A 57,671-nucleotide genomic window follows, 5' to 3' on the forward strand; every position below is an offset into this window, starting at 1 on the left:
GTAATTGGGACATAGCCTTTATAATGCCCCCCTTTAAAACCGCCGGACGCAGGTTCGGCGCGCGCTGATGGCCGTGTTGTGCCGTCAGAGCGGTCATCTGGATTGAGAAACGGTTATGCATACTCTGGAACAGCTGCGCGCGGGTGAACTGTGCGGTGCCCGCCATCTGAAGCTTTGTGAAAATCTGACGGAGTTCCCACCCGAGATCCTGAGTCTTAAAGAGACGCTGGAGGTGCTGGATCTCACCGGCAACCAGCTCAGCGCGCTCCCTGACGAGCTGGCCGGGTTCAGCAAATTGCGCATCATCTTCTGCTCCGAGAACCGTTTTACCGAGCTGCCCGAGGTGCTGGGGCGCTGTTCGGCGCTCACCATGGTGGGCTTTAAGGCCAACCAGATTGCCACCGTCTCGGCCAGGGCGCTGCCTGCGGGGTTGCGCTGGTTGATCCTGACTGACAACGCGGTGGAACAACTGCCCGATGAGCTGGGCCAGTGTGACGCCCTGCAAAAGCTGATGCTGGCGGGCAACCGTCTGCGCGAGTTGCCAGCCAGTCTTGCCAACTGCCGCAATCTGGAGCTGCTGCGCATCGCCGCCAACCGGATCGAGCGCTTCCCCGAGTGGCTGCTGTCGCTGCCGCGCCTCGCCTGGCTCGCCTACTCCGGCAACCCCTTTAGCGAAGGGGAGGAGGCGCGGGCCATCGATGATGCCCATGTCGCGACCCTTGCCTGGGACACTCTGGCGCTGGGCGAGCTGCTGGGGCAGGGGGCATCCGGCGTTATCCATCGCGCCACTATTTTTGATGACATGGTTGGTGACGTGGTTGATGCCAATACCAGTGCCGATAACGCGAGTCAGGCGAGCGACAGAGGCGATGCCAGTCAGGTGGCGGTCAAGCTGTTCAAGGGGGCGGTGACCAGCGATGGGCTGCCCCGCTGCGAGATGGCGGCGTCGCTGGCGGCGGGCACCCATCCCAACCTTATCAAGGTGATGGGGAAGGTAGCGGATCACCCCTCCGGCATTGCGGCGCTGGTGATGGAGCTGATCGACCCGGCCTTTGCCAATCTGGCCGGGCCGCCGAGCCTGGACTCCTGCACCCGGGATGTCTATCCCGAGGGGCTGCGCCTCTGTGTGCCGGATGCGCTGGCGATGGCCCACGGCATCGCCTCGGTGGCGGGCCATCTGCACCGCGCGGGCATCATGCACGGGGATCTCTACGGCCACAATATCCTGTTTGCCCGTGGCCCTGACGCCCCGGCTCGCGCCCTGCTCGGGGATTTTGGCGCTGCCTCTTTGTATGAACGCAACAGCTATGACCGCAGCAACCGCGAGCGGGCGCAAGGCCTTGAGCGACTGGAGGTGCGCGCCTTTGGCTGCCTGCTGGAGGAGCTGCTGGCGCATTGCGACGCGCAAGGCTCACCGCTCGATGGGCTGCATCAGCTCAAAGCGGCCTGTCTCTGTGACATTCCCGCCGATCGCCCCGATTTTGCTTATATCGACCGTCAGCTGGCTGCCGCTCGCGCCACCCTGTCGTGACCTTTTTGGCGTTGGCAGGCACGGTTTGACCTGCCAGCGCCATGCCTCTCATTCATTCATCGCCACCAACCCATGACATTTTTGTATGGGGCGGTGGCGCCGTGCCCGTGACTAAAGCGTGATAAACCAGCCAATACGGGCCAGTTGCTGCAGTGAGGTCGGCGGCAAGGGGAACTCCTGACATTCGCCTGATAACACGCTGGGGCTGCGCGGCAAAAAGGGCAGGGCAGAGGGTTGCGCGGTGCCGGTTAAGTTGTGATATTGAGGCATCTTTAGTACAGAAGGGTAATAACGATGGAAGCTGCGTTTTGGCATCAGCGTTGGGAAGAGAACCGGATTGGCTTTCATCAGGCGGACTTCAACCATTGGCTGCAATCCTGGTGGTCGGCCCAGCAAGCGGACGAGCCAGTGCTGGTTCCCCTGTGCGGCAAGTCCCGCGACATGCTCTGGCTCAGTGGTCAGGGCCATCCGATCGACGGTTTCGAGCTATCGACCCTTGCCGTCAGCCAGTTCTTCAGTGAAAACCAGCTCGCCGCTACCGTGAGCGAAGTGGGGCCTTATCAGTGCCATCAAGTGGACAGCCTGCGCATTTTTCAGGGGGATTTTTTCGCCGCCCCCGAGTTGGGTCGCCGTTACCGGCTGATCTATGACCGCGCCGCGCTGATCGCCTTGCCGACGGCGATGCGTCGTCAATATGCCGCGCTGATGAGCAAGCTGGTGGAAGCAGGCGGCCAGATCCTGCTGGTGACCCTCGAGTATCAGCCGGAGCAGCAGACTCAGCCCCCCTTCTCGGTGGGGGAGATGGAGGTGCGGGCACTGTTCGAGCGCGATTTTCGCATCGAGGTGCTGGGGCGCGCCGCCGAGGTGGATCATCCCAAGGTGCTGGCGGGTCAGCTCTCCTACTTCGATGAGGTGGCCTACCGGCTGGTTCGCCGGGGTTAACGGGCAGCTAACGGGCGGGCAAAGGGTGATCTGCGCCGACAAATCGTCGGCTGCGTGCTCTTCGCTACCTCCTTTGACATAGATCAACGTGATTCGCGGCGGGAGTGCCTACTATGAGGCTGTTTCTCAATCACTGTTGGCATTGCAACGCAAGTTCAGGGTTTAGCCCACTTGCTGATCAGCAACTCAGTGTCTGATTTTCACGCTCATGTTCACTTTTGGCGGCTTTGGTCGCAATTGTTATGGTTTTTCCAGCCGACCCTGATGGGTCGGCTTTTTATTGCCTGCGATTTACCGTGGGAGGGGGAAAACGGGGGAGAGCGAGGCCTGATCAGGCCTCGAAAGTGGCGGCATTGAGCCGAAATGCGCGTGGATCATCGATAAACTGGCCGGTGATCCGCTCGTCATGTTCGTGCCCCTGACCATAGCTGCAGAGGATCAGCCGATCGGAGGTGCGCGAGCGCAGCTGGGTGATAAAGCGCACCAGATCGGCGCGGCTTAAGTTACCCACCTCGTCGCAGACCCGTTCCCGCTGATCGAACCCCAGATCCTTGTTGCCGATGCTGACCCACAGCCGCTGGCCGCGACTGCGCAGGTTGGCATCCCGCTCGCTCAGTTGGGCTTGCAGCCCCGCCTTGCTCTCCTGCCACTGCTGCTCGGTGAATTCGAGCATGGCCAGCGGGAAGAGGTCGATAAACTCCTCCACTGCATCCAGCAGGATCTGCGGCCCCGCCACCGGCGACTGGATATAGAAGATCAGGCCCGGGTGGCGATTGAGGGGCAGGTTGCCGGCGCCCACCACATAACCCAGCTGCTGGCGGGTGCGCAGCTCGTGGAAGAAGGTGGAGGACATGATGTGGTTCGCCAAGGTAAAGCAGGCGAGATCCCGCGGTCGGGTGGTGCGGGACTGGTAGTAGACCAAGAGCGCCGAATCTTCGTGATCGCAACCCTGCTCGCGAATAAGGGTGCCCCTGTCCTGAATGGAGATGAGCGGGCGGCGGGTCTCGCCGCTCGGCTTGCTGCTGGTGCCATTGATATCGCTCAGGTGGCGCTCCATCAGGGCTGCCAGCTCCAGCGCCTCGGCGGCACTCCAGTCGCCGTGCACCAGCGCCTCGACATGCACCTCGCCAAACAGCTGGGCCACGAAGGCGGGCATCTCTTCCAGCTCGACGGTGCGCAGGTGGCGCAGCAACTGCTCGAACGGCGGGTTGTTCGGCTGCAACAGGCTGGTGAGCTGGTTGAACAGCTGGGAGATGGGGCGCGCCTTGGATTGGTTTTCCCAGTTGCGAATGAGCTGCTCCTTGATTTCGGCGAAGCGGCCCGGATCCGGATAACCCAGGGTGCGGTTGCCGAGGATCATGTCGAGCAACAGTGGCTGCTTGTCGGCAAAACCGCTCAGGTTGATGGTAAAGCCCCCCTGATGGGCATAGATCTGGTAGCCCAACCCCGCCAGCTCCGCCGGATAGGTGAGGGCGTTGAGGTGATCGGCCAGCAGCTCCACCGCGAGGCGTGCCATGGCGATATTGCGCGGATTTTTTACCGCATGTTCGCTGTCGATGGAGATGTAGAGATTGCCCTTGGGCACGCTGAACAGGTGCTCATGGAGGTGCCAGAGGCGAAAACCGGGACGATCGATAAGGCAGGCGGGCATGTCGGCGGCAAGTGCCGGCGAGCGTGGATCGAGCCGACTGCTGATAAAGGGGTTGGGCAGCGGCAGGGCCAGCGCTGGATCCGGCTCGCTCTGCTGCCAGCGGATCTTCTCGGCCTCGGTGATGGTCGCCACGCTGTAGGGGGTCTGATACCAGCGGGCCAGCCGATCGGTCGCCACTTCCGGCGCGGTGATGGTGATGCGCAGGTTGTGCGGGGTGAGCTTGGCGAGAAAGCGGCGGATCAGCACCTCGTCATATTCCCGCATCATGTAGTCGCCGTAGAGCAGATCCTCAGGTTTGTAGCTAAAGAGGTTGAGCACCAGCCCCGACACCGTATCGAGCGGGCGGCCACGCTCCTGAAAGCGGAACGCCGATTCGAGCACGGTCCGTTTTTCGTCGTAGCGCCAGCTCTGCAACCCCTCGCGGCCAATCAGTTTCAGATAGCCAAACAGGGCGGCGAGGATGTCGTCCACATGTTCAAGGCCCAAGGGGGTCAGGCCGAAGTTGACGCCAAAATCCTTGAAGTTGGCGCCGCTGATGCCGCCGCCCGCCGAGAGCTGGTTGACCCAGCCTTTCGCCTTGAGCAGGGAGAGCAGGCTGCCATCCCCCTCGTAGCCAAGCAGATGGCTCAGGAAGGTGAGGGGCTTTTTGTCGTAAAACTCGTCCACATTGGGCAAGGGGAAGCTAAGCGACAGCTTGCGGGTCTCCTTGACCGGATTGATGTGGATGCGCACACCGAGATCATCGAGCCGGTAGAGCGGCATGGTGAGGGTCGGCGTTCCCAAATTGCGATTCAAAATGGGAGCAAAATAGCGACAGCACCACTGCAACTGGGTATCGATCGATGCTGGCGAAATCATTACCAGCGCCATGCGATCCGCGCTGTAGTGGCTTTCGTAAAAACGGATAAGGTCGGAGCGCAGATCCCGCCCCGGCAGGTCGGCCAGGGTATCGAGGTTGCCCACCGAGAATTTGGCGAAGGGGTGCGCGGGATTGACCGTCTCTTTATGCACCTGATAGCTGCGGCGCACGTCGTCCTGCAGCTTGAGGCGATACTCGGAGTCAACTGCGTTGCGCTCCTTGTCTACCCACTCAGGGGTGAAGGTGGGGCAGATAAAAAACTGGGAGAAGCGATCCAGCCCCGCTTCAAAGAAGCCGTTGTCGATCTCGAAGAAGAAGTTGGTGAACTCGGTGCCGGTCCAGGCGTTGTTGCTGCCGCCATGACGGCTCATAAATTGCTGGTATTCACCGGGCTTGGGGTAAGTGCCGGTGCCGAGAAACAGCATGTGTTCCAGAAAATGGGCCATGCCCTGGCGGTCGGCAGGATCGTCAAAATGGCCGGTATTGACTGCCAGAGAGGCGGCGGATTTGTCGGTATCGGGATCACAAATCAACAAGACCCTGAGCTGGTTAGCCAGCGCCAGAAAATGGTATTGCCGATGGTCGTTAGGACTGGCATATGGGCTCATTGGCGTGTGACTCACGTTGGATTTATTTGAATTTAAACATGATTATCGACCGCGCTATCCCGTCAGGCAAACCCTTTTCTGAGAGGTAGCGCAATTGTTTACATACCCGTGGCGGGGTAAGATCCGCCAGCTATCAAAACAGGCCCGTTGGGCGAGGTTGTAATGAAGATCTATATCATGCGTCATGGCCAGGCTGGCATGAATGCGAAAACAGATGAACAGCGTCCTTTGACCGAGCAGGGTATTGAAGAGTCTATCGACATGGCTCGCTGGTTGGCGCCTCAGCTGAGCGGCCCGCTGGATCGGGTGATCCACAGCAACTATCTGCGGGCCCGCCAAACCTGGCAAGCCATATGCAGTGAGTTACCTGACGCAGCAGCCGTCGAAGAGAGTGGCGACATTACCCCTTATGGTGATACCGCTTTCGTGGCCAGCTACCTCACCGCCCTGGCTGAACAACACGACCAGATCCTGATGGTCAGCCATCTGCCGCTGGTGGGGTATCTGGTGCAAAGCCTCTGTCCGGCCGCAGGAGCACCGATGTTTGCCACCTCAGGGATCGCTTGCATCGAGTGGCACAATGGCAAAGGTGCCTTGCTCTGGTTGGAAGGGCCGCATACAATAGGCTAAAAGTTAATAAAAAGTTATAGATTGAATTTTTTGGGAAGAGATAGGCGATTTTTCCGGTTTTTTATAGTTAGTTAACGGAATTATTTCGCAGAAGCTGCTGTCATACGGATACAACTGCAAGAGGTTGCAAACGATGAGAGTGTTCAAGAAGTACCTGCCACTGATGGTGGCAAAGCACGTCAAAACCTTCTTCAAAGGTCGGATTTACATCCATGGTCGAGGTCGGTTTGATTTTCAATTTGGTGTGTTGTTGATGCCGAGCGCTGCCGACATCCCTCACCGTCAAACGGTTACGGAGGTCAACCAGATGATCTCCAGACTTCATATGGATGCGGCGTGACGTTCTTCTGAACGCGTTTCTGCACGGATATACCAGCCTGTTGATGACCGTTAAAATATGCCCGCGATTGTGCGGGCATATTTGTATCTGGCCGCTCGCCCCTTATACTCGCTCGCTGTTATCTGCTCCGTGACCCTGGATGTGTGCATGCCCCTTGCCTTCTTGTTCCCCTTCTCCTGCATTGCCATCTGGGCGGGCAATGGCATCGTCAGCAAACTGGCGGTCGGTGTGTTGTCGCCCGCCGCGATGGCGTGGTCGCGCTGGGTGGTGGCTGCTTTGGTATTAAGCCCGTTTCTGGCCCGTCGGGTATGGCGTGTGCGCGCCCGCCTGCGGGCAGGTCTTTGGCAGATCGCCATGCTGGCGCTGCTGGGCATGGTGCTCAACCAGACCTTTGGTTACTACGCGGCGCAAACCCTGGGGGCCACCGAGATGGGGTTGATGATGGGACTGACGCCGCTGTTGACCGTGTTGTTCAGCATCTGGCTGCTGCGTGAGCGGCCCACCTGGGGCGCCGTGTTGGGGGCGCTGCTCTCCATCCTTGGCTTGTCTATCTTGCTGGGGCAGGGGGACCCGACCCGGCTGTTTACCCAAGGCATTCATATCGGCTCGGTCTACATGCTGCTCTCGGCGGGCACTTATGCCCTCTATAGCGTGCTGCTCAAGAAGTGGGATCTGGGGCTGGATAACTGGTCGCTGCTCTACGGTCAGGTGCTCTGTAGCGTGGTGATCTTGACCCCCTTCTATCTGCTGGTGGATGGTCAGTTGCCCGAGGGGCGTGCGCTCTTGCTGATCTTCTATGCGGGGATCCCTGCGTCGGCACTCTGTCCCTGGCTCTGGATGCAGGGGATCTCCCTGCTCGGTGCCAACCGTACCGCCATCTTTATGAATCTGTTGCCGGTACTGACGGCTGGCCTTGCCATCACCCTGCTGGGGGAGCGGCTGACCAGCTATCACCTGATCGGGGGCGGTCTGACTCTGCTCGGTGTCTTGCTGGCGCAGCTGCTGGTGCGACCTGTGGTGCTGAGGCGCAGCCGGGTGGCGATGGCGCCCTGTCCCGAGGAGTAATCGTGCCCGGACGGGTAATTTGGCAGCGTGATGTGCTGGCCAAGAACGAAAAAGCGCCTGCAGCAATGCAGGCGCTTTTTTATGGTGAGGTGTCGAGTGGCCGATTACTGGGCGACCAGATAGAGGTCCCGGCTATAGACGATGTCTTGCGGGTTCTCATAGGGATAACCCTTGACGAACGGCTTGAGCAGCCGCGATTTGACGTAGAAGTAGACCGGCGCGATCGGGGCTTCTGCCTCGATCAGGGCTTCTGCCTGCTGGTAGAGCTGATTGCGCTCGGCAGCATCCTGCGCGTCATGGGCCTTGGCCAGCAGGGCGTCGTACTGCTTGTTGAACCACTTGCCACTGTTGGCACTGCTGCTGGAGGTCAGGATATCGAGGAAGGTGGAGGCATCGTTATAGTCCCCGTTCCAGGAGTAACGGCTGACACCGAAATCCCCCTCGTTGAGGGTGGAGACCATGGTCTTCCACTCCATGTTGTTGAGGGTGGCGGTGACCCCCAGGTTGTGTTTCCACATGGAGGAGATGGCCAGTGCGATCTTCTTGTGCCCCTCGTTGGTGTTGTAGAGGATATCCACAGTCAGCGGTTTGTCCGGGCCATAGCCCGCTTCGGCCAGCAATGCTTTCGCCTGCGAGATCCGCGCCTCTTTGCTCTGCTGCTGACTGGCCGGTTTTTTCAGATCAAAGCCATCGACACTCGGCGGGGTCAGGCTGAAGGCGGGCAGCTGCCCTTGTCCCAGGATCTTGTCGGTGATGGTCTCTCGATCAAGGGCCAGCGAGAGCGCCTTGCGCACTTTCGGATCATCGAACGGTTTGCGGTTCACATTGAACACATAGTAATAGGTGGCCAGCATGGGGGCGCTCACCAGCTCTGCCGGGCTCTGGCTCTTGAGATGCTTGTACTGTTCCAGCGGATAGGTGGTGTAGTGCAGCTCACCGGTGCGATAGCGGTTGTAGGCGGCAGTCTCGGAGACGATCTCCAGATAGACCACTTTGTTGATCACAGTGTTGCCATTATCCCAATAATGAGCATTGCGCTCGGCGCTCAGCCGCTCGTTGGGGGTCCACTCCTTGAGCACAAAGGCGCCGTTGGAGACGATGTTGCCCGGTTTGACCCACTCCTTGCCAAATTTTTCGATGGTCGCTTTGGGGGCGGGGAAGGTGGTGTAGTGAGCCAGGGTCTTCAGGAAGAAGGGAACCGGATTGGTCAGGGTCACCTGCAGGGTGTGCTCATCGAGCGCCTTGATGCCGAGCTCTGACGGGCTCTTCTTGCCCTGGATCACCTCGCCAGCATTGACCACACCGGTCAACTCGATAAACCAGGCGTAGTTGGAGGCGGTTTTGGGGTCGGCCGCCCGTTGCCAGCCGTAGACATAATCGGCGGCGGTGACCGGTTCACCGTTTGACCATTTGGCCTCGGGCCTTAGTTTGAAGGTGTAGACGGTGCCGGTTTTATCGACCTCGTAGCTGAGTGCGCCAGCGGGCTGGGTCTTGCCCTGGCCATCCAGTACGTAGAGCCCTTCAAACAGATCGTTGACGATGGCGCTACCGGCACTCTCTTCCACCAGCTGGGGGTCGATGGTGGTGGGCTCGCTGCCGATATTGGTCACGTAGATTTGTTGGGCATCCGGCAGCAGCTTGGTACCGGCAGGCACCTGGGCAGCCCAGGCGGGAAGGGCAAACAGTCCGGCTACCATGCCGGCAATGAGAGTCTTGTTCATTGATAATCCTTGAGTTTTATTTGCTTCCAAAGCGAAATCAGTGTGCTGGATTGGCGATCGGATCTCAAGGGGCGGCAGAGTGGGAAGCAAGTGTCAGCCGGTGCTTTAGCCAGCGGCTGAATGCCAGTCATCACGCGGGATACAGCCGCTTATTTGCACGAATTAAGCGGGCTTAAGTTATCGTATGAAACCTTTTAAAGGGAATAATTGAGCGAGAAAGGGGCGAAATCGTCGATTTATTAGACCGCTTAATTCGCTGCAAAAAGCAAAGGCAGGCGTTACATTAGGTTACAAATCAAGGCCGTCGGTGATCGGTGTTTTTTTTACCGGCCCCTGCAAACGTTTTCAAAGCCAACTGATGCGACCTAAAGGAATAACAATGCGAAACATGATCACCATGGGTGAGTTCATCGTCAAAAAGCAGGCGGACTACCCTACCGCGACTGGCGAGCTGACCTCGCTGCTGAGTTCGATCCGCCTCGCCGCCAAGGTGGTGAACCGGGAGATCAACAAGGCTGGGCTGGCAGATATCATCGGCTCGATGGGTGCTGAAAACGTGCAGGGGGAGGTGCAGCAGAAGCTGGATGTCTATGCCAACGAACGCTTCAAGGCAGCACTTGAGGCCCGTGGCGAGGTGTGTGGCATGGCCTCGGAGGAGGAAGAGGACTTCGTGGCCTTTGACTCGCCACTCTCCAAAAATTCCAAATACGTGGTGCTGATCGACCCCCTCGACGGCTCCTCCAACATCGATGTCAATGTCTCGGTCGGTACCATCTTCTCCATCTACCGCCGTTTGAGCCCGCAAGGTGGCGCAGTGACACTGGAAGACTTCTTGCAGCCGGGCAACCGTCAGGTCGCTGCCGGTTACGTGGTCTACGGCTCTTCCACCATGTTGGTCTACACCACCGGCTTTGGCGTTAACGGCTTTACATATGATCCTTCCATCGGCTGCTTCTGCCTCTCTCACGAGAACATCCGCATTCCGGAAGAGGGCAAGATTTACTCGCTCAACGAGGGCAACTACATCAAGTTCCCGGACGGGGTGAAGAAGTACCTGAAATATTGTCAGGAGCGCGACGAGGCGACCAATCGCCCCTACACCTCACGCTATATCGGATCCCTGGTCTCTGATTTTCATCGCAACCTGCTCAAGGGCGGCATCTACATCTATCCGTCCGGTACCAACTCGCCGAACGGCAAACTGCGGCTGCTTTATGAGTGCAACCCGATGGCGTTTCTGGTGGAGCAGGCGGGCGGCAAGGCCTCCGACGGCTTTGGCCGGATCATGGATATCCAGCCCACCGCGCTGCACCAGCGCACCCCTTACTTCGTCGGTTCCACCAAGATGGTGGAGCGGGCCGAGGCCTTTATGCGGGAGTTCTCTGCTCACGAGGATCCGGCCAACCAGGGCTGATAGTACCCTGCTGACACATAGCAAATAAAAAACGGGAGCCGATCTGGCTCCCGTTTTAGTTGGCGTTATCGTTATGGCTAGCCGCCAGCGTTGCAGAGCCTCATTGGCTGTTGTTGGCCAGATCTGCCAGCAAGCCATCCACCAGTTTGAGACGCATGGCGCGCTCCTGGGTGGGCATCTGAAACCGCAGCCGGGTCGGCCCGTCCATCTTGTAGACCCGTGGCTGGCTGGAGAGCAACTTGACCAGATAGGCCGGATTGACGCGGGTCTCCTGGGTGAAGTCGAGATAGCCGCCGCGCTCGCTCATCTCTACCCGGCGAATGCCCAGCGCAGTAGCACGCTGGCGGAAGGCCGCCAGCTCCAGCAGGGTTTTGGACGCCTCCGGCAGCAGGCCAAAACGGTCAATCAGCTCCACTTTCAGCTCGCGCAGCTCCTGCTCGTCCGCCGCACTGGCGATCCGCTTGTACATGGATAGCCGCATGTTGACGTCCGGAATATAGTCATCCGGCAACAGCGCAGGCAGGCGCAGCTCCACCTCGGTGTGCTGGCTCATCAGCTGTTCCAGTGACGGCTCCTTGCCATTTTTCAGCGCCTCGACCGCCTGCTCCAGCATCTCCATATAGAGGGTGAAGCCGACCGATTCGATCTGGCCGCTCTGATCGTCACCGAGCAGTTCGCCCGCGCCACGGATCTCCAGATCGTGGGTCGCCAGCGCAAAACCGGCGCCGAGATCCTCAAGGGCGGCGATCGCCTCCAGCCGCTTGACCGCATCCTTGCTCATCAGCTTGGGGTGTGGTGTGAGCAGATAGGCATAGGCCTGATGGTGAGAGCGGCCAACCCGACCCCGCAGCTGGTGCAACTGGGCCAATCCCAGGTGATCCGCCCGATCCATGATGATGGTGTTGGCGCTCGGCACATCGATACCGGTTTCGATAATGGTGGTGCAGACCACCAGATTGAAACGCTGGTGGTAGAAGTCGGACATGATCCGCTCAAGGTCGCGCTCGCGCATCTGACCGTGGGCGATACCGATGCGGGCCTCGGGTACCAGCTCCGCCAGATCGGCGGCGCATTTTTCGATGCTCTCCACGTCGTTGTGCAGGTAGTAAACCTGGCCGCCGCGCTTGAGTTCCCGCAGCACCGCCTCGCGCACCACCGCCGGTTCGTGCTGGCGTACGAAGGTCTTGATGGCGAGCCGTTTGGCGGGCGGGGTGGCGATGATGGAGAGATCCCGCATCCCCGCCATTGCCATATTGAGGGTGCGCGGGATCGGGGTGGCGGTGAGGGTGAGGATATCCACATCGGCCCGCAGCGCCTTGATCTTCTCTTTCTGGCGCACCCCGAATCTGTGCTCCTCATCGACCACCAGCAAGCCCAGATCCTTGAAGGTGAGCTCGGCGCCGAGCAGCTTGTGGGTGCCGATGATGATATCCACCTTGCCCTCCGCCAGCTCTTTCATCACGGCGGTCTGCTCCTTGGCGGAGCGGAAGCGGCTCAGTACCTCGACCCGCACCGGCCAGTTGGCGAAGCGATCGCGGAAGTTGTCGTAGTGCTGTTGCGCCAGCAGGGTGGTGGGCACCAGCACGGCGACCTGCTTGCCGCCATGGACGGCCACGAAGGCGGCACGCATCGCCACTTCGGTCTTGCCAAAACCCACGTCGCCGCACACCAGTCGATCCATGCTCTTGGCCTGACACATGTCCCCCAGCACCGAATTGATGGCGTTGAGCTGATCGTCGGTCTCCTCGAACGGGAAGCTGGCGGCAAACTGGCGATAGGCCTCTTTGTCGTGCTTGAAGGCGAAACCGGCGCGGGCGGCGCGGTGGGCATAGACATCCAGCAACTCAGCCGCCACGTCGCGCACCTTCTCGGCCGCCTTGCGCCGCGCCTTGACCCAGGCTTCACCGCCGAGCTTGTGGCTGGGCGGGTTATCAGAGCCGGTATAGCGGCTGATGAGGTGCAAACTGGTGACCGGCACGAACAGCTTGTCGCCACCGGCATATTCGAGGGTGAGGAACTCGGTGGGCAGGCCACCGGCATCGAGGGTTTCCAGCCCCAGATAGCGGCCAACCCCGTGATCCAGATGCACCACCGGCTGGCCTTGAGTCAGCTCGCCGAGGTTGCGGATCACCGCATCGGAGCTCAGGTTCTTGCTCTTCTCCCGCGCGCGCTTGCTGCGCACCTTGCCGCCCAGCAGTTCGGTCTCGGTGATCAGCGCCAGTGGCTGATTACTGGCATCAGTTCCGGCCTCCTGCAGCAGGAAGCCACGCTCCAGCGGCGCCACCAGCAGACCGTGGCGGGCCGTGCTCGCCATGAAATCCCTTAACGAGGCGAACTCTTTGGGCTGCAGCGAGATACGCGCCAGCAGATCGCCGAGCACTTCCCGCCGGCCTTCGGACTCCACCGCAAACAGGGTGCGACCGGCAAAGCCTTGCAGGAACTGGTTCAGCGCCAGTAGCGGCTGCTCCTTGCTGTGATCAAGTTGCAGCTCGGGCAGCGCCGAGATGGGCAGATCGTGCTGGCCTGCATCGCCAGCGGTAGGGGCCTCTTGCAGCCGCACCGCACCATATTGACCGAGGGCGGCAAACAGTTGCTCCACCGGCAGATAGAGCTGCGTGGGTGGCAGCAGCGGTCGGGTGTTATCCCAGCGGCGGTCTTCATAGCGCTGGTCGATGTCATTCCAGAAGCGCTGGGCGGCGGGGTAGATATCCCCCACGGTGAGCAGCAGGGTGTTTTGTGGCAGATAGTCAAACAGGCTGGCGGTCTGGTTGAAAAAGAGCGGCAGATAATATTCGATGCCAGCGGGCCAGCGCCCTTTGCTTACCTCCTGATAGACGGAACCCTCGGCCCGCGACAGCTCGAACTGCTCGCGAAACTGTCCGCGAAACAGCTCGATGGCCGTCTCGTCGGTGGGAAACTCCCGGGCAGGCAGCAGGCTGACGGTCTTGACCGGCTCGCTGGAGCGCTGGGTCTCGGGATCGAACGGGCGGATGGAGTCCACTTCGTCATCAAAGAAGTCGATGCGATAGGGGCTGTTGCTGCCCATGGGGAAGAGATCGAGCAGGGAGCCACGGGCGGCAAATTCGCCGTGCTCCAGCACCTGATCCACCGCCACATAGCCCGCTTCGGCCAGCCGCCCCCGCAGTTGCTGCAGGTTGAGGCGCTGCCCGGACTTGACCACCAGGCTGTATTTGTCGAGATATACCCGGGGGGCGCAGCGCAACATCAGGGTCGAGATGGGGACGATCAGTACCCCTTTACTCATCTGCGGCAGCTTGTAGAGGGTCTCGAGCCGCTGGGAGATGATGTCCTGATGGGGGGAAAAGGTGTCGTAGGGCAGGGTTTCCCAGTCGGGAAACAGCAGCACCGGACAGTCCTGCTCAGCCAGCAGATACTGCAGCTCCTGCTCAAGGCGCAGGGCGCTCGGGGTATCGGCGGTGATGAGCAGTACCGGCCCTTTGGCGTCGCTGGTGAGGCGGGCCGCAATCAGGGCGAGACTGCTGCCGACCAGCTGGCCGAGGGTTAACTTCTGGCCCGCTTTGGCGGGTAAGGCGGGGAGTGTTATGGGCATTGTTCGATTCTTTTAACGTTGACGTGATCTATCGTTGGCGTGCGCTGTGGTCAGCGTTGACGCTCTTGGGCGCGCAGCTTGAGTTGCCTGGACTGCACATGCAGGCTGGCACGCACCAACAGTTCACGGTCATCTTCGCGGATCCGCACATAATCGAGCAGCACATGGGTGCCATTCTCGCTGCGGTCGAGCTGTTTTACCTGGCCATAGCAGTAGATGGCGGCCGCTTCATCGTGCAAGAAAATTTTGAGCCGCACGATCTGCTGCAAGCGGGGAACGTCGCCATGGCCATGAGCGGGATGCAGGTAAGTGAGCTGGCCCGCGCTAAAGCGCAGGGTGTAGAAACGTTGTTCCGGGTGGTCCTGTACTGACAACACATATCCCATGATCAGGTCGATCTTGCGGGACTGCTGGTTGACGATTTCGATCAGATCGTGCATCGACTCGTTTTGATTGCGCAGCAGGCGAGTGGTCACCAGATCGATGGATGTAATGGATGACGAAATCCGAAAGGGCTCCGGCAACTCAGCATCCAGCTCCGCCAGCGAGGGGAGATGGAAGTCGGCCGGCATGGGGATCACATTGACCGGCGTGGCATGAGTGACGCTGAAGAACTGTTCCTGCATGGAGGCTATCCCTTGTTGTCATGGACGGTTTCCCTTTATTATCCGGTATCTTATTTTGTTGGCAACGTACATATCCTTGAAGACCGGACTTTTTCAGCCCCTTTCGCTGGCCATCGGCCTGCGTTATGCCGGCTCGAAGCGCAGCAATCGCTTCGTCTCATTTATCTCCCTGTTCTCTACCTTTGGCATTGCCATCGGGGTCGCCGCCCTGATGGTGGTCATTTCGGTGATGAACGGTTTCGAAGGGCAGCTCAAGGGGCGCATCCTCGGGGTGATCCCCCATGTGGTGGTGACCAATCAGGCTGGCCGCATTGATGCCGATCCGCAAGGTCTGCCGGATCTGGCCACCTTGCCCCATGTGGTGGCGACGGCCCCCATGCTCGACAGCGAAGGGATGCTGCAAAGCCCCGGCCAGCTGACCGGGGTGAGCGTGCAGGGGATCGACCCCGCCCACTGGCCCAAGGATGACATTCTTCATAGCCAGATGCTGGGAGGTCGCCTTGATACCTTGCAGGCTGGTCACTATCAGATCGTGCTGGGGCAGGGGGTCGCACGCCGTCTCAATGTCTCCATCGGTGATCAGGTGCGGCTGCTCCTCACTGAAGGAACCCGTTTTACGCCGTTTGGCCGGGTGCCAGCCCAGCGTCTCTTTACCGTCTCCGGCATCTTCGGGGTGGGCGCTGATGTGGATAACCAGATTGCACTCATTGCGTTGGGGGATGCCCAGCGGTTGTTGCGTCTGCCGACCGACACGGTCGGGGGCATTCGCCTCTGGCTCGATGATCCCTTTGCGGTCGACGAGGTGATCAAGAGTGCGCTGCCCGATGGGCTGCAGTGGCAGGATTGGCGCCGCGAGCGGGGCGAGCTGTTCCAGGCGGTGGCCATGGAAAAACGGATGATGGGGCTGATGCTGGTGCTGATCATCGCCGTCGCCACCTTCAATATCCTCTCCGCGCTGGTGATGGTGGTCAGTGACAAGGAGGGGGAAGTGGCCATTTTGCGCACAATGGGCATGAGCGAGTCCGGTATCGTCAAGATCTTCATGGTACTCGGTGCCTCCAGCGGGGTGATTGGCGCCCTGTTTGGCGGATTGGCGGGCCTTGCGCTCTCCCTTGGTCTCAACCCCCTGCTCAACGGGGTGGGGCTCAACCTCTATATGGCGGCAGGTGGCAGTGGCTTGCCGGTCATCGTCGAGCCCAGTCAGGTCATGACCATCTTGCTGGGCGCCGTGCTGCTGAGCTTCAGCGCCACCCTCTATCCGGCTATTCGTGCGGCGCGGGTCAAACCGGCCGAGGCACTGCGTTATGAGTAACTCTGTGGATCAGTCATCTTCTGTTGTTACCGCCGGTGTGAATGCCGGTGTTGTTAATGGTGCCGTGACCGGTGCCAGTGTAGTTACTGAGGCAAGTGGAGCCCCTTGTATGAATGAAGCCGTATCCCGTGAACCTCTGCTGCGCTGTCAGGCGCTCAATCATGTCTATCAAGAGGGTGAGCTGGAGACCCAGGTGCTCAAGGGGATCGATCTTTGCGTCGCACCGGGCGAAATGTTGGCGGTAGTGGGCAGCTCGGGCTCCGGCAAGACCACCTTGCTGCACTTGATGGGGGCATTAGATAACCCTTCCAGCGGCGCCGTGCTGTTCAAGGGGGAGGATATCCACCACTGGGATAGCCGTACTCAGGCGCGCTTTCGCAACCGCGAGCTGGGGTTTGTCTACCAGTTCCACCACCTGCTCGCCGAGTTCAGTGCGCTCGAAAATACCGCCATGCCGCTGCTGATCGCCGGTGAGTCGGTGGCGGTTGCCACCGAAAAGGCGACCAAAATGCTGGGGCGAGTGGGGTTATCTCATCGTTTGAATCACCGCCCCTCCGAGCTCTCCGGTGGCGAACGTCAACGGGTAGCGATTGCCCGTGCATTGGTCAATGAGCCGAGTCTGGTGCTGGCGGATGAACCGACCGGCAATCTGGATCACGCCAGTGCTACCGCTGTCTATGAACTGCTGTGCGAATTGAATCGTGAACTGGGCACTGCGTTTGTGGTGGTGACTCACGACCTGAGCCTGGCGGCCAAGCTCCATCGCCGGGTGACTCTGGTGAGCGGCGTGATGGCGGAGGTTGCCTGATGTTCAAACCGCTGCCCCTGTTTCTGGGCCTGCGTTACAGCCGCTCCCGCCGTCGCAACGGGTTTATCGCCTTTATCTCGGCCTCCTCCCTGATCGGTATTGCCCTTGGGGTGGTGGCGCTGATCCTGGGTCTCTCCGCCATGAACGGTTTCGAGCGCGAGCTCAAAGATCGGGTGTTATCTGTGGTGCCGCAGGGCGAGCTGGATGCGGTCGAGCAGCCGTTGCCCGAATGGCCCCGGCTGCGGGACTATCTGCTGGCTCAGCCAGGTGTCGAGGCTGCCGCACCGGTGATCCGTTTGAACGGCCTGCTGGAGCACGGCTCCGCCCTCAAGGGGGTGCAGCTGCGCGCCGTGCTGCCCGAGCTGGAAGCCAACTTGTCGGATGCAGGCAAATACATGACGGGCCGCGGCCTGCGTGAGCTGCAGCCGGGTGAGCATGGGGTGATCCTCGGCAAGACCATCGCCGACAAGCTGGGGGTCAAGGTAGGGGACGCTGTCGCCCTGCTGCTGCCACAAGGGGGCGATCAGGCGGGGATCAAAAATCCCAAACGGGAAGCGCTGACCGTAGTGGGGCTGCTGGAGATCGGCGGTCAACTTGACGGGCTGCTCGGCTTTATGCATCTGGCGGATGCCCAGACCATCACTGGCATGGGCAGCGGTGTGGAGGGCTTCAGTCTGCGGGTGAGCGACGTGCTCAAGGCGCAGTCGATCACGGTTGCCGCCGCGCAGCAGTTCCCCCATCACGTCTATATCCGCAGCTGGATGAACAGCCAGGGCTACCTCTATCAGGACATCCAGATGGTGCGTACCGTGATGTATGTGGTGATGCTGATGGTGGTGGCGGTAGCCTGTTTCAACATCGTCTCCACTCTGGTGATGGCGGTGAACGAGAAGCGCAGCGAGATTGCTATCCTCAAGACCATGGGGGCGAGCCCCGGCCAGATCCGGCTCACCTTCGTGATTCAGGGGATGGTGAACGGGGTGGCGGGGGCGCTGCTCGGTGCCTTGCTCGGTGGGCTGCTCTCCAGCAAGTTGACCCAGATCTTAAGTTTTATCGAGGGGTTGATCGGTCATCGCTTCCTCAATCCGGATATCTACTTCATCGACTTTCTGCCGACCGAGTTGCATATGCAGGATCTGCTCATCGTGACTGGCGCCGCCATCCTGATGAGTCTGGTGGCGACCCTCTATCCCGCCTGGCGGGCGAGCGGTTTGGTGCCGTCCCGCGAGCTGGGCCACTGATGCACCGCATCTAATCTGCAATAGATAACGAAGGGCCCGCCGGTGCAAACCGGCGGGCCCTTCTGTTTTCAGGTGGTGTGGCGTGGCTTAGTGGGCGTTCAGCTCATCGAGCGGCAGCGAGAAGCTGGCCACAAAGGTGTCGATAAAGTAGCGCATCTCCTCACTCATCCGTGCTTCCAGCATGGCTTCGAGGCGCTTGCGAGCCGGTTCGAACTCCCGATTGCCGGCGTTGATCTCCTCCAGACACTTGGTATAGGCACAGAGGGTGTCGGCATCCTTGACCAGCCTGGTCAGCTCCTCATCTTGCGTGCCCGTTTGTACGCGAGAGTCGAGCAGCGGGCGAAAATCCTCGATCAGTTCCGGTGGCAGCATGCCGAGCAGCCGCTGCTCGGCGGCCAGCTCTATCTTCTTGTACTCGCGGGCGATTTCGGGGTTGAAGTATTTGACCGGGGTGGGCAGATCGCCGGTCAGCACCTCGCTGCTGTCGTGGTAGAGCGCCATCACGGCGGCGCGGTCGGCATTCACGCTGCCGCCAAACAGCCGGTTTTTGATGATGCCGAGGGCATGGGCCACCATGGCCACCTGCAGGCTGTGCTCGGCGATGTTCTCGGGCTGGATGTTGCGCATCAGGGGCCAGCGGTAGATCAGCTTCATGCGGGCGAGGTTGGCGAAAAAGTGGCTGGGTAACATGACGGCCTCAACAAAAGACAAAAGAAAAGGGCAGACCCTAGTCTGCCCTTTTTTTCATTACAGGGCAGTGCCCGCCCGCGCATTTTCCCGCGTTTAGCGGATATAGCGGCCTGATTCAGCCTCGTGGTTGGTCACTATCATCTGGCCAATGGGGGCCAGGCTGATGAGTGCCAGTTTGAGGTGCTGGATACCAAACGGAATGCCGATGATGGTCACAAAGCAGGCCAGCGCCGAGGCGATGTGACCGATGGCCAGCCAGACACCGATCAGCACAAACCAGATAATGTTGCCTATCAGCCCCAGGGTACCGGTGCCGATATCGCTAAAGCCGGTCATGCTCTTGCGATTGACCGCCTGCTTGCCAAACGGGAAGAAGGTAAAGGTACCGATCACAAAGCAGGCGCGGCCCCAGGGGATGCCGATCAGCGAGATAAAACAGAGCAGACCGGCTAGCCACCAGGCCAGGCCCATAACGATGCCTCCCAGGACAAACCAGAGCAGATTGAACAAAAAGCGGAAAAAGCCCATGTGAGTGACTCCAGATTCATCAATTTGGCTGTCACCATAACGAGGGAGGGCAGGGGACGCAATGTCTGATTAGGTCAATCGTCGTTTGGCGGGACAAATTGAGTCGTCGCCACGGCGGGCGTGTTGTTTATGACCGGTTCTGACCCGAAAAACGGGCAATAAACCGCCATCCGGATAAAAAGAACGGCGTAAACGCAAAATTATCGCCAACCAATGGTTGAAGTCGTGCATCTCTCTCCCCATATAAAGGAAAGTTTTGCAAGAATTGTGCTGGCACGCCACTCAATGTGGGGGATGTGTGGCTCGACTCGACCAAAGTGCGCCGCTATAATGCCGCGTCATATTTTCTCATCACAAAGACATATCGTTGTCTTTATAAACAGGAAGACTCCGGGCTTTGCCCAGGGGCAATAAAGGGTCAGCACTCAGTGCTGAGTTGAACGAGGTAGAAGAATGCAAGTTTCTGTAGAGACAACCCAGGGTCTGGAACGCCGCCTTACCATTACCGTACCGGCCGCTACCGTTGACGCCGCTGTGCGTAAAGAATTGAATGGCCTGGCCAAAACTCGTCGCATCGACGGTTTCCGTCCAGGCAAGGCGCCGGTAGCCATCATCAAGAAGATGTTTGGTGCCATGGCTCATGCCCGTGTTGCTGATGAAATGATGCAGAACAACTTCATCAAAGCCATCATCGAAAACAAGCTGAGCCCGGCTGGTGCCCCGACCATGGATCCGAAAGAGATCCAGGAAGGTCAGGATTTCGAATTCACTGCAACCTTCGAAGTATACCCGGAGTTTGAAGTGGCAGGTCTCGAGACCATCAAGGTCGAGAAGCCGGTTGCGACGGTGAAGGATGAAGATCTGGCCAACATGATCGACACCCTGCGCAAGCAGCACGCTACTTGGGCTGACGTTGATGCAGCAGCAGCCAACGACATGCGCGTGACCCTGGACTTCGTCGGTTCCATCGACGGTGAAGAGTTCGACGGCGGCAAAGCGGAAGGCTTCAACCTGGTGCTGGGCGCTGGCCGCATGATCCCTGGCTTCGAAGACGCCATCATGGGCAAGAAAGCAGGCGAAGAGTTCACCATCGAAGTGACCTTCCCGGCTGACTACCACGCTGAAAACCTGAAAGGCAAAGCAGCCAAGTTTGCTTCCAAGCTGAACAAGGTTGAAGAGCAGATCCTGCCTGAGCTGACCGAAGAGTTCGTCAAGCGTTTTGGTATCGAGAACGGTTCTGTTGAAGAGCTGAAAGCCGAAGTGCGCAAGAACATGGAACGCGAACTGGCTCAAGCCCTGAAAAACAGCGTGAAAGAGCAGGTTCTGAACGGCCTGGTTGAAGCCAACCAGATCGATCTGCCGAAAGCCGCTGTGGCTCAAGAGATCGACACCCTGCGTCAGCAAGCGCTGCAGCGCTTCGGTGGTTTCCAGGGCGGCAACGCACCTGAGCTGCCGGCTGAACTGTTCCAGGCTCAAGCCGAGCGTCGTGTACGCGTCGGTCTGCTGCTGGGTGACGTGATCCGCACCAACGAGATCAAGGCTGACGATGCCCGCGTGACCAGCATCATCGAGTCCATGGCCACTGCCTACGAAGATCCGCAGGAAGTGATCGAGCACTACCAGAAGAACGAACAGATGCTGAACGGCGTTCGTAACCTGGCAGTAGAAGATCAAGCCATCGACCTGATCCTGTCCAAAGCGCAAGTCACTGAAAAAGAACTTGCCTTTGACGAAGTGATCAACAAGTCCGGTGTCGCTGCCTAAGAACATTTGACTTAAGGTCAAGACTGTTAAGTATAATGGCTCGTGTGATCTCCACTCGGGCCATTTTATTTTAGGGACAATGCCTTATGTATAAAAACTATAACGATGTAACTGAATCCCCGCGCAATGCACTCATCCCGATGGTGGTAGAGCAAACTGCAAAAGGGGAGCGTTCCTACGACATCTATTCCCGTCTGCTGAAAGAGCGAGTGATCTTCCTGACTGGTCAGGTGGAAGATCACATGGCCAACCTGGTGGTTGCCCAGCTGCTGTTTCTTGAGTCCGAGAATCCGGACAAAGACATCTACATCTATATCAACTCTCCGGGTGGGTCGGTGACTGCAGGCATGTCTATTTATGACACCATGCAGTTCATCAAGCCGGATGTCAGCACTATCTGTATGGGGCAGGCTTGCTCCATGGGGGCCTTCTTGCTGGCCGCCGGTGCCAAGGGCAAGCGTTTCTGCCTGCCGAGTGCCCGCGTGATGATCCACCAGCCGTTGGGCGGTTTCCAGGGCCAGGCATCTGATATCCAGATCCATGCTCAGGAGATCCTGAAAATCAAGAATACCTTGAACGATCGTCTGGCTTTCCATACTGGTCAGGACATGGCTAACATTGAGCGTGACACCGATCGTGACAACTTCATGTCCGCCGAGCAGGCCGTGGCCTATGGCCTGGTTGATGGCGTGCTGAGCCAGCGTAGCTGAGCAGGGTGTTCCGGCCTGTTGTAAACTCAACAGGCTAATCCATCCTCTATTGATAAAACGAGGTTGCTGAATGACAGATAAACGCAAGGGTGAGGGTGACAAGCTGCTCTACTGTTCTTTTTGCGGCAAAAGCCAGCATGAAGTGCGTAAGCTGATCGCTGGCCCTTCCGTCTACGTGTGTGATGAGTGTGTCGAGCTGTGCAATGACATCATCCGCGAAGAGATCCGCGAGATCTCGCCGAAGCGGGATGGTAGCGAGCTGCCGACTCCTCATCAGATCCGTGCTCATCTTGATGACTATGTGATCGGGCAGGACCATGCCAAGAAGGTGCTGGCTGTTGCCGTCTACAACCACTACAAGCGTTTGCGTAACAGCGGCGAAAACAGTGGTGTGGAGCTCGGCAAATCCAACATCCTGCTGATCGGCCCCACCGGTAGCGGCAAGACCCTGCTGGCCGAGACGCTTGCTCGTCTGCTGGATGTGCCGTTCACCATGGCCGATGCGACCACTCTGACCGAAGCCGGTTATGTGGGCGAGGACGTGGAGAACATCATCCAGAAGTTGCTGCAAAAGTGCGACTACGACGTAGAGAAGGCCCAGCGTGGCATTGTCTACATCGACGAGATCGACAAGATCTCCCGCAAGTCGGACAACCCTTCCATTACCCGCGATGTTTCCGGGGAAGGGGTGCAGCAGGCACTGCTCAAACTGATCGAAGGCACCATCGCCTCCGTGCCGCCGCAAGGTGGTCGCAAGCATCCGCAGCAAGAGTTTTTGCAGGTTGATACCTCCAAGATCCTCTTTATCTGTGGTGGTGCCTTTGCCGGTCTGGACAAGGTGATTGAGCAGCGCTCCGTCAAGGGAACCGGTATCGGTTTTAGTGCCGAGGTCAAATCCAAGGATGCCAAGGCAACCCTGAGCGAGACCTTTGCCAAGGTGGAGCCGGAAGATCTGATCAAATACGGTCTGATCCCCGAGTTCATCGGGCGTCTGCCGGTGGTCGCCACCCTGACTGAACTGGATGAATCCGCACTTATCCAGATCCTGAAACAGCCGAAAAACGCACTGACCAAACAGTATGCTGCGTTGTTCGATCTGGAAGGGGTTGAGCTGGAGTTCCGTGACGACGCACTGAATGCCATTGCCCGCAAGGCAATGGAGCGTAAAACCGGTGCTCGTGGCCTGCGCTCCATCGTGGAAGCTGTGCTGCTTGATACCATGTATGACCTGCCTTCTCTGGAAGGGGTCAGCAAGGTGGTGGTCGACGAAACCGTGATCAAAGGGGACTCTGCACCCTTGATGATCTACGAAAATCCCGAGACCCAGGCTGCTGTATCAGAGTAAATGTCTGATTTTTAATCAAATGAAAGGGGCTTTTTGCCCCTTTCATGCTTTTTACGGTTTCGGCGATTGAATCTCATCTCTGCGCCCCCATATACTCAGCCAAGCGCTTTGCCAACGGTATAACAAGCCGAGAGGACATATATGAACCTAGAGCGTTCAGAACGCATCGAGATTCCCGTCCTGCCTCTTCGTGACGTGGTGGTGTATCCCCACATGGTCATTCCACTCTTTGTGGGGCGGGAAAAATCTATTCGCTGTCTTGAAGCAGCCATGGAGCAGGACAAAAAAGTTCTGCTGGTGGCCCAGAAGGACGCATCAACCGATGAGCCGACGGTCGAAGAGATCTTCAACGTCGGAACAGTGGCCAATATTCTCCAGATGCTCAAACTGCCGGATGGCACCGTCAAGGTGTTGGTAGAGGGGGGGCAGCGTGCCCGCCTGGAGCGGATGATCGACGATAAGGATTTCTTCGTTGGTGAGGCGCAATACATTGCCTCCAGCACCATCGAGGAGAAGGACCAGGATGTGCTGGTTCGCTCTGCTATCGGTCAGTTTGAAGGTTACATCAAGCTCAACAAGAAGATCCCGCCCGAGGTGCTTACCTCGATTTCGGCGATCGACGATGCTGCACGGCTGGCCGATACCATGGCTGCGCACATGCCGCTCAAGCTCGAAGACAAGCAGAAAGTGCTGGAGATCGTCTCTGTCTCCGAGCGCATCGAGTTCTTGATGGCGATGATGGAGTCGGAGATTGACCTGCTGCAGGTCGAGAAACGCATCCGTACGCGCGTCAAGAAGCAGATGGAGAAGAGCCAGCGCGAGTATTACCTCAACGAGCAGATGAAGGCGATCCAGAAAGAGCTGGGTGAGCTGGAAGATAGTCCGGATGAGTTCGAAGCCCTCAATCGCAAGATTGAAGAGGCCGGGATGCCAGCTGACGCCCGTGAAAAAGCGTTGGCAGAGCTCGCCAAGCTGAAAATGATGTCGCCCATGTCGGCTGAAGCTACCGTGGTTCGCAGCTATGTGGACTGGATGGTACAGGTGCCGTGGAAGGTGCGCTCCAAGGTCAAGAAAGACCTTGGCAAGGCGCAAGAGGTGCTGGATGCCGATCACTATGGTCTTGAAAAGGTCAAGGATCGCATCCTCGAGTATCTGGCAGTACAGGCGCGGGTGAACAAGCTCAAGGGCCCGATCCTCTGCCTGGTTGGGCCTCCCGGTGTGGGCAAGACCTCGCTGGGCCAGTCCATCGCCAGGGCAACCGGTCGCAAATATGTGCGGATGGCGCTGGGCGGGGTGCGTGACGAAGCGGAGATCCGTGGTCACCGCCGTACCTATATTGGCTCCATGCCTGGCAAGCTTATCCAGAAGATGGCGAAAGTCGGGGTGAAGAACCCGCTGTTCCTGCTCGACGAGATCGACAAGATGAGCTCGGACATGCGTGGCGATCCCGCCTCCGCCCTGCTGGAAGTGCTGGACCCGGAACAGAACAACAGCTTTAACGATCACTATCTGGAAGTGGACTATGACCTGTCGGACGTGATGTTCGTGGCCACCTCCAACTCCATGAACATCCCGGGTCCGCTGCTGGACCGGATGGAAGTGATCCGTCTCTCCGGTTATACCGAAGACGAAAAGCTCAATATTGCCAAGCAGCATCTGCTCTCCAAGCAGATCCAGCGCAACGGCCTGAAAGAGTCCGAGATCACCATCGAAGATTCTGCCCTGGTCGGGGTGATCCGTTACTACACCCGCGAGGCGGGGGTGCGGAGTCTGGAGCGGGAAATCTCCAAAATTTGTCGCAAGGCGGTCAAGCGCATCCTGCTGGACAAGAGCATCAAGCATGTTCAGGTCAATCAGGCCAACCTCAAGGAGTTCCTCGGGGTACAGCGTTTTGATTACGGCAAGGCTGCTGACCAGAACCAGATCGGTCAGGTCTGTGGTCTGGCGTGGACCGAAGTGGGGGGAGAACTGCTCACCATCGAGACCACCAGCATGCCGGGCAAGGGCAAACTCACGTATACCGGCTCGCTCGGCGACGTGATGCAGGAGTCTATCCAGGCTGCCATGACGGTAGTGCGTGCCCGTGCCGAGAAGCTGCGGATCAATGCCGACTTCTACGAGAAGCGTGATATCCACGTGCACGTGCCGGAAGGGGCAACCCCGAAAGATGGCCCGAGTGCCGGTATCGCCATGTGCACTGCGCTGGTCTCCAGCCTGACCGGTAATCCGGTTCGTGCGGATGTGGCGATGACTGGCGAGATCACCCTGCGCGGCGAAGTGCTGCCCATCGGTGGTCTCAAGGAGAAGTTGCTGGCGGCCCATCGTGGCGGCATCAAGCGAGTGCTTATTCCGAAAGAGAACGAGCGAGACCTTGAAGAGATCCCGGATAACGTCAAACATGACCTTGAAATTTATCCGGTTCGCTGGATTGACGAGGTGCTGGAATTGGCATTGCAGGACAATCCACAGGGGTTCGAACGCGTTTCTGTCGTGTAAATGTTGATGCGCCGCAAATTTGGCGCATTCGGTGGGTGGTTAAGGCTTGCATGCGCCCGATAACGGAAGTAGCCTTGACCACCGATCGGGTACTCGTGATGAGTCGCAATGCGTTATGTGGCGCGGGTTTGCGCCAGATTGTCACTTGCAACTGATCAGGAGGCTTGCTATAAAACCTCCACTTGTTGTGGCCAGGGAAATCGACGTCGCAGCGGTATTTGATAAAAGGGGAATATAAGAGTGAATAAATCTCAACTGATTGACAAGATTGCAGACGGTGCTGATATCTCCAAGGCGGCCGCTGGCCGTGCGTTGGATGCCTTCATTGAGGCTGTAGGTGAAGCTCTGAAAGAGGGTGACCAGGTTGCTCTGGTTGGTTTTGGTACTTTCGCTGTACGCGAGCGTGCTGCCCGTTCAGGCCGTAACCCGCAAACTGGCGCGACTATCGAAATCGCTGCTGGTAAAGTTCCTGCCTTCAAAGCCGGTAAGGCCCTGAAAGACGCTGTTAACTAAGTCGGTCGCTGATATGCGTCGGCTACCGTCCTTGGTCGCAGACCAGACAAGTTAGAGAGTCTTCTCTCATACTGATTGACCAAGGCGCATCGCAATCGGTGCGCCTTTTTATTGTTTACGCCACCGAGTTCGGAGCATAAGTACAAACATGATGTTGGATAAACTACGCGAAGGGGCGCAGGGCAAGGTAGCCAAGGTTATCTTGGGCCTGATCATCCTCTCCTTTGCCTTGGCTGGTGTAGGTAGTTACCTCAACGGCCCGGCTCGTACCGCCCCCGCCACTGTGAATGGCACCGAGATCAGTGCTGCGGCACTGGAAAATGCTTACCGCAACGAGCGTGCCCGGATGGAATCCCAAATGGGAGAGGCATTCAGCCAGCTGGCCGCGAACCCCGATTATATGAAACAGTTTCGTCGTGGCGTGCTGGATCGGCTGATTGACCAGGCGCTGCTGGACAGCAAAGCCCGTGAACTGGGTCTGCGCATCAGCGATGAGCAGATCAAGCAAGCCATCGTGGCCATGCCGGAGTTTGCCGAAAACGGCAAGTTCAACAATGACCGCTATTTGCAGCTGATCCGCCGTGCTGGCATGACCCCTGAAATGTTCCGCGACTCCCTGCGTCAGGATACGGTCCGTCAACAGTTGATGGGCGCTCTGGTGGGCACCGAGTTTGCGCTCAAGGGCGAGGCAGAACAGCTCGACAAGCTGTTTAACCAGACCCGGGATCTGCGTCTGGTGCGGTTGGCTGCGGCCAATTACGTTGCAGATGTTCAGGTGTCAGAGACTGAGCTGGAGCAGTACTACAAGACCAATGGCGCTCGTTTTATGAATGACGAGCAGGTCAAGGTCGACTATCTGCTGCTGGATGCCGCCAACCTCGGCAACGAGATCAAGGTTTCCGATCAGGATGCCCAGGATTACTACGATCAGCACCAGGATCTGTTCCAGCGTGCCGAGCGTCGTCAGGTGGCCCATATCCTGATCCCGTTTGGCAAGGACGAGAAAGCGGCCGAGCAGAAAGCAGAAGCCGTGCTGGCCAAAGCCAAGGGTGGCGATGATTTCGCTGCGCTGGCCAAGGCTGACTCTTCCGATACCTTCTCCGCCAAGAAGGGCGGCGAGCTGGACTGGTTCGAGCAAGGGGTGATGGATCCGGCCTTCGAGAAAGCCGCTTTCGCCCTGAACAAGGCCGGTGATCTCTCCACCGTGGTGAAGAGCCCGTTTGGTTTCCACATCATCAAGCTGTTGGGGGTTGAAGCGGCCCAGACCAAGCCGTTTGCCGATGTGAAGGAAGAGACCATCACGCGTCTGCAAGCTGACAAGGCCAAGGAGCTGTTCTTTGCCGAGCAGCAGAAGATGGCTGACAACAGCTTCGAAAACCCGGACTCGCTGGACTTGACTGCTGATGCCATGGGGATGAAGGTGCAATCTTCTGATTACTTCACCCAGGCTAATGCCCCGGCTCCGCTCAATGATGGCAAGGTACTCTCGGTGGCGTTCTCCGAGCAACTGCGTGATGACAACACCAACTCCGACGTGATTGAGCTGGCAGATGGCAAAGCGCTGGTGCTGCACATCACTGGCCATCGTCCGAAAGCGGTCAAGCCGCTGGCGGAAGTGAAAGAGCAGGTGATTGCCGCCATCAAGCATGACAAGGCCGGTGAAGTGGCCCGTGGCAAGGCGCAGGGCCTGCTGGACAAGCTGAAGGTCGGTGAGAGCATCAATGCCGATCTGACCGCGCTCGGTCTGAAGGTAGAGACCCACCAGGGTGTCACCCGCTTCGATCGGGAAATGGATCAGAACCTGATTGCCCAGGCGTTCACGCTGCCCCATCCGAAAGATGGCAAGCCGAGCGTGGCGCTGGTCACCGAGAGCAACAACGATCGCGTTGTGGTGGCTCTGGATAAGGTGAATGTGCCAGCTGCACCGTCCCAGATGGTTAGCATGCTGCAAGGCCAGCTTGGCCAGGGCAAGGCCCAGGCAGACTACAAGTCGCTGATTGACGAGCTGCGTAAAACAGCCAAGATCGAGTACTTCACCAGCGTGGAAGCGACCGTCGAGTAATTGAGTGGTCGTCACCCTATTGAAAACGGCTCCTTGATGGAGCCGTTTTTTTATCTGGGTGCGAAGGGACACTCAAGCCTGTTCTCTGTTCTCTGTTCTCTGTTCTCTGTTCTCTGTTCTCTGTTCTCTGTTCTCTGTTCTCTCTCTGCTTTCTGCGCTGTGGCTCTCTGTGGTCGTGGCGCAGCCATATGCAATATCAGTAGTGGTAAACACCGGATATAAAAAAACCGGCACGCGAGTGCCGGTTTTTCATTGCAAGGTGGTGCAGGGAGGCGTTACGCCACACCTTGGGTACGCAGGTAATCCTCGTAGGTACCACCGAAGTCACGGATACCATTTTCGCTCAACTCGACGATCCGGGTCGCCAGTGAGGAGACGAATTCACGGTCGTGAGAGACGAAGATCAGGGTACCCTTGTACATTTCCAGCGCCAGGTTCAAGGATTCGATAGATTCCATGTCCAGGTGGTTGGTCGGCTCATCCATGATCAGGATGTTGGGACGCTGCATCATCAGCTTGCCGAACAGCATGCGGCCCTGTTCACCACCGGAGAGTACCTTGACCGGCTTCTTGATGTCGTCTTGGGAAAACAGCAGACGACCGAGAATGGAGCGAACAGCCTGCTCATCTTCGTTCTCTTGTTTCCACTGGGCCATCCAGTCGAACACATTGAGGTCGGTGTCAAAATCTTCAGCGTGATCCTGCGCGTAGTAGCCGATCTGGGCATTTTCAGACCACTTGATGAGGCCGGTATCCGGGGTCAAATCGCCGACCAGCGTCTTGATCAGGGTCGATTTACCGATACCGTTGGTACCCAGGATCGCGACCTTCTCGCCCACTTCCAGCATCATGTTGAGGCCCTTGAACAGCGGCGCCTCGCCGTAGCCTTTGGACACACCTTCGATTTCCAGGATGTTGCGATAGAGCTTCTTCTCCAGCTCGAAGCGGATGAAGGGGTTCTGACGGCTGGATACCTTCACTTCTTCAATTTTGATCTTGTCGATCTGCTTGAGACGGGAAGTGGCCTGGCTGGATTTGGAGGCGTTGGCACTGAAACGGGAGACGAAGGATTGCAGATCGGCGATCTGGGCCTTCTTCTTGGCGTTGTCAGAGAGCAGACGCTCGCGAGCCTGAGTGGCAGCGGTCATGTATTCGTCGTAGTTGCCCGGATACACCCGCAGCTCGCCGTAGTCCAGATCCGCCATGTGGGTACAGACGGAGTTCAGGAAGTGGCGGTCGTGCGAGATGATGATCATGGTGCTTTCACGATCGTTGAGCACCTGCTCCAACCAGCGAATGGTGTTGATGTCCAGGTTGTTGGTCGGTTCGTCCAGCAGCAGGATATCAGGGTTGGAGAACAGCGCCTGTGCCAGCAGTACCCGCAGCTTCCAGCCCGGAGCCACTTCGCTCATCGGGCCATTGTGCTGTTCGATAGGAATACCGGCACCCAGCAGCAACTGACCGGCACGGGCTTCGGCAGTGTAACCATCATATTCAGCAACCAGCCCTTCGAGCTCGGCAGCTTTCATATAGTCGTCGTCGGTGGCGTCGAGGTTGGCATAAATCGCATCGCGCTCGGCGATGGCAGCCCACAACTCGCCGTGGCCCATCATGACCACGTCCAGAACACGGGTATCTTCGTAGGCGAACTGATCCTGACGCAGCTTACCGATGCGTTCGTTGACGTCGAGGCTCACATTACCGCCGCTGGGCTCAAGGTCGCCGCCGAGGATCTTCATAAAGGTGGACTTGCCACAGCCGTTGGCGCCAATAAGGCCATAGCGGTTGCCGCCGCCAAACTTGACGTTGATGTTCTCAAACAGCGGCTTGGCGCCGAATTGCATGGTGATGTTGTTGCTGCTTAACAAGATGAGTGTCCCGGTTGATCTATCAAATGGCGCGCATTATGGCACATATCTGTCGAAAGTTTTAGCAAGAACTGTGATCTGGATCGGTCAGATGTCTATTTGGCACAACCGTGATCCACCATGAAAAAAGCCGGCACGGGGCCGGCTTGGTGAGGGAGTGATAACGTCAGTGGGAGGTGGCGCCAGAGGCACCCAGCCCGGTCTGGGAGCGGACGAACTGCGGCAGGAACTTGGCATGTTCGTCAGCAGCGTTCTGGGAGCTGTCGGTGATAGAGAAGAACCAGATCCCGACGAACGCCAATCCCATGGAGAAGAGGGCAGGGTATTCGTAGGGGAAGATAGCCTGGGCATGGCCCAGCACCTTCACCCACACGGTCGGGCCCAGGATCATCAGGGTCACCGCGCTCACCAGCCCCAGCCAGCCGCCGTAGACTGCGCCACGGGTGGTCAGGCGCGACCAGAACATGGAGAGGAACAGCACCGGGAAGTTGCAGCTGGCGGCGATGGAGAAGGCCAGACCCACCATGAAGGCGATGTTCTGTTTCTCAAACAGGATCCCCAGACCAATGGCCACCACGCCCAGCGCCAGGGTAGTCATCTTGGAGACGCGCAATTCATCGGTCTCGTTGGCCTTGCCCTTCTTCAGCACGCTGGCATAGAGGTCATGGGAGACCGCAGAGGCGCCGGCTAGGGTCAACCCGGCAACCACCGCCAGAATGGTGGCGAAGGCTACGGCACTGATAAAGCCGAGGAACAGACTACCACCCACAGCGTCGGCCAGGTGAATCGCCGCCATGTTGGTGCCGCCGAGCAGGGTGCCGGTGGCATCTTTGAAGGCCGGGTTGGTGCTGACCAGCAGGATGGCGCCAAAGCCGATGATGAAGGTGAGGATGTAGAAGTAGCCGATAAAGCCAGTGGCATAAAACACCGATTTACGCGCTTCCTTGGCATCGCTCACGGTAAAGAAGCGCATCAGGATATGGGGCAGACCGGCGGTACCGAACATCAATGCCAGACCGAGCGAGATGGCGGAGATAGGGTCGGAGACCAGACCACCCGGACTCATGATGGCGATCCCTTTTTCGTGCACTTTAACGGCTTCGCTAAACAGCGCACCTATGTCGAAATTGACCGACTTCATCACCATGATGGCCATGAAGCTGGCACCGGAGAGCAGCATCACCGCCTTGATGATCTGCACCCAGGTGGTGGCCAGCATGCCGCCAAACAGCACGTAGAGCACCATCAGGATACCGACCAGCACCACGGCCACATTGTATTGCAGGCCGAACAGCAGCTCGATCAGCTTGCCTGCCCCTACCATCTGGGCGATCAGGTAGAGGGACACCACCACCAGCGAGCCGCAGGCAGACAGGATGCGGACTTCGGTCTGCTTGAGGCGGTAGGAGGCCACGTCGGCGAAAGTGTATTTGCCGAGGTTACGCAGCCGCTCTGCGATCAGGAACAGGATGATAGGCCAGCCCACCAGAAAGCCGATGGAGTAAATCAGGCCATCGTAACCGGAGGTATAGACCAGCGCAGAGATACCAAGGAAGGAGGCGGCAGACATGTAGTCACCAGCGATGGCCAGACCGTTCTGGAAACCAGTGATACGGCCGCCTGCGGCGTAGTAATCGGAGGCCGAGCGGTTGCGCTTGGAGGCCCAGTAGGTGATACACAGGGTGGCGGCCACGAAGATAATAAACATCACAATGGCTGGCACATTGAGAGGTTGGCGTTGTACCTCGCCGGTCAGCGCATCCGCAGCCAGCAGCGGGGAGGAGGCCAGTGAGGCCAACAGCAGCAAGGTGCCTTTCATGCTTTTTGCTCTCATGACTGCACTCCCTTGAGGATCTTCTGGTTCAGCTCGTCAAACTCGCCGTTGGCACGAAACACATAGATGCCGGTCAGCACGAAGGAGGCGAGGATCAACCCCACCCCGACCGGGATGCCGCGGGTAATGGTGGTGCTGTCGTTGAGCGGGGTGCCCAGCCAGCCGGGGGCAAAGGCGATGAGCAGAATAAACGCCAGGTAGAGTCCCAGCATCAGAGCCGAGAGGGCCCAGGCAAAACGCTGGCGCTTGGCGACCAGCTCCTGGAAGTTGGGATCTTGCTGGATCCTCAGGTAGCTTTGCTGTTCCATTGCAGTTCTCCATGACATGAGTGTCAGCGGTGGATGGGGTAACCCCGACGAGCAGGGGGCCTGCTCATGTAAGCAAAATGTGAATTAAATGTTATTTGTGGGCAATTAGACTTTGGGATAAGCCAGCGGTGAGCCGCGGGTGAGGCGCAGGTAGATGAGCGCCGCCGTGGTGGCGTCGGCAAGGGCATCGTGGGCGGGCAGGGGGGGCAGTTCAAGATGGTTGCAGATGGCACTCAAGTGCAGGTCGATGGCCGCGTCCGGATAGCGACGATAGAGGTGGTCGTGATAGAGCTGGCTCACCTCGATCCCTCGTTGGGGCAGGGTTAATCCCCACAATTTCTGGCAGGCGAGATTGAGAATGCGCAGGTCGTAGGCGATGTGATAACCCACCAGTTCACGGGGGCCGATAAAGGCCAGAAGCAGGCGTAGCGCGGCTTCCAGCGTCATCCCCTGTTGCAGATCCTGATGGCGCAGGCCGTGGATCACCACCGATTGGCCGGTCAGGCTGGCCGGTGGCTGAACCTTGATGGCGAGTGCCTCGCCGGTCAGCAGCCGGTTGCCCTGAATGCGCAGTGCGCCGATGGAGACGATCTCGGCCTGCTCGGGATCGAGACTGGTGGTCTCGAAATCAAGAGCGATCCGCTCATCTTCCGGTGGGTTGGCAAAGAGCGGCGCGAACTCGCCAGTGCGAAAGGCGCGGCCATACCAGTAGCGTCGAACGCGGCTTAACATGGCTATTGTCTCAGACGAAAGTGCAAGGTGAGCCACTGCTGGAACTTCTTCACCTGATGCAGCGCCTGGCGCAGCAGATCTCGTTCGCTGTGGCTGAGATCCTGTATCTGCACCCGGCTGTTGCCCCCCTTGAGCTGGCTGCGCAGCCTTAGCCGGATAAAGAGCCGAAACGCCTCCGCCAGATTGCTGCCATAGTCGGCACTGAGCCGCTCGGCGGCCACCAGCGCGTCGATACGCCCCAGGGTCGAGGTCTCCAGTATGCCCCCCTCAAGGGCCAGCATGCGGATGCCGTGTACCAGCGGGAACAGCCCGCCTCTTTTCAGATCCAGCCCTTCCGGTGGCTGCTCCAGCCTGCCAAACAGGGTGAGCGGGGCATGAAAGGCCACCGCCGGTCGAACCATCTCCGCCAGCAGATCCCGCCTGTCGGCCAGCTGCTCGCGCAGTGCTCTGGCAACCGGCAGATGCAGTTGGCGATCCCCCGCAATGGGGTGTGCATCGGCCAGGGTCGCAAGCCACAGCAGCTCATCCTCTGTTGCCGTGGTGCAGGCGCTGGCAATGGCCCGTTGCCATTCGCTGCCTGTTTTCACCCAAGCCGGATTGTTCACCATCACCTGCCCGGGGCAGAGAGGGTAGCCGAGGCGCTCCAGCAGGGCGCTAAATTCGGCCAGATCGGCTGCTTGGGTGGGCCATGTCAGCGTTTCGGGCAGGATCAGGGCGTTGTCCTGATCGGTTTTGAGGATCTGCTCGCCACGCCCCTCCGAGCCCAGCATCAGCAGGCAGACGTTATCCTGCACCTCGGGGGGGATCACCAGCGCAAAGGCTTTGGCGATCAGCTGCTCGTTGATGGTGGCGATCAGCTTCATCAAAAAGGCGGTGTGGATCCCCTGGGCAAACAGCGAGCGGGTCAATTGCTGCTGCTCGCGGGCCACCGCCTCCAGCGCTGGCAGGCTGTCGGCGCGGGCGATGCGCAGGGTCAGCACGTGGGAGTGGGTAGAGAAGAGCCCCAGCACCTGGGTCAGTTGCAAGATGCCCGCCACCTCGCTGCCCCGCCACACCACCAGTCGCTTGATGCGATGGCGGGTCATCAGCAGCAGGGCATCAAACAGATAGCTCTCCAGCGGCAGACCAATCAGCGGTGTGGGGGCCAGCACCGAGAGGGGGGCCGTCAGTGGCAATCCCTTGAGGGTCAATGCGTGGAGCAAGGTCTTGCGGGTTGCCAGCGTGAGGGAGCCGTCGTGGGCGGGGTAGAGCAGGCAGTCGGTCCCCTTGCTCACCATGGCTTCGGTTGCTGCCAGCAGTGACAGCTTGCTGTCGACGATAAGCGGAGCCTGCAGGTGGCCGGGTTCGATGCGGGTCAGGATAAATTCTGCCAGATTCTTCTGGCCCAATTGCTCGCGTTGCTCCTGCTGTTGCTGCCGTTCGGCCAGATTGGCGGTGAAGTAGCTGGCAAACTGCGGATCCTGCTCACAGAGCGCCAGAAAGGTGTGGCGGGGGATGAGCTGGCAGAGGCTATCTTCCAGCGCGGTGAAGCGGTGGCGACAACGGCCGTCAAACTGGGCGCGCACATCGAACAGATCATCGACCCCGTAATCACCAAACTGGTGGTGAGGGGCCGACTCTTCCACGGCTCCCTTGATGATGAGATAGAGGCCGGGAGGCTCGTCCCCCTCCTTGAGCAGCAGATCCCCGGCCCGAAAATAGCAGAGCGAGAGGTGGCGAGAGAGCCGCTCGCGTGCCGCCTCGTCCAGTCGGTCGAACGGTGGTCTGGCAAAATTGAACAGGGTTGACATGACAGCGTCCTTTGCTGGCTTGCGGCACTGATCCTGCGTCCAGTGTGACAAAGGGAGGGGGAGGCGACCAGCCGACTTTAGTCTCATCTGTACCGGATGTTCACACTCTGATAACGTGGTGGTATGACCAGTAGGTCGATAACCCGGATCAAGGAGAGGACAAGGAAGATGGAAAAACCAAGGATCAAGTGCGAGATCCACGACGGGATTGCCGAAGTGATGCTGACGCGGGGGGACAAACTCAATGCGCTGGATCGCGCCATGTTCAGCGCTATCGACCAGACCCTGACGCAGCTTGCCCAGCACAAGGGACTGCGGGCGGTGATCCTGCACGGCGAGGGGCGAGCCTTCTGCGCCGGGCTGGATGTCAAATCCATGCTCAAGCAGCCAGTGGCGGCGCTCGATATTCTCAAGCGCGAGGCGGACGAGGCCACCAATCTGGCCCAGCGGGTGGCTTATGGTTGGCACCAGCTGCCGGTGCCGGTGATTGCGGTGACTCAGGGGGTCTGTTTCGGCGGTGGCCTGCAGATCGCCCTCGGTGCCGATTTTCGTTTCACTACCCCCGATTGCCGCTTCTCGGTGATGGAGATCAAGTGGGGCATCATTCCCGACATGAGCGGCAGCGTCACCATGCGTAACCTGATGGGGGTGGATACCGCCATGGAGCTGGCCATGAGTGGGCGTGAGCTCGATGCCGTCGAGGCCAAATCCCTCGGGCTGGTAAGCCGGGTCTGCGCCGATCCGCTGGTGGAGGCGCGAGAATTTGCCCGCACCCTCATCACCAAGTCGCCCGATGCGCTGGCGGGGATCAAGCAGCTTTACAGCCAGGCCTGGGCCCGCAGCGATGAAGCCATGCTCAAAGAGGAGACTCGCCTGCAAAAGCAGATCCTGGGGCGACCCAATCAGTGGCGGGCCACCTTCAACAGCCTGTTTCGCTGGCGGCTGCCATTCGGGCCGCGCCGCAATCCGCTCTGACCGCGAGTAGCACGAGCAGAGAGAGCAAAAGCACGAGCATATAGAGAGCAAAAGAGCATAAAAGAAGTGGCAGCCGAGGCTGCCACTTTTATGGGTGCTTTACGCTGGTGTGGTTCAGGAGATCTTGCGATCCGGATCCGGCTCGAACGGGTGACCTGCTTTTTCCCGCTCCAGATTGTCCTCGGAGCGGTGGCCCATCCAGTAATCGGCGTTCTTGATGCCGAGCTTCTCCGGGTGGAACACCGGATCCAGCCCTTGTGCCTGCTGGGCTTCATAATCCTTCAGGCAGGTGAAGGCGGTCTTTTGCAGCAGCAGGATGGCGATAATGTTGAGCCAGGCCATCAGACCGACCCCGATATCACCCAGACCCCATGCCAAGTCTGCCGTCTTGACGGTGCCATAGACGGTAGCGGCCATCAGCGCAATTTTCAGCAAGAAGGTGAGCCAGGGGCGATTCATCTTGCGGTTGATATAGGCGATGTTGGTTTCGGCAATGTAGTAGTAGGCAACGATAGTGGTGAACGCGAAGAAGAACAGCGCGATAGCCACGAAAATGCTGCCAAAGCCCGGCATCATGCTCTCCATGGCGGTCTGCACATAGCCCGGGCCCGCTGCGATACCGGCAATACCGGTATAGAGGGCGGCACCGTCCGGCCCTTGCACGTTATAGAGGCCGGTGATCAGCAGCATAAAGCCAGTGGCGGAGCAGACGAACAGGGTGTCGATATAGACCGAGAACGCCTGCACCAGACCCTGCTTGGCAGGGTGGCTCACCGCGGCGGCAGAGGAGGCGTGCGGCCCGGTACCCTGACCCGCTTCGTTGGAGTAGACCCCGCGCTTGACACCCCACATGATGGCCAGACCCAGAATGGCACCGAAACCGGCATCCATACCAAAGGCACTTTTCCAGATCAGCAGGATCACGCCCGGCAGGGCCGAGATGTTGAGGGCGATGATGACGCAGGCCACTATGATGTAGCCCAGCGCCATAAAGGGCACTACGGTACTGGCGAAGCTGGCGATACGCTTGACGCCCCCGAAGATGATAAAGCCAAGCAGCAGCGCCAGACCGGCGGCAGTGACGTTCGGATCAATATCAAACGCGGTTTTCAGGCTGGCACCGATGGAGTTGGCCTGTACACCCGGCAGCAGCACGCCGCAGGCGAAGATGGTAGCGATGGCGAAAGTCCAGGCGTACCACTTCATGCCGAGCCCTTTCTCGATATAGAAAGCCGGGCCGCCGCGGTATTCACCGTTGATCTTCTCTTTGTAAACCTGACCGAGGGTGGATTCCACGAAGGCAGAGCTGGCGCCGAGGAAGGCCACCATCCACATCCAGAACAGGGCACCCGGGCCACCGAAGGTGATGGCGGTTGCCACGCCCGCGATGTTACCGGTACCCACTCGACCTGCCAGGGTCATGGCCAGCGCCTGGAAGGAGGAGACACCGGCATCGGTGCTCTTGCCATCAAACATCAGGCGCACCATCTCTTTGATATGGCGCAGTTGCAAAAAACGAGTACGCAGGGAGAAGTAAAGACCGACCCCCAGACACAGGTAAATGAGCGCAGGGCTCCAGATCACACCGTTGATGGCATTGACGATTTCATTCATGTACAACAACTCCTTTGTTGTTTTTGTGGCGCTGTCTTGGCGAGATCTTGGCCTCGCTCTCTGTCACTGTTTTCGGCCCAGCTTGTTAACAATCCAATTAACAAATGAGCACGAGGTTGAGGGGTTAAGCACAGCGCAAACACGCGCCATGCGTGGGTTGTAACATATCGAGTTGTATCGGTACTTCCCAGTGAAAAATGTTGCCTTGTTGCAAATTTGTGAATTGACAAGGGTGGGGGGATAATGGCAAGCAGCGTTTTCTATGAGTAAAAATGAGATCCTCCTTGTTGATCTGCGCCGATCAATGTGACGGGCGTAACACAATGGAAAGCAAACATAAGGCCAATCATGAAAGAGATTGCTGAAACATTGACGATCCGCGCCCCTGAGGCCGCTGACGGGAGCGCTATCGCCCACCTGTTCAGCCAATTGGGGTATCCTGCCGAGGGCGGTGACGTGACGGCGCGCCTGTTGGCGCCAGATCCCGCCAGTGCGGTATTGCTCGCCTCCCTGGCCGATAAGGTGGTCGGGGTATTGGTGTGGCACAGGCTGGCACCGCTGCATGTTGCACCAGCGTGGGGCCTGATCTCGGCGCTGGTTGTCGATGAAGGGGCAAGAGGGGCGGGGGTTGGCGCAGCCTTGCTCAAGCGAGCTGAACAGATGGCGCGTGCCGCAGGTTGCGCCCATATGGAGCTTTCCAGCAGCCTCAAGCGCGAGGCGGCCCACCGTTTCTATCTGGCGCAGGCGTATCAGGAGCGGCCGAAACGATTCATCAAACTGCTGTGATCTGGTTTTTTCCATAAAGAAGAAGGAGTAGGCGTGCTGGGATGGTTCAAATGGCTGGGTGGTCGCCCGCAAACGCCCATGAGTGAAGATGAGCTGGCGCTGTGGCGCCAGGGGCTGGCGGCAGTGCCCATCTTGCAAGGGCTGAGCGAAGCAGAGCAAATCACGCTCATCGGGCTTGGGCAACAGCTGCTCAAGCGCAAGACCCTGACCTTGATCGGGGTAGAGCTCAGCCCCCGTCAACAGGCGGTGTTGGCGCTGCAGGCGGCGCTGCCCATTTTGCATCTTGGAGCTGACTGGTATTGCGGCTTTCACGAAATCATCATCATTCCCGAACCCGTGACCCGGCGGCAGGAGGTGCAGGATGAGTTCGGGCTGGTGAGCGAAGTTGAAGAGGAGAACGCCGGTGAATCCTGGCCGCAAGGGCCGCTGGTGCTGGCCTGGAGCGATCTGCAGCAGGATGGCGACTGGGACGGCTTTAATCTGGTGATCCACGAGCTGGCCCACAAGCTCGACATGCTGGGTGGTGAGGCGGACGGCACGCCCCCATTGCCGGGGCCGATGAGTAGCCAGTTGTGGCAACAAGCCTTTCAGGCCGCCTTCGATGAGTTGTGTCAGCAGCTCGACCGGGACGAGGTAACCGCCATCGATCCCTATGCTGCCGAACATCCCGCCGAGTTTTTCGCCGTCAGCTGCGAGTGCTTCTTTACCGATCCGCTGCGATTGCAGCAGGTCTATCCCGCGGTATACCGGCAACTGAGCCAGTTCTTTAGCCAGGATCCCGCCCTGCGTTTCCCCGCGACCCGCTTGCTGGCGGGGGAGGGCGTTGCAGGATCCTTCGTCATAAATACAAATCACCTACTGTAAAACAGTGGAAAAGCACCATTAATATCGTTTTGCTTTTTCTCTATATGCCCAGAGCTGGTGGGCTCTGGGCATATGGTTTTGCTGTACTCTATTTTTGCAATATTTTGCTCCAGATTTAAAATTAGAACTCTGTCTCGCTCTGCGAGAGGAATATTTTTGACTAGTATAAACCTATCATAATCTCGCATCCTTATCTGATAATATGAAAAATCTTTCCAGAATACTGAATAAATGTTTCTAGAATGTCCAGTTTCATTGGATGTTTAAAGCTGTCAACACGTTATTGGTCGTCTGGGTGTTTGACATCTCGAACTGAAAATGTGGGATTCATTTCACTCTGATGTGATTTTCCAAAAAATATAATAGCCAGAGTAAATAATGCAGATATGATTATAGGGACGAATAAGATGACATTGCAGGTGCTTATTGTGATTTTTTTTAAAAAGATTGAACCCATAAAAAACAACCATATAAGCATTGTAAATACAGCAACAATCTGGTTTATCTTGGAAACTGAATATGGCTGAGGGCCGATAATTAATTTTTCGAGGCAGGAATCATTTATAGGTCTTTCTAGCTTAGTCTTATAAAGAGGGCCAGTAATTTTATCTTCTAATAAATCTAAGTGATTCTCCCAATTCTCTTGCCAATACTTACTCCCTTTGTTAACAGAAAACCATGCAAACGTGAAAATAAATCCAGCTGATGATATCGCTGATAAATATAGTTTTTTATCTTGTACTGACAGATGTTCTGCACTCGAGACCGCAAAAAATGCGGCAAAGGCTACGGCTATTAATGCCCAAAAATAAGCTGCTCGTTTCCAATACATATCTATTTCAAATTTTCGTATATCCGCGGCCTGATAATAAGCAGCTATCAAAATATCTGAACGTTCATCTTCTGTTTCAAATAATTCTCTATATTTATTTCTTTTCATTGATAATTCTCGCGGCGTTTACTCAGATGCTCTGGTTAATATTGATGATATTTCTACTCTGGCAAGAAAAAAACTAATTGCTGATGATGATTGAACAGCTAGTGCAGTAGCCAAAAGCAGTATGCTTTGTGGTAAGGAACTATCGCAAAACAACCATACTAGAAGACATGTTATTGTAGAAATGCCTGAGTATAAAAGACCAGCATATATATGAGACTTTAACTTCCAAAGGCTATTCCATTTGTGTAAGAATGTGTTTACTTTCTCGTTTGGAAATAAAATAGGGGTGACCTCATTAATCATCCATATAAATATTCCAACGGGTATAACTATCAAATAGTTATAAGCATCATTGTTTATCTTGAAATGAGTCATTAAGCCCTCTATTGAAACCAATAAGTATTGGTTAAATAACAAGCTGGTGACTATGACGAGAAACTCGACGCTTATAATTAAAACACGAGTTAAGTAAATTATTTTTATCAATGTTTCATATCTCTTTCTATACTGGTTTTTGCAAAAATTTCCTTTACCCTTTTTGCCAGTTCATATGGGTTTGGATCCTTTGAGAAAAGGAAGCTTTTTTGGGTGTCTGAAGTTTTTATCTCTACCTCTTCTCCATCTTCAGACATTCCACGAACTTTTCCTCTGCCATATCCATCAGCTGCCATTAAAATAACTGCATCACCAATATCAGCTGGGTTATCAGGAATATAATCATTTGATTTCATAATCCCATCCATGAGATCTATTAATCTTGACTTAATTCCTGATAATTTAGAGCTACTTTCTTTTACTGTAACTTCTGAGGCATTCCTTTTTGATATATATTCGTTTAGTTCCCCCCACAGCCTACCAAATAATGGATTTGGTGGGGATACAGTTGCAGACATTTCTGTAAGTATACTAATATTCCTGAGTTTCTGTGTGAACTCAGTATAATCTGCCAATGGATCTATCTCACACGAGACCATAAATCCATCAAAAACATCTTCAATGATAGACTTAAATCTGCGTGGAAAAACATCTTCTTGTATACCATTCCAAACGTGTAGAAATGCGATTCCCGAAAATTCAGGCAGATATATAAATGGGGAGGATGCTTCAACTAAATTTGGGACATCGGCCTTTACTTGTGAGCGACTACGTTCATCTACAACATTTGCATGACCGTCTTTGGCATACTTGGAAAGCTTGCCAAATACAAAGGGGATGTCGTCACTTCTAGCATCAATACAGTCAGTAATCGTCCAGTCAAACTTACCTTTTGTAATTACTGGGGGTGATACAATAGCATCCATCAAATCCTTTTGTGTTAAATTTATCTTGAGTACTCTCCCTAAGTAATACCGTCCTCTATTCTCCATTTGTATCCATCTCTAATGTGATAAAATCAATAACAATAGCGTATAGTGCATCAAATGAGTATCTCATTCAACGCAATATCTAGCTGTGGGTGACCTCGCTCACAATTAGGTTCAAGCTTAAGCGTCATTGAATTGAAAGAGCTAATCGGAAGTAAAACTTATGGGTTATTGCTCTTTAACATGCAGATACAGTAATTGCCAGAGCTCCAAGGAGCGCAGCTGGCGCTGCTTGATGGCAACTCGCTCGGCTCGCTCAATCCCTCCACAGTGTTCGTTGCGGGTCTCTCTGCCGCCTTGCGGTGCAGCCCCGCCATCAATGCGATCTTCCCTGCGGCAAAGTCCACAAAAGGCCCACAAGCCGGATCACTTGTTCCCTGAGCTTGCTGTTAATCCGCGGATATGACCGAATCGGAGCGACCAAAAGAGGAGGGGATAACGAAGGATGCGGCAATATCCAAAGCGGCGGATATCCGGCTGTGAGGTTGAAAGGGGAGTGTATGTGGCGTATTCGCTGGCAGATCAGCTTTGCGAGATAGCAAAAAGGCACCCGAAGGTGCCTTTTTCACAATCTGAATCGCTTGCCTATCAGGCAGCAGCTTTCAGCTGTACGGCGGCGGCTTTCTTGTGATCGCCGATCGGCATCACGGTGCGGCCGAACTGCTCGTTGATCACGGTGGCCATGGCCAGGTAGATAGCGCTGGCGCCACAGATGATGCCTTCGAAACCGGCGATGGTGCCGATCAGGGTGCTGCCGGTGAAGTCACGGGCGGCCAGCAGGAAGAACAGCACGGTCAGGGAGGCGAACACGAACTGCTTGGCACGCGGGTAGTTGACAGTACCTACCAGCATGAACAGGGTGAAGACACCCCACAGCAGCAGATACCAGCCCATGTAGGCGTGCGGGGTGGCTTCGGCCAGACCCATGGTCGGCATCACCAGCAGGAACACCAGGCTCAACCAGAAGAAACCGTAGGAGATAAAGGCGGTCACACCGAAGGTGTTGCCACGCTTGTACTCCATGATACCCGCGACGATCTGGGCCATACCGCCGTAGCACAGGCCCATGGCCAGGATCATGGCGCTGATGGGAAAGAAACCTGCGTTATGGATGTTCAGCAGGATAGTGGTCATACCGAAACCCATCAGACCCAGAGGGGCAGGGTTGGCCAATTTTTCGCTCACGTGGCGTTCTCCAAAAATAGAGGTGGGGGGTTAACAAAAGACGCGCGATTTTAAGCAGGGGATAGATCTCCTGCAAGGGGGGAAGATGCAAAAAACGTAAAAAAACTACGTGATTATTTGTGTGGCAGGCTAAATGCTCACCAAATCAGGTTGTTTGGTGAGCAAAAGGTGTCAAAAAAGTTGAAAGGGTGTTTTTTTATTACGCAATGATAAAAGGGGCTGATTTACTGATCCAGCGTTAGCACCACTTTCGCCTCCTTGTCCTCCTCCTTGACCTGACTGTCGAGTACAAACAGCCGTTCCGGGGCGATCCCCTGGCTGTCGACCAGAAACTCCTTGGTATTTTGGGCGCGGCGCATGGCGAGATTGCGCAGGGATTTGGCGGTGATGAGTTGTTGCTCCTGCAGCAGGGCGATAGCTTGGGCCCGCAAGGCGGGGCTCTCTTCATCCAGACTGAGGCGGTCAGCCAGATCATCGAGATCTTCGGAGAAACGCTCCTGGTAGGCTTTCGCTAGCGCTTCTTGCAGGTCGGGATCTTGCTCCAGCAGGTCAAGATCGGCCTGATTGCCGGTGAGTTTGGCCAGCACTCGCTCCAGTTTCTGCCGTTGCAGTATGGGGCGCTCCTCGTTGAAATTGACCTTGCCGCGAATGTTCATGCTGAGCTTTGGCCGATCCTTGAGGGCCTGCGCCAGCTTGGCCAGTTTGTCCAGCTGGGTTTGGGTCAGGTCGGGGTCTCCCGGCAGGAAGGGGAGTTCATCGAGATCTTCGGTGCCATCGGCCAGTGAGGCGAGCAGCGAGAAGGGGGAGGTGATCGCCTTGCTCAGGGTGTTGCCCAGCACATCCCAGAAGATATTGCCGATGCTGAAGTCCGGCTGATCGAGATCGCCTTTCACCTTGAGGTTCATCTGGATGACCCCGTTGGCATCGCTTAGCAGGGCGATGGCCAGCCCCAGCGGCAGATCCTTGGCCTGCTCACTCTTGATCTTCTCGCCCAGTTGCAGCTTCTTGATGGTGATGTCGTTATCCCCCTCCAGCCGGTTGCCCTCCAGCTTGTAGTGCAGCTTCATGGAGAGCTGGCCCTTGTCGATGGCATAACCGGCATAGGTGCCCGAATAGGGGGTAAAGGTAGTGAGCTCCAGATTGTTGAAGGCCACCGCGATATCGAGGATCGGGTTGGCGACCAGCAGGTTGGTGCCGCCGCGAATGGTCACTGGCGCATAGCGATCTACCTTGCCGTTGAAGGCGAGATCGGAGCGTTGCCCCGGAATATTGCTGATATGGCGGCTTTGACCGCCCAGCGAGGCGATATCGGCCACGAAATCCTGGCTCAGGCTGCGATCGGCAAAGCGCAGGTTGCCCTGCTCGGTGCGCAGTTGGTCGATGGTGAAGCGAAAGTCGGGGCCCTTGCTGCCTGCAGCCGCTTGAGTGCTTTTGGTCGCCGCAGGTTGCGGCAGCAGCAGCTGTTGCAGGTTAGTGATGCCATCCTCGTTGATCTCGATGCGGGCGAAGGGTTTGCTCAGGGCAATGTCCTTGATCCGCATCTGCTGGCTGATGCCATCATAATCGAGGCCGGTGAGCTGGAGATTGCTGATCTCGAGTAGTCGCTGGTTGTCAGCCCGATCGACCACTTTGAGCCCGCTGATATCAAGACCACCTTGCAGGGTCAGTTTGCCCAGCGCCCCTTGCGCCGTGGTGGCGAGATCAAGCCTGGTCTTGCTGCTCAGCTGCCCGGTTTGCAGCTTGATGCGCAGCAGATTGGCCAGATAGGGCTGCGCCAGTGCCAGGGGCAGTCCCTGCTGGCTGATCTCACCGCTTAAGGCGAAAGGGATCAGGGTCAGCTGACCGGCAAAGGTGAGGGGGCTGTTCTGGTTGAAGTGGGTGGCCAGGGTCAGTTTGCTCGATTGCTCCCCCTTGCTGCCTAGTGGCCCCAGCGCCAGCTTGAGGCCGGAGAGCTGGCGTGCCAGCGGTTTGCCGCTGCTCGATTCGGTGAGAGTGAGATCGCCCTTGTCGATGGCGATTTGTTTGATTTGCCACTGCCAGGGTTTGTCTGCGGCGGTCGGTTTGGCAGCTTTGGCGCCTTTGGCATCTTTGACGGGGTTGGCTGGTGCTTGCTCAATGAGCAGATCCGTCAGATCCAGCTCCTGCTGTGCGTTGAGGGTGGCCTTGAGGAGGGGTTGCTGCAGGGTCACCTTGCCGATCTGCAGTGTCTGCTTCTGGCCATCGATAGCCAGTTCGCTGAGAGCCAGCTGGCTGAAGCGGGCAAACTCGTCGCCCTTGTGTTTTTTAAGCTGCCAGTTGTCCAAGGTCAGCTTGCCTTTGGACAATTGCCACAGCACCCCTTGCTTGCTCTCTTTGAGCAGGTATTCCACTTCTGCGTTGGCGTGTCCCTTGGCCAGATCCAGCTTGAGGTAGGGGGCCCAGAGCGGGGCAAAGGGTATAAGCTCGACCTGCTTGAGGCTCACCTTGCCCTGGCCCATGCCGCTCATCACATCGAGTTTGCCGTGGGCGGCGAGGCTGCTTTTGCCGTTGATGGCGGCATTGAGCTGATAGGCGGTCGGGTGATTTGCCTCGGTGCGCAGGTTATCGAGCTTAAGGGTCACTTTCTCCAGATTGAGGGGGGGCAGCCAGCCGGGTTCGTTCTCCTTGCGTTGATCCTGATAGCGCACATGACCGTCAGTGACAGCGATGCTGGCAATATCGACCAGCAGCGGGGCGCTCGCTGTCTCGGGCTCGGGGGAGGGCGCAGGGGCGAGCACTGTGGCCAGCGCATCGGTCAGATTGAGTCGAACGTCCCCTTTTTTGTCTGCCAGCCGTTGCAGCAGTACCACCGGTCTGGTCAGGGAGACGGCGGAGAGGACAACCCCCTTCTGCTGCCAACTGGCTTGCAGGTTGGGGGTGATCAAGAGCTGCTCAAAACTGACGATGGGCTGCTGCTTGGCATCGAGCAGTGCAGTCGCGCCAAGGGTGAGGGAAGGGTGGCGCAAGCCTACCTCAATCTCTCCCAGCGTCAGCTGCAGGCCATAGTGTTCGGCCAGCCAGCCGGGCAGATAGCGCTGGACCAGTCGGGGTGTCTGCCACAACAGCAGGGTGATCAGGATCAGCAGAAGCAGGAAAGCGTAGGCAAGGTAGCGCAACAGGCGAAGCTTGGGGAACGCGGGCTTGGTGGTGTTCATATGGTGCACTCCCATTTGGTTCCCGCTATGGTACAGAAAAGCGGGATAGTAATCATGGGGTTGCGTACTGTTGTACGCCGTACTTTGTCCAAAGGCGATCCAGTTCACCCTTTTGCTGCAGGGCTGCCAGCCAGTGCTCCAGCTGAGCCGGGGTAATGGGGGCCGCAGGGTGGAGAATGGTGCGGTGTTGATACTGTTGATCCCATTTTTGCGAGATCAGCAGCTGGTCGGCCGTGTCGGGATGGGCCAGCAGATACTGGTTAAGGTAGGAGACGTTGAGAATGGCCACCTCGCCACGCCCTTTGAGCAGGGCTTGCAGGGCGCTGATATTGTCTTTAACCAGGGTGATATTCAGTGTGCGCTTCAGGTAGGCGGGATCGGCATTGAACTGACCGACGCCATAGTGATAGCCGGTCACCCCGATGAGGTGATGGCTGGCCGGATCGTCGAAAAAGCGTTGATCCCGGCCCGCTTTCTTAAGCGCGACATAGACTTCACCGCCCCCGAGAAAGGGGGCTGTCATCTTGTATTGATCGGCTTGCCAGCCCCAGTTGCTGTCTTCAAACAGCATCAGGGAAAAACGGCCCATATCGAGCGCCTTGTAGCGGTTGGCTGCCGAGGTGGGGACAAACACGAAGTTCACCTCTTGCTGGACGGCGTTGAGCTGGTCGATGAGATCCAGGGTCAGCCCTTCATAGTGTGAATCGGAGAGCTTGACCACGAAGGGGGCATAGGGGTAACCGCCAACCTTGATCAGGGGGCGGCTCCAACCGGACAGGCTGAATAACAGCAAAAACCAGCACCAATATTTCATGGGTTCACCAGGGCAATGGCATGTTCCCAGATTCGGTTAATCTGCGCTGCTTTTCAAGCTGTTAAGGGAATTAACACAGCGCTGTTCGGCCGCCTCCAGCTCGGCCATCACCATCTGGATATCGTCCAGTTGTTGGCGCAACGCGCTGCGTTTTTCATCAATAAGCTGGATCATCGAGTTGAGCTGGGTGTTGCTCGATTTGTCGGTGTCATACATCTCGAACAGCTCGCGGATTTCGGCCAGGCTAAACCCCAGCCGCTTGCCGCGCAGAGTCAATTTCAGGCGGGTTTTCTCCTTGTGGCTGTAGATGCGGGTTTGCCCCTCCCGCTGCGGGGTGAGTAGCCCCTCATCCTCGTAGTAGCGGATGGTGCGCGGCGTGATATCGAACTCGTGGGCCAGCTCCGAGATGCTGTAGGTGATCTCCTTGCCGGGCTGGGAACGGGACATGGTGATGCCTCCTGTCAGTAGGAAGATGGCTGGCAGAGGCGGGCCCGCAGCCGCTCGGCATTGGCGTGCAGGGCCTGACCGACTCGCGAGCCGTTGGGGCGGCCGAGCTGCTCGCTGACCCACTGGCCGGTGGCCGCCAGTTTGTCGAGATCCACCCCGGTCATCATGCCAAGGCCATGCAGCAGATAGACCACCTCTTCTGTCGCCACATTGCCGGAGGCACCCGGTGCATAGGGGCAGCCGCCAAGGCCCGCCACCGAGCAATCGATGGTGCGAATACCGCGCTCCAGCGCAGGCAGCAGGTTGGCCAAGCCCTGGCCGTAGGTGTCGTGAAAATGGACCGCGAGCCGCCCGGCGGGGATCTCGTGCAGCACCGCATCCAGCATCGGGACCACAGTGCCCGGGGTGCCAACGCCTATGGTGTCCCCCAGTGAAATTTCGTGGCAGCCGAGATCCAGCAACTGTTCGGCCATGGCGGCGACCCGTTTCGGGCGGGTCGGGCCATCGAACGGGCAGGCGATGACGGTGGAGAGATAGCCACGCACCTTGATGCCGAGGCGGCGCGCCTCCTGCACCAGCGGGGCGAAGCGCACCAGGGATTCTTCTACGCTGATGCCGATATTGGCGCGGGTAAAGCCGTCAGAGCAGGCGGTGAAGAGGCCAATCTCGTCGGCGCGGGCGGCGATGGCGGCCTGCAAGCCTTGCAGATTGGGCACCAGTGCGCCGTAACGGGTTGATCCCTTGCGCGGCAGTGCCTGAAAAAGTGCGGCGGAGTCTGCCATCTGCGGCACCTTCTTAGGAGATACGAAGGCGCCCACCTCGATGCGCTGCAGGCCGCTGTCGGCCAGTCGCTGGATCAGCTCCAGCCGCTGGATCAGTGCCAGCGGGCTGGCTTCATTTTGCAGGCCATCGCGCGGCCCCATCTCCACCAGACTGACCTTGTCATCCTGCATTGCTGATCCTCTCGTCATGGGTTGCTCGCTTGTTGGTTGATGGCGTTATGCTCCGGGGCAGCATCTGCATCGACAAAACGCACCAGTACGGCGCCCTGGCTTACCTGCTCGCCCTGTGTGCACTGCAGGGCTTCAATCACCCCGTCCCGCTCTGCTCGCAGTTGGTGCTCCATCTTCATCGCCTCCAGCACCAGCAGGGGTTGCCCCTTGCTGACTGTTTGGCCGGGTTCGACCAGCACGGTCACTACTATGCCGTGCATGGGGGCGATGGCGCCCTGCGCCTTCTCATTTGTCTGATCATGGTGGTGATCGTGCTGCTGATCATCGGCTGCGAAGCGGATGCGCTGACCCGCCAGCGTCATGACGAAGGTTGCCTCCGTGCCTGAGACCGAATGAATGGGGATCTGCTGCCAACAGCCACCCTGTTGCAGGCGGATATGGTCATCGCCTTTTTGGTAGCAACAGCTCTCCCCTTGCCATTCAAACTGACCGTCATGATCGTTAAGGGTCAATACCCGGCGCTTATCGCCGATGCGCACCGCCGCCGTCCAGCAGCGATCCGGCCCCAGCCGAAATCCGCAGGCTTGCTGCCAGGGGGAGTGGCCCGCAGGGCGGCTCGCCAGCCAGAGAGTGGCCAGCGGCCAAGCGAGCTCAGGAATGGGCTGCGGTTCGGTGGGGATGGGCCACTGGGTATGGTGGCGCATGGCCAAGACGTCAGGCTCTTCACACAGCCGCAGCAGCAGCGGGCCGTTGTGCACCAGCGGGCCGAGATCCAGCGCCGCCAGCGCATCGGCCAGTTGGGCAAACGCCTCGGCGCGGCTCTGACCGTGGGCGATCAGCTTGGCGATCATGGGGTCGTAATAGGGGCTGACCTCATCGCCAGCGGTGACGCCGGTGTCGATGCGCACGCCATCCGGCCAGTGCAGCCAGCGGATGGGGCCGCTGGCGGGCAGAAAACCGGCCGCCACATCCTCGGCGTAGAGGCGCGCCTCCACCCCATGGCCGCGCAGCACCACCTGATCTTGAGTCAGTGGCAGCGGCTTGCCTTCCGCCACTGCCAGCTGCCAGGCCACCAGATCCTGTCCGGTCACCGCCTCGGTGACCGGATGCTCCACCTGCAGCCGGGTGTTCATCTCCATAAAGAAGAACGCATCCTTGCAGAGCAGAAACTCTATGGTGCCAGCCCCCTGATAGTGGATGGCCTTGGCAGCGGCCACGGCTGCATCCCCCATGGCGCGGCGCAGAGCCGGAGGGATGTTGGGGGCAGGCGCCTCTTCAATCACCTTCTGGTGGCGCCGCTGCAAGGAGCAGTCCCGGTCCCCCAGATAGATGGCGTTGCCGAGGCTATCGGCAAAGACCTGCACCTCCACGTGGCGCGCTTGGGGCAGATAGCGCTCCAGCAGCACCAGATCGTCGCCAAAGGCGGCCTTGGCCTCCCGTTTGACTGCCGCCAGAGACTCGTCAAAGTCGGCCAGCTGATCGACCCGCCGCATCCCCTTGCCACCGCCGCCACTGGCGGCCTTGATAAGGAGCGGGAAGCCAATTTGGCTGGCCTGATCGCGCAAAAAGTCCGGCCGTTGATCCGTGCCGTGATAGCCGGGCAGCACAGGTACGCCGGCCGTCTGCATCAGCGTCTTGGCGCCAGACTTGTCGCCCATGGCGAGAATGGCTGCGCCGCTTGGGCCGACAAAGCGCAGGCCGCGCTGTTCGCAAGCGGTGGCAAAGTCGCTGTTTTCTGACAGAAAGCCGTAACCGGGATGGATGGCATCGGCGCGCGCCGCTTTGGCAATCTTCAGCACCTTGCCGGTGTCGAGGTAGCTCTCTTTGGCGGGTGCGGGCCCCAGATGCCAGGCCTCATCGGCCAGACGGGTGTGCATGGCATGGGCATCGGCATCGGAGTAGAGGGCGATGGTGTGGATGCCGAGGCGCTTCGCCGTCTTGATAATACGCACGGCGATTTCGCCACGGTTGGCGATAAGCAGGCGCCTAATCGGAGTGTGATAAGTCATTTTGGCTCCCTGTTGTTCAAGGTGCACAAGTGCAAAGCGTATTGATCCGCACTCCGGTTATATTCGCCGCGATTAGCGATCAGCAGGCGCTTGATAGGGTGGTATTGAGTCATGCTTCGTCCTTGAAACGGGGGCGCCAGCTGGGGGGGCGTTTGTCGAAGAAGGCCTGCATCCCCTCCTGGGCTTCGAGCCCCACCCGAACCCGGGCGATGGTCTCGACAGTTTTCTCTTCGTGCAGACGGGAAGGATGGGCCTCTATGGCCGCCAGCAGTCGTTTGGTCTCTTTCATCGCCTCCGGCCCGTTGCGGCACAGACGCAGGGCCTGCGCCCGCCCTTCCGCCAGCAGTTGCTCCGGTTTGCAGAGTTGGTGCGCCACATTGAGCCGACAGGCGGTGATGGCATCGAATGGCTCGGCACTGAGCATGTAGCGGCGCGCCTGACGCATTCCCATGGCGCGTACCACGTAGGGGCTGATCACCGCAGGCACCAGACCAAGGCTCACCTCGGAGAGGCAGAAGCGGGCATCGTCGCTGGCCAGCACCAGATCGCAGGCGCAGATCAAGCCCAGCGCACCGCCGTAGGCGGCACCCTGCACCAGCGCCACCGTGGGGAAGGGGAGCTCGTCGAGGGTCTGCATCAGCCGCGCCAATACCCGGGCGTCTTCGCGATTGTGCTCGAAATCGGCGTGAGCCAGATTGCGCATCCAGTTGAGATCGGCGCCCGCGCAGAAGTGTTTACCCTCGGCCCGCAGCAGCAGGGCGTGGGGACGTTCGGTGAGATCATGACCATGGAGATGGGCCAGATCATCGAGACAGTCGAGCAGCCCCAGCATCAGGTCGGCATCAAAGGCGTTGTGGCGGGCCGGACGCGACAGCACCAGCTCGGCCAGCGGGCCGTGCCGTTCCAGCCGAAACGGGCTCTGGGCTGACGAGCTGAGTGCAGGGGAAGTGAGTGGATCGGACATGTGCTTGCTCCTTACATCCGGAAGATGCCGTACTGCTCGGGTTCAATGCGGGCACCCTGACAGGCGGCGAGCGCCAGCGCCAGTACGGTGCGACTCTGGGCTGGGTCAATGACGCCATCATCCCAGAGGCGGGCACTGGCGTAGTAGGGGTGGCCTTGGCGCTCATACTGTTCGATCACCGGGGCACGGATGGCGGCCGCTTCCTGCTCGCTCAGACTCTTGCCCTCGGCTGCCAGCTTGTCCCTGCGCACCTGTACCAGCACTCCGGCAGCTTGCTCGCCGCCCATGACAGAGATGCGGCTGTTGGGCCAGCTAAAGAGAAAATCGGGTTCATAGGCGCGGCCGCACATGCCGTAGTTGCCGGCACCAAAGCTGCCGCCGACGATCAGGGTGATCTTGGGCACCCGGCTGCAGGCCACGGCGGTGACCAGCTTGGCGCCGTGCTTGGCGATCCCCTCTTTTTCTGCGCTACTCCCCACCATAAAACCGGTGATGTTCTGCAAAAAGAGCAGCGGGATGGCACGGCGATTACAGAGCTGGATAAAGTGGGCCCCCTTCTGGGCACTGTCGCTGTGCAGCACGCCGTTGTTGGCGAGGATCCCCACCTCCATGCCACAAATGCGGGCAAAGCCGGTCACCAGGGTGGTGCCGAACAGCGCCTTGAATTCGTCAAAGTCAGAGCCATCCACCAGTCGGGCGATCAGTTCGCGGGCGTCGTAAGGGCGTTTGAGGCTGGTGCCCACCAGACCGTAGAGCTCCTCTATCGGGTAACAGGGAGTGGGGTAGGCTGGCTCATCGTAACTTGGGCTGCCCGATGCCAAACCCGAGAGCGGAGAATGGTCACTGCCCAGATGGGTGAGCTGGGTGCGGGCAATAGCCAGCGCATGGGCATCGTCACGGGCCATATGATCAGCAACGCCGGAGTGGGCGCAGTGCACCTCGGCGCCGCCCAGGGCCTCGGCGCTGATCTCCTCGCCGGTGGCGGCCTTGACCAGCGGTGGGCCCGCCAGAAAGATGGTGGCTTGGCTCTTGACCATGATCGACTCGTCCGCCATGGCGGGGACGTAGGCGCCCCCGGCGGTGCAGAGCCCCATTACCACCGCCAGCTGGGGGATGTTCTGGGCCGACATGCGGGCCTGGTTGTAGAAGATGCGGCCAAAGTGATCCCGGTCGGGGAACACCTCATCCTGCATCGGCAGAAAGGCGCCGCCGGAATCCACCAGATAGAGGCAGGGGAGGCGCAGCCGCTCGGCGATGGCCTGGGCGCGCAGATGCTTTTTCACCGTGAGCGGGTAGTAGGTGCCGCCTTTCACGGTGGCATCGTTCACCACCAGCATGCAGAGCCTGCCCGAGACCCGACCGATGCCGGTGATGATGCCGGCGGCGGGCACCGGCTCGTTATAGACCTGCCAGCCAGCCAGCGCCGACAGTTCGAGAAATGGGGATCCCGAGTCCAGCAGCTGGTTGATGCGCTCGCGGGGCAGCAGCTTGCCACGGGCCTGATGGCGGGCGTTGTTGGCCGCGCCGCCCCCTTGCGCGATCTCGGCAATACGGGCATGGAGATCGTCGACCAATGCCTGCATGGCAGCTCGATTGGCCGCATATTCCGGGATCGCCGTGTCGAGACGGGAGTGGATCCTGCTCATAGGTTATCCCCCATCAGCTCGCGGCCGATGAGCCAGCGGCGGATCTCAGAGGTGCCTGCGCCTATCTCGTAGAGTTTGGCGTCCCGCAGCAGGCGGCCGGTAGGGTATTCATTGATGTAGCCATTGCCGCCCAGCAGCTGGATGGCATCGAGCGCCATCTGGGTGGCGTTTTCGGCGGCAAACAGGATGGCGGCGGCGCAATCTTTACGGCTGGTGCGGCCCTGATCGCAGGCGTTCGCCACCGAGTAGACCAGCGCCCGGCTGCTGGCGAGGCGGGTATACATGTCGGCGAGCTTGCCCTGCACCAGCTGGAACTCGCCGATGGCTTGACCAAACTGCTTGCGCTCACGCACATAGGGCAGCACTACATCCATGCAGGCCTGCATGATGCCAAGGGGGCCCGCAGCCAGCACCACCCGCTCGTAATCGAGCCCGCTCATCAGCACCTTGACCCCGCCGTGCAAGGTGCCCAGCATGTTTTCCTGCGGCACCCTGCAGTTGTCGAACACCAGCTCGCAGGTGCTGGAGCCGCGCATCCCCAGCTTGTCGAGCTTCTGGGCGGTAGAAAAACCGGGAGTGCCGGCTTCAACGATAAAGGCAGAAATTCCTTTGGGGCCCGCACTGGTATCTGTCTTGGCATAGATGACGAAGGTGTCGGCATCCGGGCCGTTGGTGATCCACATCTTGCTGCCGTTCAGCACGAAGTGATCGCCCTCGCGCTCCGCGGTGAGGCGCATGCTGACCACATCGGACCCGGCTCCCGGCTCGCTCATGGCCAGCGCCCCCACATGCTCGCCGCTCACCAGCGGGGGGAGGTAGCGTGCTTTCTGTTCCGCCGTGCCGTGGCGGTGGATCTGGTTGATGCAGAGATTGGAGTGGGCGCCGTAGGAGAGGCCGACCGAGGCGCTGGCGCGGCTCACCTGTTCCATCACCAGCACGTGGGCCAGATAGCCGAGGTTCACCCCGTCATACTCCTCCGCCACCGTGATGCCGTGCAGCCCCAGTTCACCCATCCGGGGCCAGAGATCACGGGGAAAGGCGTTGCTCTGATCGATCTCGCTGGCGCGCGGGGCGATCACTTTCTGGCAGAAGGCCGCAACCTGTTCGGTCAGGGCATTCAGGGTCTCATCCATCTGCATCCATGCTCTCCTTGCGGATATGACAGTCGGGTAGGAAGGTTGGCTCGACCGGCTGACTCGGCTTCAAGGCTGGCAGTGGTCGGGCCATTTTGTACTTCACTTCTGCCACAAGTTTACGTTAGCGTAAACGTAAATCAATTGTTAGTCTGTTGTGTGTCGATAGAGAGGGGGTAGTGAGAGCGTCATCAGCTACCACAGCAACAGCGCCATAGTGGCAGATCCGAATGACCAGTGTGTGGGCGCCGCGTCATAAAGCACTAACGCGGGAAAATAAGCGCGGGACAATAAGCGCAGGGCAACAAGGGAGCGAACGACAAGATGGATTTTACCCTGACCGATGATCAACAGGCGTATGTGGAGGCGGCCGCCGCCTTTGCCGATGATGCGCTCAAACCCCATGCCGCGCGCTGGGATAAAGAACACGAGTTTCCCATCCCCACTATCAAACAGGCGGCCGAGATCGGGTTTTGCGGCCTCTATACCCCGGAGCAGTTTGGCGGATTGGGGCTGCCGCGCCTGGATGCCAGTCTCATCTTTGAGCGCCTCGCCATGGGCTGTACCTCGACCACGGCGTATCTGACCATCCACAACATGGTGAGCTGGATGCTGGGTAGCTGGCTGCCCACCGAGGTTGCCGAGGAGTGGGTGCCCAAACTGGCCAGCGGCGAGCTGCTGGGCTCCTATTGCCTCACCGAGCCCGGGGCGGGCTCCGATGCGGCGGCCCTCAAGACCCGGGCAATTCGCGAGGGTGACAGCTACCTCATCGAGGGGACCAAGGTCTTTATCTCGGGGGCGGGCAGTACCGATGTGCTGGTGGTGATGGCCCGCACCGGTGGTGAGGGGGCGAGTGGGATCTCCGCCTTTATGGTACCGGCCGACAGCGCGGGCATCGTTTATGGCAAGCCTGAGGAAAAGATGGGCTGGAACAGCCAGCCGACCAGAGAAGTGGCGTTCAACGGGGTGCGAATTCCTGCCAGCTACCGGCTGGGTGAGGAGGGGGAAGGGTTCAAATTCGCCATGCAGGCCCTCGATGGCGGGCGCATCAATATCGCCACCTGTTCGGTGGGCACTGCCCAGCAGGCGCTGGATGATGCGCTGGCCTATGTGCAGCAGCGCCAGCAATTTGGTCGCCCGATCAGCGAATTCCAGAGCGTGCAGTTTCGCCTTGCCGACATGGCGACCGAGCTGGCGGCCGCCCGTTTGCTGGTGCGTCAGGCTGCCGACAAGCTGGATCGCGGGGCGCCGGACAAGAGTGCCTGGTGCGCCATGGCCAAGCGTTTTGCCACCGATGCGGGTTATCGGGTCTGCGATGAGGCTCTACAACTCTTTGGCGGCTATGGTTATATCCGCGAGTATCCGCTCGAGCGCTATCTGCGCGATACCCGGGTACACCGCATTCTGGAGGGCACCAATGAGGTGATGCGACTCATCATCGCTCGCCGCCTGCTGGCCGATCCCGGCTTGTCGCTGGGCTAACCGGTGGTCGCATCAAGGGTGTGTTGCCTGCCACCCGATTTGCACCATGCCATGCCGGTTTCGGCTTTGTGAGCCAGCCACAGGTTGGTGTCATTCAAGCCTGTCATCATGGCTGCAGCTTCATCGACAAGGACAATGTTATGACAAGGATCAGACTCGAATACCATGGCCACGTTGCCTATATCACCCTCGACCATCCCCCTGCCAACACCTGGACCCTCGCCAGCCTGCAGGCCTTTTTGCAGATGATGGTGGAGCTCGACAGCCGTCCCGACGTGGTGGCGCTGGTGATCCGCGGTGCAGGCGACAAATTCTTCTGCGCCGGTGCCGACCTCAATATGTTTGTCGAGGGGGATGTCGAGCTGGCTCGCCAGGTCGTCGACGCCTTTGGCAAGGCCTTCGAGGCGTTGGCCCGTTTTCACGGGGTCAGTATCGCCGCCATCAATGGCTATGCCATGGGAGGCGGGCTGGAAGTGGCGCTGGCCTGTGATATCCGCATCGCCGAGCAGCAGGCGCTGCTGGGACTGCCGGAGGCATCGGTGGGCTTGCTGCCCTGCGCAGGAGGCACCCAGCGTCTCACCGAGCTAGTGGGGCCGGGCTGGGCCAAACGGATGATCCTCTGCGGCGAGAAGGTGAGTGCCTCGCTGGCCTACGAGATGGGGCTGGTGGAAGAGGTAGTAAAAACCGGACAAGGGTGGGAAGCGGCGCACCAGATGGCCCAGCTGGTGGCTCGTCAGAGCCCGAGCGCTCTGCGCGCCTGCAAAACCCTGATCAATCAGGGCCGCAGCGGCCCGCGCGATGCCGCCTTGCCCCTTGAGCGGGCACTGTTTCTCGATCTCTTTACCGATGCCAACCAGCGTGAAGGGGTGGCCGCCTTCTTGGAGAAACGCTTACCGCGCTGGCAATATGGCCCAACAGAATAAATCCATACGGAGCCGTTTATGAGTGAACCGGTCAAGGTTAGCTGCCATCCCACCGAAGATGGCCATCAGATCGGGGTGTTGACCCTCGACAGCCCTGCGTCTCTCAACGCATTGAGTCTGCCGATGATCCAGATCCTGCAACAGACGCTGACCCGTTGGGAGCAGGATCCCGCCATCATCTGTGTGCTGCTGCAGGGGGCGGGTGAGAAGGCGTTCTGTGCCGGTGGCGATATCCGCTCCTTCTATTACCGCAAGCAGGAGGCGAGCGAGGCTGAACTGTTTGGCTATGCCCGCGATTTTTTCGAGCAGGAGTACCGGCTTGACCACCACATCCACTCGTACCGCAAGCCCCTGATCTGCGTGGCGGACGGTATCTGCATGGGGGGCGGCATTGGCCTGTTTGCCGGCGCCGATTTTCGGGTGGTGACCGAGAAGAGCCTGTTTGCCATGCCGGAGGTGACCATCGGCCTCTACCCCGACGTGGGGGCGAGCTGGTTTTTAAGCCGGATGCCGGGGCGACTCGGGCTCTGGCTCGGTCTGACTGGCGCCCGCTTCAATGGTGCCGATGCCCTTGGAGTGGGGTTGGCGGATCATGCCATCGCCAGTGGCGAGCGCAGTGCGCTGCTGGCACGGCTCGCCGTGCTCGATTGGGCAGCCGGTGGTGATCCCCGTGAGCAGATCGATCTGCTGCTGAGGGGTTTGCACCGTGAGGTGGCGGCCCGCTTGCCTGCGCCAGTGCTGTTGCCCCATCAACAGAGGATCGATGCCCTGCTGGCGGGGCGCACGCTGCAAGGGGTATTGGATCGGCTGTTCAGCGCCGATTTTGATGAACAGGAGGCGGTGCTCCAGCAGGCGCAGCAGATCTGCCGCACCGGCAGCCCCATCAGCCGCGCCATTTTGTGGCGCCAGTATTGGCTGGCTCGCCGCCACTCCCTGGCTGAGGTATTTGCCGATGAGCTGACCCTCTCGGTCAACTGCGTGCTCAAGGGGGATTTTGTGGAAGGGGTGCGGGCCCTGCTGATCGACAAGGATAAAGATCCCCGCTGGCAGCAGTTACCTCCCGAGGGGGAGTGGCTGGACGAGTTTTATCGCTGGCCGCAGGGACTCAATCCACTGGCCTGCAAGGGATAGCACCTTGGCAACCGGCGGATGCCGCCATCAGCAACGCAAGGAGCAAGCGCGATGACAAGGATAGGATTTATCGGGCTCGGCAACATGGGGGGCCCCATGGCGGCCAATCTGGCCAAGGCCGGGCACAGGGTGCAGGTGTTTGATCTGGTTGCGCAAAGCGTTGAGCACGCCATCGCGGGAGGCTGCATTGCCGCGGGGAATGCTCGCGAGGCGGTGACCGGCTGCGAGGTGGTGATCAGCATGCTGCCTGCGGGGGAGCATGTGCGCGCCCTCTGGCTGGGCGAGAGCGCCGGTGAGCGAGGCGGGCAG

Annotated in this window: 45 protein-coding genes (1 of these 45 running past the window's edge); 22 read left to right on the plus strand and 23 right to left on the minus strand. The window is 58.6% G+C overall.

The window, feature by feature from the left end; all coding sequences use genetic code 11:
• Positions 1-115 precede the first annotated feature (115 nt).
• Entirely contained in the window at positions 116-1,531 is a 1,416-nt protein-coding gene (locus CF137_RS19830) for a leucine-rich repeat-containing protein kinase family protein (protein WP_139721167.1), read from the plus strand.
• 294 nt (positions 1,532-1,825) lie between these two features.
• Positions 1,826-2,473 (plus strand): thiopurine S-methyltransferase, encoded by a 648-nt coding sequence (locus tag CF137_RS19835; RefSeq protein WP_139721169.1) that lies wholly within the window; start codon positions 1,826-1,828, stop codon positions 2,471-2,473.
• 331 nt (positions 2,474-2,804) lie between these two features.
• On the opposite strand, the gene CF137_RS19840 is transcribed toward CF137_RS19835, so the two are convergent.
• Positions 2,805-5,591: an insulinase family protein gene (locus CF137_RS19840; RefSeq protein ID WP_139721170.1), complete on the minus strand. Its 2,787-nt coding sequence runs from the start codon at positions 5,589-5,591 to the stop codon at positions 2,805-2,807.
• A gap of 162 nt (positions 5,592-5,753) precedes the next feature.
• Here CF137_RS19840 and sixA point away from each other — a divergent pair, with 162 nt between their 5' ends.
• The 3 genes from sixA to CF137_RS19855 all read left to right on the plus strand — a co-directional run bounded on the left by sixA (position 5,754) and on the right by CF137_RS19855 (position 7,626).
• A complete protein-coding gene (gene sixA, locus CF137_RS19845) occupies positions 5,754-6,221 on the plus strand; it encodes a phosphohistidine phosphatase SixA (protein ID WP_098969595.1) in 468 nt (155 codons plus the stop codon).
• Between the two features lie 133 nt (positions 6,222-6,354).
• Positions 6,355-6,561: a DUF1107 domain-containing protein gene (locus tag CF137_RS19850; RefSeq protein WP_139694198.1), complete on the plus strand. Its 207-nt coding sequence runs from the start codon at positions 6,355-6,357 to the stop codon at positions 6,559-6,561.
• Positions 6,562-6,708: 147 nt separating this feature from the next.
• Complete coding sequence (locus tag CF137_RS19855) at positions 6,709-7,626, plus strand: DMT family transporter (RefSeq protein WP_139721176.1); 918 nt, start codon at positions 6,709-6,711, stop codon at positions 7,624-7,626.
• Between the two features lie 104 nt (positions 7,627-7,730).
• On the opposite strand, the gene CF137_RS19860 is transcribed toward CF137_RS19855, so the two are convergent.
• A complete protein-coding gene (locus CF137_RS19860) occupies positions 7,731-9,347 on the minus strand; it encodes a peptide ABC transporter substrate-binding protein (RefSeq protein WP_139721178.1) in 1,617 nt (538 codons plus the stop codon).
• 379 nt (positions 9,348-9,726) lie between these two features.
• On the opposite strand from CF137_RS19860, the gene fbp reads away from it, so the two are divergent.
• Entirely contained in the window at positions 9,727-10,761 is a 1,035-nt protein-coding gene (gene fbp, locus CF137_RS19865; RefSeq protein WP_042020895.1) for a class 1 fructose-bisphosphatase, read from the plus strand.
• A gap of 100 nt (positions 10,762-10,861) precedes the next feature.
• On the opposite strand, the gene mfd is transcribed toward fbp, so the two are convergent.
• The gene (mfd, locus tag CF137_RS19870) at positions 10,862-14,332 is read right to left on the minus strand and encodes a transcription-repair coupling factor (protein ID WP_139721180.1); all 3,471 of its coding nucleotides are present in this window, start codon (positions 14,330-14,332) and stop codon (positions 10,862-10,864) included.
• 50 nt (positions 14,333-14,382) lie between these two features.
• Entirely contained in the window at positions 14,383-14,958 is a 576-nt protein-coding gene (locus CF137_RS19875) for a PilZ domain-containing protein (RefSeq protein ID WP_139721182.1), read from the minus strand.
• A 76-nt stretch (positions 14,959-15,034) separates the two neighbouring features.
• Here CF137_RS19875 and CF137_RS19880 point away from each other — a divergent pair, with 76 nt between their 5' ends.
• The 3 genes from CF137_RS19880 (at position 15,035) to lolE (ending at position 18,319) form a co-directional block, all read left to right on the plus strand.
• The gene (locus tag CF137_RS19880) at positions 15,035-16,270 is read left to right on the plus strand and encodes a lipoprotein-releasing ABC transporter permease subunit (protein ID WP_139721185.1); all 1,236 of its coding nucleotides are present in this window, start codon (positions 15,035-15,037) and stop codon (positions 16,268-16,270) included.
• Positions 16,271-16,379: 109 nt separating this feature from the next.
• Complete coding sequence (gene lolD, locus CF137_RS19885; protein WP_101319749.1) at positions 16,380-17,078, plus strand: lipoprotein-releasing ABC transporter ATP-binding protein LolD; 699 nt, start codon at positions 16,380-16,382, stop codon at positions 17,076-17,078.
• The gene (gene lolE / locus CF137_RS19890; protein WP_139721187.1) at positions 17,078-18,319 is read left to right on the plus strand and encodes a lipoprotein-releasing ABC transporter permease subunit LolE; all 1,242 of its coding nucleotides are present in this window, start codon (positions 17,078-17,080) and stop codon (positions 18,317-18,319) included. Before lolD ends, lolE begins: the two co-directional genes overlap by 1 nt.
• An 87-nt stretch (positions 18,320-18,406) precedes the next feature.
• Here lolE and yfbR read toward each other — a convergent pair whose 3' ends face one another.
• Together yfbR and CF137_RS19900 are read right to left on the minus strand one after the other, a co-directional pair.
• Positions 18,407-19,009 carry a 5'-deoxynucleotidase gene (gene yfbR / locus CF137_RS19895; protein WP_139721190.1) on the minus strand — a complete coding sequence of 201 codons (603 nt, stop codon included), beginning with the start codon at positions 19,007-19,009 and terminating at the stop codon, positions 18,407-18,409.
• A 93-nt stretch (positions 19,010-19,102) separates the two neighbouring features.
• Positions 19,103-19,537, minus strand: coding sequence for a YccF domain-containing protein (locus CF137_RS19900; protein ID WP_068977869.1), 435 nt, complete (start codon positions 19,535-19,537; stop codon positions 19,103-19,105).
• A 453-nt stretch (positions 19,538-19,990) separates the two neighbouring features.
• On the opposite strand from CF137_RS19900, the gene tig reads away from it, so the two are divergent.
• The 6 genes from tig to ppiD all read left to right on the plus strand — a co-directional run bounded on the left by tig (position 19,991) and on the right by ppiD (position 28,427).
• Complete coding sequence (tig, locus tag CF137_RS19910) at positions 19,991-21,301, plus strand: trigger factor (RefSeq protein ID WP_042020883.1); 1,311 nt, start codon at positions 19,991-19,993, stop codon at positions 21,299-21,301.
• Between the two features lie 86 nt (positions 21,302-21,387).
• Entirely contained in the window at positions 21,388-22,011 is a 624-nt protein-coding gene (gene clpP / locus CF137_RS19915) for an ATP-dependent Clp endopeptidase proteolytic subunit ClpP (protein ID WP_042020882.1), read from the plus strand.
• 70 nt (positions 22,012-22,081) lie between these two features.
• Positions 22,082-23,356, plus strand: coding sequence for an ATP-dependent protease ATP-binding subunit ClpX (gene clpX / locus CF137_RS19920; protein WP_042020881.1), 1,275 nt, complete (start codon positions 22,082-22,084; stop codon positions 23,354-23,356).
• 141 nt (positions 23,357-23,497) lie between these two features.
• On the plus strand, positions 23,498-25,852 hold the full coding sequence (lon, locus tag CF137_RS19925) for an endopeptidase La (RefSeq protein WP_139721192.1): 2,355 nt from the start codon (positions 23,498-23,500) through the stop codon (positions 25,850-25,852).
• 240 nt (positions 25,853-26,092) lie between these two features.
• Positions 26,093-26,365 carry a nucleoid-associated protein HU-beta gene (hupB, locus tag CF137_RS19930; RefSeq protein WP_042020877.1) on the plus strand — a complete coding sequence of 91 codons (273 nt, stop codon included), beginning with the start codon at positions 26,093-26,095 and terminating at the stop codon, positions 26,363-26,365.
• Between the two features lie 148 nt (positions 26,366-26,513).
• A complete protein-coding gene (gene ppiD, locus CF137_RS19935) occupies positions 26,514-28,427 on the plus strand; it encodes a peptidylprolyl isomerase (RefSeq protein WP_162515995.1) in 1,914 nt (637 codons plus the stop codon).
• 275 nt (positions 28,428-28,702) lie between these two features.
• Here ppiD and CF137_RS19940 read toward each other — a convergent pair whose 3' ends face one another.
• The 5 genes from CF137_RS19940 to CF137_RS19960 form a co-directional block, all read right to left on the minus strand.
• The gene (locus tag CF137_RS19940) at positions 28,703-30,295 is read right to left on the minus strand and encodes an ABC-F family ATPase (protein ID WP_101324525.1); all 1,593 of its coding nucleotides are present in this window, start codon (positions 30,293-30,295) and stop codon (positions 28,703-28,705) included.
• 166 nt (positions 30,296-30,461) lie between these two features.
• Positions 30,462-32,114, minus strand: coding sequence for a cation acetate symporter (locus tag CF137_RS19945; RefSeq protein WP_101319737.1), 1,653 nt, complete (start codon positions 32,112-32,114; stop codon positions 30,462-30,464).
• An 11-nt stretch (positions 32,115-32,125) separates the two neighbouring features.
• On the minus strand, positions 32,126-32,437 hold the full coding sequence (locus CF137_RS19950) for a DUF485 domain-containing protein (protein ID WP_101319735.1): 312 nt from the start codon (positions 32,435-32,437) through the stop codon (positions 32,126-32,128).
• A gap of 105 nt (positions 32,438-32,542) precedes the next feature.
• A complete protein-coding gene (locus tag CF137_RS19955) occupies positions 32,543-33,169 on the minus strand; it encodes a 3'-5' exonuclease (protein WP_139721194.1) in 627 nt (208 codons plus the stop codon).
• Between the two features lie 2 nt (positions 33,170-33,171).
• Positions 33,172-34,959: a putative nucleotidyltransferase substrate binding domain-containing protein gene (locus CF137_RS19960; protein ID WP_139721196.1), complete on the minus strand. Its 1,788-nt coding sequence runs from the start codon at positions 34,957-34,959 to the stop codon at positions 33,172-33,174.
• Between the two features lie 168 nt (positions 34,960-35,127).
• Here CF137_RS19960 and CF137_RS19965 point away from each other — a divergent pair, with 168 nt between their 5' ends.
• Positions 35,128-35,934 (plus strand): crotonase/enoyl-CoA hydratase family protein, encoded by an 807-nt coding sequence (locus tag CF137_RS19965; RefSeq protein ID WP_101324528.1) that lies wholly within the window; start codon positions 35,128-35,130, stop codon positions 35,932-35,934.
• A gap of 114 nt (positions 35,935-36,048) precedes the next feature.
• Here the strand turns inward: CF137_RS19965 and CF137_RS19970 are convergent, their stop codons facing one another.
• Positions 36,049-37,548 (minus strand): alanine/glycine:cation symporter family protein, encoded by a 1,500-nt coding sequence (locus CF137_RS19970; RefSeq protein WP_139692647.1) that lies wholly within the window; start codon positions 37,546-37,548, stop codon positions 36,049-36,051.
• Between the two features lie 348 nt (positions 37,549-37,896).
• On the opposite strand from CF137_RS19970, the gene CF137_RS19975 reads away from it, so the two are divergent.
• Together CF137_RS19975 and CF137_RS19980 are read left to right on the plus strand one after the other, a co-directional pair.
• A complete protein-coding gene (locus CF137_RS19975) occupies positions 37,897-38,334 on the plus strand; it encodes a GNAT family N-acetyltransferase (RefSeq protein ID WP_139721198.1) in 438 nt (145 codons plus the stop codon).
• A 78-nt stretch (positions 38,335-38,412) separates the two neighbouring features.
• Positions 38,413-39,198, plus strand: coding sequence for a M90 family metallopeptidase (locus CF137_RS19980; protein WP_240038579.1), 786 nt, complete (start codon positions 38,413-38,415; stop codon positions 39,196-39,198).
• Positions 39,199-39,478: 280 nt separating this feature from the next.
• Here the strand turns inward: CF137_RS19980 and CF137_RS19985 are convergent, their stop codons facing one another.
• The 11 genes from CF137_RS19985 to CF137_RS20035 form a co-directional block, all read right to left on the minus strand.
• A complete protein-coding gene (locus CF137_RS19985) occupies positions 39,479-40,138 on the minus strand; it encodes a RipA family octameric membrane protein (RefSeq protein WP_139721203.1) in 660 nt (219 codons plus the stop codon).
• Positions 40,139-40,620: 482 nt separating this feature from the next.
• Positions 40,621-41,439 (minus strand): hypothetical protein, encoded by an 819-nt coding sequence (locus CF137_RS19990; protein ID WP_139721205.1) that lies wholly within the window; start codon positions 41,437-41,439, stop codon positions 40,621-40,623.
• Between the two features lie 651 nt (positions 41,440-42,090).
• Positions 42,091-42,687, minus strand: a complete 597-nt coding sequence (locus tag CF137_RS19995) for an acetate uptake transporter (RefSeq protein ID WP_042062716.1) — start codon at positions 42,685-42,687, stop codon at positions 42,091-42,093.
• A 224-nt stretch (positions 42,688-42,911) separates the two neighbouring features.
• Complete coding sequence (locus CF137_RS20000; RefSeq protein WP_139721208.1) at positions 42,912-45,860, minus strand: DUF748 domain-containing protein; 2,949 nt, start codon at positions 45,858-45,860, stop codon at positions 42,912-42,914.
• Between the two features lie 52 nt (positions 45,861-45,912).
• Positions 45,913-46,674, minus strand: a complete 762-nt coding sequence (locus tag CF137_RS20005; RefSeq protein ID WP_139721210.1) for a substrate-binding periplasmic protein — start codon at positions 46,672-46,674, stop codon at positions 45,913-45,915.
• 36 nt (positions 46,675-46,710) lie between these two features.
• Positions 46,711-47,121: a MerR family transcriptional regulator gene (locus CF137_RS20010; RefSeq protein ID WP_098969576.1), complete on the minus strand. Its 411-nt coding sequence runs from the start codon at positions 47,119-47,121 to the stop codon at positions 46,711-46,713.
• 14 nt (positions 47,122-47,135) lie between these two features.
• The gene (locus CF137_RS20015; RefSeq protein WP_139721236.1) at positions 47,136-48,074 is read right to left on the minus strand and encodes a hydroxymethylglutaryl-CoA lyase; all 939 of its coding nucleotides are present in this window, start codon (positions 48,072-48,074) and stop codon (positions 47,136-47,138) included.
• A 14-nt stretch (positions 48,075-48,088) separates the two neighbouring features.
• A complete protein-coding gene (locus tag CF137_RS20020; protein WP_139721212.1) occupies positions 48,089-50,083 on the minus strand; it encodes an acetyl/propionyl/methylcrotonyl-CoA carboxylase subunit alpha in 1,995 nt (664 codons plus the stop codon).
• A 109-nt stretch (positions 50,084-50,192) separates the two neighbouring features.
• Positions 50,193-51,047 carry an enoyl-CoA hydratase-related protein gene (locus CF137_RS20025; RefSeq protein ID WP_139721214.1) on the minus strand — a complete coding sequence of 285 codons (855 nt, stop codon included), beginning with the start codon at positions 51,045-51,047 and terminating at the stop codon, positions 50,193-50,195.
• 11 nt (positions 51,048-51,058) lie between these two features.
• A complete protein-coding gene (locus CF137_RS20030) occupies positions 51,059-52,693 on the minus strand; it encodes a carboxyl transferase domain-containing protein (protein WP_139721216.1) in 1,635 nt (544 codons plus the stop codon).
• On the minus strand, positions 52,690-53,832 hold the full coding sequence (locus tag CF137_RS20035; protein ID WP_139721218.1) for an isovaleryl-CoA dehydrogenase: 1,143 nt from the start codon (positions 53,830-53,832) through the stop codon (positions 52,690-52,692). The genes CF137_RS20030 and CF137_RS20035 overlap by 4 nt, the downstream gene beginning before the upstream one ends.
• A gap of 318 nt (positions 53,833-54,150) precedes the next feature.
• Here CF137_RS20035 and CF137_RS20040 point away from each other — a divergent pair, with 318 nt between their 5' ends.
• From CF137_RS20040 to mmsB, 4 genes are all read left to right on the plus strand, one after another.
• Positions 54,151-55,308 carry an acyl-CoA dehydrogenase family protein gene (locus CF137_RS20040; RefSeq protein WP_139721220.1) on the plus strand — a complete coding sequence of 386 codons (1,158 nt, stop codon included), beginning with the start codon at positions 54,151-54,153 and terminating at the stop codon, positions 55,306-55,308.
• Between the two features lie 140 nt (positions 55,309-55,448).
• Positions 55,449-56,231 (plus strand): enoyl-CoA hydratase, encoded by a 783-nt coding sequence (locus CF137_RS20045; protein WP_139721222.1) that lies wholly within the window; start codon positions 55,449-55,451, stop codon positions 56,229-56,231.
• A gap of 18 nt (positions 56,232-56,249) precedes the next feature.
• Positions 56,250-57,362, plus strand: a complete 1,113-nt coding sequence (locus CF137_RS20050) for an enoyl-CoA hydratase/isomerase family protein (RefSeq protein ID WP_139721224.1) — start codon at positions 56,250-56,252, stop codon at positions 57,360-57,362.
• 51 nt (positions 57,363-57,413) lie between these two features.
• A protein-coding gene (gene mmsB, locus CF137_RS20055; protein ID WP_139721226.1) for a 3-hydroxyisobutyrate dehydrogenase crosses the window boundary here: on the plus strand, positions 57,414-57,671 show its 5' portion. 663 nt of this gene lie beyond the right edge of the window; the window shows 258 of its 921 coding nt (coding positions 1-258); the start codon lies at positions 57,414-57,416; the stop codon falls past the right edge of the window.

The organism is Aeromonas sobria, assembly GCF_006243315.1.
Classification (GTDB): Bacteria; Pseudomonadota; Gammaproteobacteria; order Enterobacterales; family Aeromonadaceae; genus Aeromonas; species Aeromonas sobria_A.

Coding starts and splice junctions, on each gene's coding strand:
- CF137_RS19830 (WP_139721167.1), top strand. CDS start 116: ATGCATACTCTGGAACAGCTGCGCGCGGGTGAACTGTGCGGTGCCCGC.
- CF137_RS19835 (WP_139721169.1), top strand. CDS start 1,826: ATGGAAGCTGCGTTTTGGCATCAGCGTTGGGAAGAGAACCGGATTGGC.
- CF137_RS19840 (WP_139721170.1), bottom strand. CDS start 5,591: ATGAGCCCATATGCCAGTCCTAACGACCATCGGCAATACCATTTTCTG.
- sixA (WP_098969595.1), top strand. CDS start 5,754: ATGAAGATCTATATCATGCGTCATGGCCAGGCTGGCATGAATGCGAAA.
- CF137_RS19850 (WP_139694198.1), top strand. CDS start 6,355: ATGAGAGTGTTCAAGAAGTACCTGCCACTGATGGTGGCAAAGCACGTC.
- CF137_RS19855 (WP_139721176.1), top strand. CDS start 6,709: ATGCCCCTTGCCTTCTTGTTCCCCTTCTCCTGCATTGCCATCTGGGCG.
- CF137_RS19860 (WP_139721178.1), bottom strand. CDS start 9,347: ATGAACAAGACTCTCATTGCCGGCATGGTAGCCGGACTGTTTGCCCTT.
- fbp (WP_042020895.1), top strand. CDS start 9,727: ATGCGAAACATGATCACCATGGGTGAGTTCATCGTCAAAAAGCAGGCG.
- mfd (WP_139721180.1), bottom strand. CDS start 14,332: ATGCCCATAACACTCCCCGCCTTACCCGCCAAAGCGGGCCAGAAGTTA.
- CF137_RS19875 (WP_139721182.1), bottom strand. CDS start 14,958: ATGCAGGAACAGTTCTTCAGCGTCACTCATGCCACGCCGGTCAATGTG.
- lolD (WP_101319749.1), top strand. CDS start 16,380: ATGAATGAAGCCGTATCCCGTGAACCTCTGCTGCGCTGTCAGGCGCTC.
- lolE (WP_139721187.1), top strand. CDS start 17,078: ATGTTCAAACCGCTGCCCCTGTTTCTGGGCCTGCGTTACAGCCGCTCC.
- yfbR (WP_139721190.1), bottom strand. CDS start 19,009: ATGTTACCCAGCCACTTTTTCGCCAACCTCGCCCGCATGAAGCTGATC.
- CF137_RS19900 (WP_068977869.1), bottom strand. CDS start 19,537: ATGGGCTTTTTCCGCTTTTTGTTCAATCTGCTCTGGTTTGTCCTGGGA.
- tig (WP_042020883.1), top strand. CDS start 19,991: ATGCAAGTTTCTGTAGAGACAACCCAGGGTCTGGAACGCCGCCTTACC.
- clpP (WP_042020882.1), top strand. CDS start 21,388: ATGTATAAAAACTATAACGATGTAACTGAATCCCCGCGCAATGCACTC.
- clpX (WP_042020881.1), top strand. CDS start 22,082: ATGACAGATAAACGCAAGGGTGAGGGTGACAAGCTGCTCTACTGTTCT.
- lon (WP_139721192.1), top strand. CDS start 23,498: ATGAACCTAGAGCGTTCAGAACGCATCGAGATTCCCGTCCTGCCTCTT.
- ppiD (WP_162515995.1), top strand. CDS start 26,514: ATGATGTTGGATAAACTACGCGAAGGGGCGCAGGGCAAGGTAGCCAAG.
- CF137_RS19945 (WP_101319737.1), bottom strand. CDS start 32,114: ATGAAAGGCACCTTGCTGCTGTTGGCCTCACTGGCCTCCTCCCCGCTG.
- CF137_RS19950 (WP_101319735.1), bottom strand. CDS start 32,437: ATGGAACAGCAAAGCTACCTGAGGATCCAGCAAGATCCCAACTTCCAG.
- CF137_RS19955 (WP_139721194.1), bottom strand. CDS start 33,169: ATGTTAAGCCGCGTTCGACGCTACTGGTATGGCCGCGCCTTTCGCACT.
- CF137_RS19960 (WP_139721196.1), bottom strand. CDS start 34,959: ATGTCAACCCTGTTCAATTTTGCCAGACCACCGTTCGACCGACTGGAC.
- CF137_RS19965 (WP_101324528.1), top strand. CDS start 35,128: ATGGAAAAACCAAGGATCAAGTGCGAGATCCACGACGGGATTGCCGAA.
- CF137_RS19970 (WP_139692647.1), bottom strand. CDS start 37,548: ATGAATGAAATCGTCAATGCCATCAACGGTGTGATCTGGAGCCCTGCG.
- CF137_RS19975 (WP_139721198.1), top strand. CDS start 37,897: ATGAAAGAGATTGCTGAAACATTGACGATCCGCGCCCCTGAGGCCGCT.
- CF137_RS19980 (WP_240038579.1), top strand. CDS start 38,413: ATGAGTGAAGATGAGCTGGCGCTGTGGCGCCAGGGGCTGGCGGCAGTG.
- CF137_RS19985 (WP_139721203.1), bottom strand. CDS start 40,138: ATGAAAAGAAATAAATATAGAGAATTATTTGAAACAGAAGATGAACGT.
- CF137_RS19990 (WP_139721205.1), bottom strand. CDS start 41,439: ATGGATGCTATTGTATCACCCCCAGTAATTACAAAAGGTAAGTTTGAC.
- CF137_RS20000 (WP_139721208.1), bottom strand. CDS start 45,860: ATGAACACCACCAAGCCCGCGTTCCCCAAGCTTCGCCTGTTGCGCTAC.
- CF137_RS20005 (WP_139721210.1), bottom strand. CDS start 46,674: ATGAAATATTGGTGCTGGTTTTTGCTGTTATTCAGCCTGTCCGGTTGG.
- CF137_RS20010 (WP_098969576.1), bottom strand. CDS start 47,121: ATGTCCCGTTCCCAGCCCGGCAAGGAGATCACCTACAGCATCTCGGAG.
- CF137_RS20015 (WP_139721236.1), bottom strand. CDS start 48,074: ATGCAGGATGACAAGGTCAGTCTGGTGGAGATGGGGCCGCGCGATGGC.
- CF137_RS20020 (WP_139721212.1), bottom strand. CDS start 50,083: ATGACTTATCACACTCCGATTAGGCGCCTGCTTATCGCCAACCGTGGC.
- CF137_RS20025 (WP_139721214.1), bottom strand. CDS start 51,047: ATGTCCGATCCACTCACTTCCCCTGCACTCAGCTCGTCAGCCCAGAGC.
- CF137_RS20030 (WP_139721216.1), bottom strand. CDS start 52,693: ATGAGCAGGATCCACTCCCGTCTCGACACGGCGATCCCGGAATATGCG.
- CF137_RS20035 (WP_139721218.1), bottom strand. CDS start 53,832: ATGCAGATGGATGAGACCCTGAATGCCCTGACCGAACAGGTTGCGGCC.
- CF137_RS20040 (WP_139721220.1), top strand. CDS start 54,151: ATGGATTTTACCCTGACCGATGATCAACAGGCGTATGTGGAGGCGGCC.
- CF137_RS20045 (WP_139721222.1), top strand. CDS start 55,449: ATGACAAGGATCAGACTCGAATACCATGGCCACGTTGCCTATATCACC.
- CF137_RS20050 (WP_139721224.1), top strand. CDS start 56,250: ATGAGTGAACCGGTCAAGGTTAGCTGCCATCCCACCGAAGATGGCCAT.